Genomic DNA, 57335 nt, shown 5'->3' with positions numbered 1-57335 from the left:
TGCAGTCGGCGCGCTGACGCCAGCGGCTCAGTCGAACACCCGCCCGCGCAGCGACTTGACCTGGCTGCGCTGGCTCTTGCTCTCCAGCCGGCGCTGGCGCGACGCCAGCGTCGGCCGCGTCGGCCGGCGCACGCGCGGCGGCGTGGCCACGCTGCGCACCAGCTCGTGCAGGCGCCGCACTGCATCGTCCCGGTTCTGGTCCAGGCTGCGGAACTGCTGTGCCTTGATCACCACCACCCCATCGCGGGTGATGCGGTGGTCATGCAGCGCCAGCAACCGTTCCTTGTGATCGGACGCGAGCGACGACGCGCGCACGTCATAGCGCAGGTGCACGGCATTGGACACCTTGTTGATGTTCTGGCCGCCCGCCCCCTGGGCCCGGATCGCGGTGATCAGGTATTCGTGGTGAGGGATGACGAGGTCGTCGGTCATGCCCTCGATCATAGCAAGCGCGCCGGCGGGCTAGCGCCACGCATAGGCAACGCCGAAGCCGTACGTGACCTGGTTGCGCGTGCTGCGCTGGGTCACGATCGGGTGCGTGCTGAAAGTTTTCATCGCGCGAGTCAAAGCTTGCCCGCGAGGGAGCACACCGCTGCGGCGCTCCAGGCGCCGCTGTTGGGTGTGGGCTGGGGGCACTCGGCGCCCACGTGACAGGAGATCAGCGTGGCAGCATGTTGTGGGACTTGGCGTAGTCGCGCAGCGCTTCGTTGATGCGCGTCTGCCATCCATCGCCGGTGGCCTTGAACGCGTCGATCACATCCCGGTCGTAGCGCACATTGACAGAGACTTTGCGCTCTTCCGCGGGCAACGCCGGGCGGCCGCGCCGCTTCATCAACGCTTCCGCCTTTTCCTTGCCCAAAATCTTGGGGAGAACCTCCCGGGCAGGCCGCATGCGTGCCAATTCGGCGTCGGTCAGCTCGCGCGCATCCGGATCCGAGGCAGCCGCGCGTCGGATCGCGGCGTCTTCCGCGTCGGTGACGCGGACAATCTTACGTTTGGTCGGCATAGCGTTTTTCCTCTCGCTTGTTGGCTCTGCGCAGGCTAATGATGCGGATGCTGTCACCGCGCACCGTGAACACAACCATGTGGTCTCGGTTGCCAATCAGGCCAAGGCCTTGAAAACGCTCCTCGGCATATTCGAAGCGGGTGTCCGGGTCGATCACAGCGCAGTCCCATTCGAACGATTCAGCGGCCGCCAGCGAAATGCCATGTTTGGCTTGGTTGGCACGGTCTTTAGCTGGGTCGAATTCGATCAGCATGGAATTATTGTGGCTACATTAATTTGATCGTACAAGCATTATTTGTTGCCACACAAACTCAGGGTATCCAGCGAGCCTTGCGCAGCGCCAACATCCTCCCGCGTCTGTGCGGCGGGGGAAATCGGCGTGATTGCCGTTCTAGTAGAAAAAAATCTGCACACACTCGGGCACAAGTGGGCATGCGCGGCGTGGCACGCCGGTACAGGTGTGTTCAATGAACTGGCGAAGGAAACGTTTGGGAGTGCAGCGCTAGGCGCACCTGTGCGGTCACATGGCGCAATGACAACGATGACGGGGGCGGCCAACGGTAGTTGCCGGCGCCAAAGGCAGGCGCAAATCAGGTGCAGTCGCCGTTCCCAGTCGTGGTGGGAAAGCCGAGGATGCTTATGGGGATTGGCGCGCCCGGCTGGGATCGAACCAGCAACCCCTGCCTTCGGAGGGCAGTACTCTATCCATTGAGCTACGGGCGCACAGGACGGTTTTGCAACCGGTTTTGCGGGTACAGCGGTTGCGGCGGGCGAATGCCGCCGCAGGAAAGTCGCATAGGATACCGCTTTTGCCCGGCGCCGTCCATGCGGGGCCGATACGGGCGCCTGGGAACGTCTCGCAACCGCCGCTTTTTGGCACTGGCAGGGGGGCTTTGGCGCTATAATTGCCAGCTATTTGCGTCAAATCGTGCCCGTCGCGCCGTCGGCGCAACGAGTCGACCGGGGTCAAATCCGGGCGGCTGGTTGTCGGCGACAATCGGGCCCCGGTCCGGGAGACAGTCCGAGGTACGCAAATTGGCAACAGACCCAAGTCAGGCAAGGGCCGCAGGGGAGCGCGGGCGGTCCGGATGGGGCCGGATAGTGGTCAGCGAAGGGCCACACCAGGGCCAGAAAAAGCAAGCCGAGCGTAAGCGGCCAGAAGGTTTCCTGCAAAACTGAGAGTTCTGTATGAGCGACGTCCACAACGAACACCCCGAGCACGAGTCTCCCATCAAAACCCCGAAGCAGTTGATCGCAGTCGTGATCGCGGCGTTCCTGGTGCCGATCATCGTGATCATCCTGCTGGTCAACTTCGTCGGACACGGCTCGACCGAAAGCGCCGGCGCGAGTACCGCCGCCGAAGCCGTCAACGATCGCATCAAGCCGGTCGCCTCGCTCGAAATCAAGGACCCCAGCGCGCCGCGCGTGTTCAAGACCGGCGAACAGGTCTACAAGGAAATCTGCGCCGCCTGCCACGCCACCGGCGCGGCGGGTGCGCCCAAGCACGGTACCGCCGGCGACTGGACCGCGCGTATCGGCCAGGGCTTCGACGGCCTGATGAAGTCGGTGCTCAACGGCAAGGGCGCGATGCCGCCGCGCGCCGGCAGCACGCCTGACGACTACACCGATTACGAACTGGCCCGCGCCGTGGTCTACCTGGCCGATTCCGGTGGCGCCAAGTTCCCCGAGCCGGCGGCCCCGGCCGCTGCCGCGCCGGCCACGGCCGCAGCCCCGGAAGCGGCTGCCCCGGCTGCCGCGGCGGCTCCGGCCCCCGCTGCGCCGGCTCCGGCAGCCGCAGCACCCGCACCGGCCGCCACCGCTGCCGCGCCGGCAGCTGCCTCGGCGGAAGTGGGCAAGAAGGTCTACGAACAGGTCTGCGCGGCGTGTCACGCCGCCGGCGTGGCCGGTGCGCCCAAGTTCGGCGACAAGGCCGCCTGGGCCCCGCGCCTGAAGGAAGGCATGGATGCGGTCCACAACTTCGCGCTCAAGGGCAAGGGCGTGATGCCGCCCAAGGGTGGCTATGCCGGCCCGGACGCCGACGTGATCGCCGCGTCGGACTACATGGCCAACGCCGCCAAGTAAGCCGGCACTGCCCTGACAAAAAAACCCGCCTTGCGCGGGTTTTTTTTCGTCCGGCCCGGGGCCGAGGTTGTGCGCTACACCACGCGCGAGTAGCGCGGCACGATGCGGATCGGCTGGGCGCCGTCGTTAGCGGCGCGCGCGCCGTTGTCGACCGGCCGGGCGGCGTCGTCGCGCAGGTAGCGGTCGAACACCATCGCCACGCGGCGCACCAGCAGCCGGCCCAGCGGCGTCACGGTGATGCGGCCGGGCTCGCAGCGCACCAGCCCGTCCGCGGACAGGCGGTCGATCTCGGCCAGTTCTGCCGGGAACGTCCGCTTGAATTCGATGCCATGCCGCGCCTCGATCGCCGGCAGCTCGAGCACCCCATTGCACATCAGGTCGCCGATGATCTCGCGCCGCAGGTGGTCGTCGGCCGTCATCGCCACGCCCCGCGCCAGCGGCAGGCGGCCCTGGTCCAGCGCGCGGTAGTAGTCGTCGAGCGTGCGCGCGTTCTGCACGTAGCGCCCCGCGATCGCGCCGATGGCCGAGATGCCGAGCCCGACCTGGTCGTAGCCGGCGTGCGTCGAATAGCCCTGGAAGTTGCGCTGCAGCCGGCCCTCGCGCTGGGCCACGGCGAGGTCGTCGTCGGGCAGCGCGAAGTGGTCCATGCCGATATAGACATAGCCCTCGGCGGTCAGCCGCTCGATCGTCGAGACCAGGATGTCGAGCTTCTCGCCGGCCGGCGGCAATGCGTTTTCGTCGATGCGCCGCTGGGGCTTGAACACGTGCGGCAGGTGGGCGTAGCTGTAGACCGAAAGGCGGTCTGGCCGCAGCGCCAGCACCTGGTCGATGGTGCGGCCGAAGCGCGCCGCGGTCTGGTGCGGCAGGCCGTAGATCAGGTCCAGGCTGACCGAGCGAAAGCCCAGCGCGCGCGCGGCATCGACCACGGCGCGGGTCTCCTCGAACGGCTGGATGCGATGGATGGCCTGCTGCACCTCGGGGTCGAAATCCTGCACGCCCAGGCTGACGCGGTTGAAGCCCAGCTCGGCCAGCAGCGCCATGCGGTCCTGGTCGACGCGGCGCGGATCGATCTCGATCGAGTGCTCGCCGTCGGCCGCCAGCGCGAAATGCGTGTTCAGCAGCGCCATCACGCGACGCATTTCCTCCGGGTTCAGGAAGGTCGGCGTGCCGCCGCCCCAGTGCGACTGGATCACCTGCCGGCGCGTGCCCAGGCGCTCGGCCACCAGCGCCATCTCGCGGCCCAGGTAGCTGACGTAGCGCGCGCTGCGGCCGTGGTCCCGGGTGATGATCTTGTTGCAGCCGCAGTAGTAGCAGATGTTCTCGCAGAACGGGATATGCAGGTACAGCGACAGCGGCGCCGGCGCGTCGGCGCGGCAGGCGTCCAGCGCGTCGTGGTACAGCGACAGGTCGGGGCCGTTGCGGAAGCGGTCGGCGGTCGGGTACGAGGTATAGCGCGGACCGTTGCCGTCGATGCGCCCGGCCAGCGCGCGGAAGTCGGAGAGCGCGCGGCGGTCGAGCGCGGGGGAAGTCATGGCAGACGGATTCATGGGGGCGCGGGGGAATGGGTATGCGACACGTCATCGTAGGACCGTGCCGGCGCCCGCAGCTTGACCGGCGTCAAGCGCGGGCCTGAGCCCACCGGCCCCGTCCCCGCTGACATGCACGCGTACGTCACATTGGCGTCATGAGTGCCGGGTACGGTGCGCGCCACCGCGCCCGCGCGCGTTCCGTCCTGTCCCAGCCATGTCACTTTTCCGCCGATCCACCACGCCCGCGCCGTACCCACCGCTGCGCGACCACCCGCCGGCACATGCCGGCCGGCGCCGGCTGCTTGCCGCGACCGGCATGGCGCTGGCGCTGCCTGCCCTGGCTCCGCTGGCGCAGGCGCCGCGCACGGTGGTGGTCGGGCATCTGGTCGACCGCACCGGCGCGCAGTCCGACCTGGCGCGCGACTACCTCGCCGGCGCCAAGGTCATGTTCGACGCGGTCAACGCCACCGGCGGCCCGGTGCGGATCCAGCATGTGGTGCGCGACGCGGACCCGGATCCGCGCCGCGCGCTGGCGCAGGCGGTGTCGCTGGTCGATACCGAGCATGCGGGGCTGCTGTTCGGCCCCGGCGACCGGCTGCTGCCCGTGCTGGCGTCATCGACCGAACTGGCCCGGCGCGGCATGCAGATCGTCGCGCCGCTGTCAGGGCTGGCGCTGTCCGCCGACAATGTCTGGTTCACGCGGGCCGACTACCAGGCCGAACTGGACGCGGCCGCGCAACAGTTGCGCGGCTACGGGCTGACGCACATCGCGCTGGCCGTGGCGCCGGACTTTGCGGTGTCGTCGCTGGCCCGGCTGGAAGCGCAAACCGGCACCCGCGCGGTGTTGCTCGAAGGCAGCGGCGATGCCGCGGCGCGGCGCATCGCGGCATCGCGCCCGGGCGCGGTGATCGTCGCGGGCGACACCCTGGCCTATGCCGAACTGGGCCGGGCGCTTGCGGCGCAAGGTTGGTATGGCTTCCTGGTCGGCCTGTCCGCGGTCAGCGCCAATGCCGCGCGCGAGATCCTGGGCCGCGGCTACGCCGGCGGGCTGGTGCTGACCCAGGTCGCGCCCGGGCCGCAGCAGGCAACGTTGCGGGTGGTGAAGGAACATGTGGCGCGCATGAAGCAGTACCTGGACGAGCCGCCGTCGCCGGCGACGCTGGCCGGCTATATCGGCGCCGCCTGGCTGGCGCGGGCGCTGCAGGGCCTGCGCCCGGGCGGCCCGGCGGAACTGCGGCGCGCGCTGCAGAGCCGCGTCGATGTGGGCGACTTCACGCTCGACTTCACGCGCGGGCAGCGCGGCTCGCAGTACGTCACGCTGGCGGTGTCGGGCGCACGGTAGCGACGCGATAGCGCCGCAGCGGCTCAGCCGGCGGCCGCCTTGCCGCCATTGCCGCCATTCCCGAGCAGCGCCTTGAGCGCGCCGAGGCGGTCCTTGGGACTCATCGCCGGAGTCGCGTCGACCGGCGCGGGCGCCTCTTCGAGCTTCATCTCGCCGATAAAGCGCGAGGGCTGGCACGAGTAGGTCTCGCGCGCGCGCTTGCGCTTCTTGCACCAGCTGACATGCAGGCTGCGCTGCGCGCGTGTAATGCCCACGTACATCAGGCGCCGCTCCTCCTCGATCTTCTCGTCGCTCATGTCCTCGTCCTCGCGGCAATGGGGCAGGATGCCCTCCTCCACGCCGACCAGGAACACATGCGGATACTCCAGCCCCTTGGACGCATGCAGCGTGGACAGCCGCACCGCGTCGGGATCTTCCTCGCGGCCCTCGAGCATGCTCATCAGCGCCACGGTCTGGGTCAGTTCCAGCAGGTTCTTGCCGTCGCTGCCGAAGCCGTCGGCGGTGTCGAAGCCGGTCGCCTCCCCGCCGTCCGCGCCTTCGGGCTTGGTGCCCTTGCGCTTGAGCCAGTCGAGGAATTCCAGGGTATTGGTCCAGCGCGACTGCGCCTGCCGCTCGTCGAAGCTGTCGTACAGGTAGGCCTCGTAGTGGATGCCGGCCATCAGGTCGTCGAGCACCTCGGTGGCCGGGTCCTTCGCCGCGCGGTCGGCCAGCCGCACCATCGATTCGCAGAACACGCGCAGCGGTTCCAGCTGGCGCGGCTGCAGCTTGCCCTCGATGCCGCCCATCATCGCCGCCTCGAACAGCGAAACCTTGGCCTGGCCGGCGAACGTGCCCAGCACTTCCAGCGTGGTGTTGCCGACGCCGCGGCGCGGCGTGGTGATGGCGCGGATAAAGGCGGGATCGTCGTCGGGATTGGCGATCAGGCGCAGGTAGGCGCAGATGTCCTTGATCTCGGCCTTGTCGAAGAAGCTCTGGCCGCCCGACAGCACGTAGGGGATGCGCTCGCGCCGCAGGATCTGCTCGAACAGCCGCGCCTGGTGGTTGCCGCGGTACAGGATGGCGTAGTCGCGGAACTGCGCGCGGCGCTCGAACTTGTGCGCCGACAGGCGGAACACCACCGACTCGGCCTCGTGCTCCTCGTCGTTCATCGGGTGGATGGCGATCGGGTCGCCCATGCCGTGCTCGCTCCACAGCTTCTTGTCGAACAGCTTGGGATTGTTGGCGATGACGGCGTTGGCCGCTTCCAGGATGCGCACGGTGGAGCGGTAGTTCTGCTCCAGCTTGATCACCTTCAGGTCCGGGAAGTCGGTCTGCAGCCCGCGCAGGTTGTCCAGCGTGGCGCCGCGCCAGCCATAGATGGCCTGGTCGTCGTCGCCCACCGCGGTGAAGGCCGGCGCGCGCAGGTGCGAGCCGCCGGCGAGCAGCTTGAGCAGCTGGTACTGGCAGGCGTTGGTGTCCTGGTATTCGTCGACCAGGAAGTAGCGCAACCGGTTCTGCCACTTGAGTTGTACCGCTTCATTGCGCGCGAACAGTTCCGCCGGCAGGCGGATCAAATCGTCGAAATCCACCGCCTGGTAAGCGTTCAGCGTGGCGACGTAGTTGCGGTAGACCAGCGCGGCCTGGTGCTCGTCTGCATTGGCGGCCTGCGCGATCGCGGCCTCGGGGTCGACCATGCCGTTCTTCCACAGCGAGATGGTGCTTTGCACGCCGCGGATCAGCTTTTTGTCGGTGGTGCCCAGCTGCTCCTGGATTAGGCCGAAGCAGTCGTCCGAATCCATGATCGAGAACTGCGGCTTCAGGCCGACGTGCTCGGCTTCCATGCGCAGGATCTGCACCCCCAGCGAGTGGAAGGTACAGACCGTCAGCTGCTTGAGCGGGATGCGCTTGCCCTCGCGCGTAGTCTTGCCTTCCATCAGCTTGCCGATGCGCTCCTGCATTTCCTTGGCCGCCTTGTTGGTAAACGTGACGGCGGCGATATGGCGCGGCTCGAAGCCCTTGTCCTCGATCAGATGCGCGATCTTCTGCGTGATCACCCGGGTCTTGCCGGAGCCCGCGCCGGCCAGCACCAGGCAAGGCCCGTCCAGGTAGCGGACGGCTTCGGATTGGGCGGGGTTCAGGCCATGGGTCATGCGGGGCGGGCGTTCGGGGGCGGCGGCGGAATCGGCGGAAGACGGCGGGCTTTGCCAGCGCCCCGGCAATGGAGGGCGGCAAAGCTGGCGATGTTAACACGCTCGCCGCGGCGGGTCAGTCAGCGCCATGCGCAACCGCAGGCCCGGCTGTGTCATCGGCGTAACACTTCGTAAAGAACGGAGCCAATGGCATAACGCGACACTCTAACCAGTGTGTCCCCCGGTCCGCCGGATCGCTTGGGCATGCACAAATCATCACATCGGAGCCAACAATGAAAACCATGCAAACTTTGACCAAGGTGACCCTGATCGGCATGACGGTCGCGGCCTTTGCCGGTTGCGCGGACATGACCCCGAAACAACGTAACACCGCCATCGGCGCCGGTGCCGGCGCGGTGGGCGGCGCCGTCCTGACCGACGGCAGCGCGCTGGGTACGCTGGGTGGCGCGGCCGTTGGCGGCGTGATCGGCAACGTCGTCACCGACGACAAGAAGAAGTAAGGCCACACCGCGCAGCGGTAGGTACGGCGGGCCTCTGCCGTGGTTTGACAAAGGCCGGGGCCTCCCGTACATTGCGCGCATCCGACCGGGAGAGCGCGCATCGCCTGCGCCGCCGAAGGGGTATCACCCGAAAACTCTCAGGCACCACGGACCGGTCGGATCGGCATGCAACATGCACACGATGCATGCCGCACTCTGGAGAGCGGCACCCGCCATTCGTGGCGAGCGTGCCCACCGAAGGGGCGCGCGAGGAAGGGATCATGGGATCCGCCTCGTAATCTCTCAGGTATCGAGGACAGAGGGGTCATCCGCCGCAGCGGATCGCTTGCCATCTTGGCGTAGCGAAGGTTGCGGCGGATGACCCTTTTTTGTTTTCGCCAACCGAGACTGCCCCCGAGGATTCCATGACGCTCCAGGCCACGCCCCTCAACGCTATCCACCGCGCCCTCGGCGCCCGCATGGTCGACTTCGGCGGCTGGGACATGCCGGTCAACTATGGCTCGCAGATTGAAGAGCACAACGCCGTGCGCAGCGACGCCGGCATGTTCGACGTCTCGCACATGTGCGTGGTCGATCTCGCCGGTGCCAATACCCGCAGCTTCCTGCGCGGCCTGCTGGCCAACAACGTCGACAAGCTGCAGACCCCCGGCAAGGCACTCTATTCCTGCATGCTCGACGAAAACGGCGGTGTCATCGATGACCTGATCGTCTATTTCTTCGCCGAGGACCGTTTCCGCCTGGTGGTCAACGCCGGCACCGCGGTGGGCGATATCGACTGGATCCGCGCCCGCAACGACGCCACCGGCAGCGGCGTGACCATCACGCCGCGCCGCGAGGACGTTGCGCCCGCGGGCGTGCAGCCGCTGGCGATCGTCGCGGTGCAAGGGCCCAACGCCCGCGCCAAGGTGTGGAGCACCTTCCCGTCGACCCAGCCTTCCGATGCGCTCAAGCCGTTCAACGCCGTGGTGGTGCAGGACCCCGCCCTCGGCGAAGTGATGGTGGCGCGCACCGGCTACACCGGCGAAGACGGCTTCGAGCTGGTGGTGCCGGCCGCCAGCGTCGCCGGGCTGTGGGAAAAACTGAATGCCGCGGGCGTGCGCCCGGCCGGCCTGGGCGCGCGCGACACGCTGCGCCTGGAAGCCGGCATGAACCTGTACGGCCAGGACATGGATATCAAGGTCTCGCCGCTGGACGCGGGCCTGGCGTGGACCGTCGACCTGCAGAGCGAGCGCGACTTCACCGGCAAGGCGGCGCTGGCTGCGGCCGGTTCGCGCCAGCAGTTCCTCGGCCTGATCCTGCGTGACAAAGGCGGCGTGCTGCGCGCCCATCAGAAGGTCATCACCCCAGCCGGTGACGGTGAAATCACCAGCGGCACCTTCAGCCCCTCGCTGTCGCAATCGATCGCTTTCGCGCGCCTGCCCCACGGCGTGAACGTGGGCGACACCGTGCAGGTCGAGATCCGCGACCGCAAACTCAACGCGACTGTGGTTAAACTGCCGTTTGTGCGTCATGGCAAGGCACTCGTGAGCTAAGGGAAAGCCCCGCTCACCAACGGTCGCCCTCGCCTGCCGGCAGCGTTGCCGGGCAGGCATCACCCAAACAAGAAACAGATCTGAATCCGGAGAACCTTCATGAATTTCCCCGCTGACCTCAAGTACACCGAGTCGCATGAGTGGGTGCGCGTCGAAGCCGATGGCACGCTCACCATCGGCATCACCGACCACGCCCAGGACGCGCTGGGCGACATCGTCTTCCTGGAACTGCCCGAGGTGGGCAAGTCGGTCGGTGCCGGCGACGCGCTGGCCGTGGTGGAATCGGTGAAGGCCGCGTCCGACATCTACGCACCCGTGGCCGGCGAAGTGATCGCCGTCAACGAAGCCGCCACCGCGGCGCCGGAAAGCGTCAACGCCGACGCCTTCGATGCGTGGCTGTTCAAGCTCAAGCCGGCCAACGGCGACGACGTCAACGGCCTGATGTCGGCCGACGCCTACAAGGCCAGCGTCGGCGCCTGATCGCCCGCCGGTCCCGCGCCAAGGGACCGGCACCCCGCATTCGCGGCGCCGCGGCACGGCTGACCACCTGCCGCCGGCGCCCCCCACGAGGTTCTTGCCCATGAACGCCCCGCTGCCCACCCCGCTGTCCATGAACGCCGCCCAAGCAAACCGGCCCACGCTGGCCGAACTGGAGGCGCGCGACGCCTTCGCCGCCCGCCATATCGGCCCCGATACCCCCGAACAGCAGCACATGCTGAAGGTGCTCGGCTATGACAGCCGCGCCGCGCTGATCGACGCCGTCATCCCCGCCGCCATCCGCCGCCGCGACGGCATGCCGATGGGCGAGTTCACCGAGCCGCTGAGCGAAGAGGCCGCACTGGCGAAACTGCGCGCGCTGGCAGGCAAGAACAAGGTCCTGAAAAGCTTTATCGGCCAGGGCTACTTCAATACCATCACGCCCGGCGTCATCCTGCGCAATATCTTCGAGAACCCGGCCTGGTACACCGCCTACACGCCCTACCAGCCCGAGATCTCGCAGGGCCGGCTGGAAGCGATGCTGAATTTCCAGCAGATGGTCACCGACCTGACCGGGCTGGATATCGCCAATGCGTCGATGCTCGACGAAGGCACCGCCGCGGCCGAGGCGATGACGCTGCTGCAGCGCGTGAACAAGCACGACTCGACTATCTTCTTCGTCGCCGACGACGTGCTGCCGCAGACGCTGGAAGTGATACGCACGCGCGCGCTGCCGCTGGGCATCGAGGTCAAGGTCGGCCCCGCGGCCGACGCTGCCACCGCGGGCGCCTTCGGCGTGCTGCTGCAGTACCCCGGCGTGAACGGCGACATCAATGACTACCGCGCCATCGCCGACGCCGTGCACGCCGCCGGCGGCCTGGTGGTCGCCGCCGCCGACCTGCTGGCGCTGACGCTGGTCGCCGCGCCCGGCGAATGGGGCGCCGACGTGGCGGTGGGCAACTCGCAGCGCTTCGGCGTGCCGCTGGGCTTCGGCGGCCCGCACGCCGGCTACATGGCGGTGAAGGATGCGTTCAAGCGCTCGATGCCGGGCCGCCTGGTCGGCGTCACCATCGACGCGCAGGGCAACAAGGCCTACCGCCTGGCGCTGCAGACGCGCGAGCAGCATATCCGCCGCGAGAAGGCGACCTCCAATATCTGCACCGCGCAGGTGCTGCTGGCGGTGATGGCGTCGATGTACGCGGTCTACCACGGCCCGCAGGGCCTGAAGCGCATCGCGCAGCGCGTGCATCGCCTGACCGCGACGCTGGCCGCCGGGCTGCAGGCACTGGGCTTTGCGCGCACCAATGCCAGCTTCTTCGACACGCTGACGCTGGAAACCGGCTTCAACACCGATGCGATCCACGCCGCCGCGACCGCGCGCGGCATCAACCTGCGCCATGCCGGCGCCACCCGCGTCGGCATCTCGCTGGACGAGACCGCCACTCGCGCCGACGTGATCGCGCTGTGGGATATCTTTACCCAAGGCAAGCCGCTGCCCGCCGAGGTCGACTTCGACAAGCTCGAGGCCGCCGCGCAGGATGCCTTCCCGCCTGCGCTGGCGCGCACCAGCGCCTACCTGACGCACCCGGTGTTCAACACGCACCACGCCGAGCACGAGATGCTGCGCTACCTGCGCATGCTGGCCGACAAGGACCTGGCGCTGGACCGCACCATGATCCCGCTGGGCTCGTGCACGATGAAGCTGAACGCGACCAGCGAGATGATTCCGGTGACCTGGCCCGAGTTCAGCCAGATCCACCCGTTCGCGCCGCTGGACCAGACCGTCGGCTACCGCGAGATGATCGACCAGCTCGAGGCCATGCTGTGCGCCGCCACCGGCTATGCCGCGGTCAGCCTGCAGCCCAACGCCGGCTCGCAGGGCGAGTACGCGGGCCTGCTGATCATCCACGCCTACCACGCCAGCCGCGGCGAGAGCCATCGCGACATCTGCCTGATCCCGTCGTCGGCGCACGGCACCAACCCGGCCTCGGCACAGATGGCCGGCATGAAGGTGGTGGTGGTGGCCTGCGACGAGAACGGCAACGTCGACCTGGAAGACCTGGCGAAGAAAGCCGAGCAGCACAGCCAGAACCTCGCCGCGATCATGATCACCTACCCCTCCACGCACGGCGTGTTCGAGCAGGGCGTGCAGCAGATCTGCGAGATCGTGCACCGGCACGGCGGCCAGGTCTATGTGGACGGCGCCAACATGAACGCGATGGTCGGCACCGCCGCGCCCGGGCAGTTCGGCGGCGACGTGTCGCACCTGAACCTGCACAAGACCTTCTGCATCCCGCACGGCGGCGGCGGCCCGGGCGTCGGCCCGGTTGCGGTCGGCGCGCACCTGGCCGACTTCCTGCCCAACCAGGACAGCGTCGGCTATCGCCGCGACGAGCGCGGCATCGGCGGCGTGTCGGCGGCACCGTTCGGCTCGGCCAGCATCCTGCCGATCTCCTGGATGTATATCGCGATGATGGGCTCGGCCGGCCTGACCGCGGCCACCGAGAACGCGATCCTGGCCGCCAACTATGTCGCCAAGCGCCTGGCGCCGTACTACCCGGTGCTCTACACCGGCCAGCATGACCTGGTCGCGCACGAGTGCATCCTGGATCTGCGCCCGCTGCAGAAGGAAACCGGCATCAGCAACGAAGACGTGGCCAAGCGCCTGATGGACTACGGCTTCCACGCGCCGACCATGAGCTTCCCGGTGCCGGGCACGCTGATGATCGAGCCGACCGAGTCCGAGGCGCTGCATGAACTGGACCGCTTCATCGATGCCATGATCGCGATCCGCCAGGAGATCGGCCGGGTTGCCGACGGCACCTTCGACCGCGACGACAACCCGCTCAAGCACGCCCCGCACACCGCCGCGGTGGTCACCGCCAACGAGTGGCCCCACCAGTACACGCGCGAGGAAGCCGCCTACCCGGTGGCCTCGCTGCGCACGCAGAAGTACTGGCCGCCGGTCGGCCGCGCCGACAATGTGTACGGTGACCGCAACCTGTTCTGCGCCTGCGTGCCGGTCAGCGACTACGTGGTGGACTGAGCCGGCACCCCGGCCAGAAGCTAAGCTGTACTCAGGGCGCCGCGCAACGCGGCGCCCGCCGGCCTGGTCCGGCGTCAAAACTGGAGGCCGTCCGTGGCAGTCAGCGTATTCGATCTGTTCAAGGTGGGCATCGGCCCGTCCAGCTCGCACACCATGGGCCCGATGCGTGCGGCACTGATGTTCGCGCAGGGGCTGGAGCGCGACGGGCTGCTGCCGCAAGTCGGCAGCGTGCGGGTGGAGCTGTATGGCTCGCTCGGCGCCACCGGCAAGGGCCACGGCACCGACAAGGGCGTGATCCTCGGCCTGATGGGCGAGGCCCCCGACACCATCGATCCCGATTCCATCGACACGCGCCTGTCGGCCCTGCGCAAGACCCGCGAGCTGTCGCTGCTGGGTCGCCACCTCGTGCCCTTCGTCGAGAAGGAGCACATCGCCTTCTACCGGCGCGAGGCCATGGCCGAGCATCCCAACGGCATGAAGTTCCACGCCTTCGATGGCGGCGGCGCCACGCTGCGCGAGGCGCGCTACCTGTCGGTCGGTGGTGGCTTCGTGGTCACCGCGGGCGCGCCCAACACGCAGGTGCTCAACGCCGCGCAGCAGTTGCCACACCCGTACCGCAGCGGCAAGGAGCTGCTCGGGATGGCCAGCGCCAGCGGCAAGAGCATCGCCCGGCTGATGCTGGAAAACGAGCTCACCTGGCGCAGCGAGGCCGACGTGGTCAACGGCCTGCTGCATATCTGGGACGTGATGCAGGCCTGCGTGGCGCGCGGCTGCCGCACCGACGGCGAACTGCCGGGGCCGTTCAAGGTGAAGCGGCGCGCGCCCGAGCTGTACCGCAGCCTGACCGAGCGCGCCGAGCGCACCCTGTCCGATCCGCTCTCGGTGATGGACTGGGTCAACCTGTACGCCATTGCCGTCAATGAAGAGAACGCCGCCGGCGGGCGCGTGGTCACCGCGCCAACCAACGGCGCGGCCGGCATCATCCCCGCGGTACTGCACTACTACGATCGCTTCGTGCCTGGCGCCAACCGCGACGGCGTGGTCGACTTCCTGTTGACTGCCGGGGCGATCGGGCTGCTGTACAAGCTCAACGCGTCGATCTCCGGCGCCGAGGTCGGCTGCCAGGGCGAAGTCGGCGTGGCCTGCTCGATGGCGGCCGGCGCACTCGCCGCGGTCACCGGCGGCAGCCCGGCACAGGTGGAGAACGCCGCCGAGATCGGCATGGAGCACAACCTCGGCCTGACCTGCGACCCGGTCGGCGGGCTGGTGCAGATCCCGTGCATCGAACGCAACGCGATGGCGTCGGTCAAGGCCGTCAACGCGGCGCGCATGGCGCTGCGCGGCGACGGCACGCACTACGTGTCGCTCGATTCGGTGATCAAGACCATGCGCGAAACCGGCGCCGACATGAAGACCAAGTACAAGGAAACGGCGCGCGGTGGCCTGGCGGTGAATATCGTGGAGTGCTAGCGGCGGCACGGCGTATCATGGCGGCGTTCCCCGGCCAAACAACAAGAGGACGGCCATGCAGACCTTCCACCAGCTGTTCGACGAGACCTCGTCCACCTTCACCTACCTGCTGATCGACGCCGCCACCGGGGACGCGCTGCTGATCGATCCGGTCGACCACCAGCTGGAGCGTGACCTGCAACGGCTGCAAGCGACCGGGGCGCGCCTGGTGTGGGTGATCGAGACCCATGCCCATGCCGACCACATCACCTCGGCCGGCCACCTGGCCCTGCAGACCGGCGCGCATACCGCCGCGCCGTCCGGCTGCGACATCAAGCCCGCACACAAGCAGCTGATCGACGGCGATACCGTCGCCTTCGGCAAGCAGGTGCTGCGCGCCATCCATACGCCCGGGCACACCGCCGGCAGCATGAGCTACCTGTGGGAAGAAGCCACCGCCGACGGCATCGTGCGCCGCGTCTTCACCGGCGATGCGCTGCTGATCGACGGCTGCGGCCGCACCGATTTCCAGTCGGGCGACGCCGGCACGCTGTACGACAGCCTGACCCGCAAGCTGTTCGCGCTGCCCGACGATACGCTGGTCTATCCGGCCCATGATTACAAGGGCCGCACCGTCTCCACCATCGGCCATGAGCGCGCGCACAACAGCCGCGTCGCCGGCCGCACGCGCGAGCAGTTCGTCGAGATGATGCGCAACCTGAACCTGCCGCGCCCCAAGCTGATCGATGTCGCCGTGCCCGCCAACCAGCGCCTGGGCCTGCGCGACGGCGAAAGCGTGCCGCACGGCGCCTGAATTCCTTCCCAACCCCAGGAGTCCCTGCATGTCCACCTACACCGCTGAAGTCCTGTGGCAACGCGACGGACAGGATTTCGCCGGCAACCGCTACAGCCGCCGGCATCTGCTGCGCTTCGACGGCGGCGCCGAAGTGCCGGGCTCGTCGTCGCCCCATGTGGTGCCGCTGCCGATGTCCGACGCCAGCGCGGTCGACCCGGAAGAGATGTTCATCGCCTCGCTGTCCAGCTGCCACATGCTGTGGTTCCTGTCGCTGGCGGCAAAGCAGCGCCTGGTCGTCGACCGCTACCTGGACGCCGCCACCGGTGTGATGGAAAAGAACGCCGACGGGCGCATGGCGATGACGGTAGTGACGCTGCACCCGCAGGTCACGTTCGGCGGCGAGCATGAACCGACGCGCGAACAGCTCGATGCCCTGCACCACGCCGCGCACGAGGCCTGCTTTATCGCCAACTCGGTCACGACCGAGGTGCGCTGCGAACCGGTGTACGCCGGCGCCTAGCCGCCACGGACACACGGCCATGCCGGCCAGCGCGCCCGCCGCCGCCACGGCACCATCGGCGCCGCCACGGACGGCGCGGACGCGCCGGTGGGGGTGGCTGGCCGCGGCCGTGGCCGGGCTTGCCGCGATCGCCATGCTGCAGGACCACTTCCTCTATTTTCCCGAACGCGCGTCGGTCGACGACTTGGTCTCGTCCGGGCTGCGCGCCTGGCCGGGTCCGGATGATTTCCGCGGACTGGTGGCCGAGCCGCCCGGCCCGGTGCGGGCCACCGCCATGGTGTTTCACGGCAACGCCGGACATGCCGGGCATCGCGACTACTACGCCAGCGCGCTGGCGCCGCTGGGCATCCGCGTGATCCTGGCCGAGTATCCCGGGTACGGACCGCGCACGGGCACGCTGGGCGAGCGCAGCTTCGTCGCCGACGCGGAACGATCGATTGCGCTGGCGCGGCGCCAGTACGACGGGCCGCTGCTGCTGATCGGGGAATCGCTGGGGGCAGGCGTCGCGGCGGCCGCGGCGGCGCGCCAGCGCGAGCACGTTGCCGGGGTCCTGCTGATCACGCCGTGGGACAGGCTGTCCCATCTGGCCGCGCACCATTACCCCTGGCTGCCGGCAGGCTGGGTCCTGCGCGACCGCTACGACAGCGCCGCCAACCTCGCGGGCTTCGGGCGCCCGGTGATGGTGGCGGTGGCCGAACGCGACACCATCGTGCCGGCACGCTACGGCGAGGCGCTGCATGCGTCGCTGGGCGAACCGCGGCGGCTGACGGTGATCGAGGGGGCCGGCCACAACGACTGGATCCGGCACGTGGACCGGGCCTGGTGGCAGGACGCTACTGCGTTCCTGCTGGCCCCGCCTCCCACACAAACAAAATAACATCACGCCGCCAAAACGCTGATTTGACTTACCCCTGCGGGCCGCAAATACTGGCCTTCACAGAACGGGCTTGCCGCTTGCCCACCGGGCGGTGCGTTTAGCGCTTGCAGCGCCGACATCCTTGGGGGAACACCACATGAACCAACGCCTGCTTCGCAAGCCGTATCTCGCGCTCGGCGCGCTGGCCGCGGCCTGCACCCTGGTGCCGGCCCAGGCCATGGCGCAGAACAAGCCGGTGGCCTACCCGGCCAAGGGCCAGAGCCAGCAACAGCAGGCCAGCGACGACGGCGCGTGCTACAGCTGGGCCAAGCAGCAGAGCGGCGTGGATCCTGCCCAGGCGGCCAACGCGCCGCCGCCGGCCCAGGCGCAAGGTGGCCAGCGCGTGCGGGGCGCGGCGGGCGGCGCCGCCGCAGGGGCCGTGGCGGGTGCGATTGCGGGCGACGCCGGCAAGGGCGCGGCGATCGGCGCTGCAACGGGTACGGTCGCCGGCGGCATGCAGCACCGCCAATCGCGCCGTCAGGCAAATGCGGCCAACCAGCAGGCTGCAGCCAACACCAGCCAGGCGATGGGCTCGTATTACCAGGCCTGGGGTGCCTGCATGGAGGGGCGCGGCTACAGCGTCAAATAAGACAGCGGGCGGCCCGGTGCAGGCTCAGGAGGCCCACCGGTCACACGCCTTGCGCACGGTTTCGCGCTGGCTGCGCGCCTCCGCGTCGACCTGGCGCAGCCAGCGGGCATCGCCGTCGCGGCGCTCGGCCAGCGCGCGGATATTGGCCAGCGCCTCGAGCGAGCCGAGCGCCTCGGCATGTGGCACCAGTGCATCGCAGATCGACAGGATGTGGTCCGCGATCGGCATGCGGGTCAGTTCGTTGGGATGCACGTACTCGCCCTCCAGCCCGAAGCGGCAGGCCTGGAAGCGGTTGAAGGTGTACACCAGGTAGTCGTCTTCCTGCGGCATGAACGGGCGCGACAGCAGCAGGTAGCGCGCCAGCATCTGGATATACGCGGCGATATCGCAGGCACGCTGCACCGTCAGCGGCGTGTCCATCACCCGGACCTCGATGGTGCCGAACTCCGGCTTGGGACGGATATCCCAATAGAAGTCCTTCATGCTTTCGATCACGCCGGTGTTGCGCATCTTCTCGAAGTATGCGGTGAAGGCATCCCAAGTCAGCAGGAACGGCGCGCGCCCGCTCATCGGAAAGGCCGCGACCGAATTCAGCCGCGCCGACGCAAAACCGGTATCGACCCCCTGCACATACGGCGAAGACGCCGCCAGCGCGACGAAGTGCGGCACATAGCGGCCGATGGCGTGCAGCAGGAACAGCGATTCGTCGGCGCTGGGGCAGCCGATATGCACGTGCTGGCCGAACACGGTGAACTGCTTGGCCAGGTAGCCGTACAGCTCGGAGATGTACTGGTAGCGCGGCGAATCGGAGATGGTGCGGTCGGACCATTGCTGGAACGGATGCGTGCCGCCGCCGGCAATGCCCAGGTTCAGCGAGTGCGACGCCGCCACCATCAGGTCGCGCATCACGGTCAGCTCCTGCAGCGCCTGCTGGTAGCTGTGGCAGATGCCGGTGCTGATTTCGATCATCGACGGACTGATCTCGGGCTTGATGTCGCCGGCATGCTCGGCGCCCTTGAGCGCACGCAGCAGGTCGGGCGCGAACGGCGCCAGGTCATAGTCGTGCCGGTTGACCAGCTGCAGCTCCAGCTCGACGCCGAAGGTCAGCGCCTCGGATTGCTTGAACGGTTCGAGCGACATCAGCGCCCTCCTCCATTGGCCCGGATATCGACGCGGACTTCGCCTGCGTAGCGCAGCGCCCAGGCCGCGATCACGGGACCGAAAAGTTGTTCGATAGCCAGCGCGCACAGGATGATTGCTGCGAGCGGCTGCCCGGTGCCCGGGTAGAGGCGCGCCACGTCATGCATCAGCAGGTACGCCAGGCCCGACATCGGCGCCAGCGCCAGCCCCAGCGCCATGCACTGGCGCAGGCTCAGGCCGGAGAACGAACCCAGCGACACCACCCCGGCCAGCTTGGCAGCGTGGCGCAGCACCACCAGCGCGATGGCGTAGACGCCGCCCACGGCCCAGTCCTGCGCCGTCAGCGGCAGGCCCAGCGACACCACCATGACGATGATCAGCAGGCTGCCGGCGCTGCCGAAATGCGGCGGCCACACGTGCGGCTGGTTGTCCTGGTGCTTGAACACCACGCCTGCCAGCATCAGTGTCAGCGGCATCGACAATTTTAGTACCCGGGTCAGCGCCAGCGTGAACAGCACCAGGCCCACCAGCACCAGGAAACTGTAGTGGTCGTCGGCCGACATGCGGTCGTAGATGGCATGGCCAAGCTTGCCTACCACCCAGGCCAGCAGGCACGAGCCCACCAGCAGGTACAGCGGGTGCAGCAGCGCGGCGCCGAGGTTGCCGTATTCCGAATGCAGCCACCCGGTGGCGACCTGCACGATGGCGGCGGCATAGATGCTGTTGAGCGCGGCCATGGCCAGCAACCGCTCGGTGACCTGCCCGTCGGCGCGCAGCTCGTTCTTGAGCTGCAGCACGATGGTGGGCGAAGTGCTGACCGCGATGCCGCCGGCCAGGATGGCCACGCCGGGCGAGGCGCCGATCCACTGCAGCACCGCCGCCACCAGCCCCCAGGTCAGCAGGCTTTCGAAGGCACTGGTCAGCAGCAGCCAGCGGTTGGCGCGCAGCCAAGTCAGCGAAAGCCGGTGCCCGAGTTCGAACAAGGCCAGCGCCAGCGCCATATCGATCAGGATACGGGTCTGGTTGATCATGTTCTCGTCGACAATGCCGCGGCCCAGCATGCCGGCGCACAGCCCCGCCGCGGCGTAGCCGACGATGCGCGGGCAGCGCAGCCAGCGCCGGCTCAGCTCGCCCGCCAGGCCGGCGCCGACCAGGGCCAGTCCGACCCAGAAGAGGCCGCCAGGCGCGAGCGGGAGGCTAGGAAAAAGTTGGCTCAGTCCATTCATGGCGACATGGTAATGTAAGCACTTCACAATCCATGTCAGTGATTGTCCGACACCGCACCAAACGCGCGCCTTATTTCGGTCATCTTCACGTAAAAAACGCCATCTACGGATGGCGTTTTTTACATACCTTACATCTTCAGCCGTTTCCAGGGCCGCGAGAGACGTTTCAGACGCCCCACACCTTCCATACCGGGCGGGTGGCTTTCAACGCCGACTCGACCTGCCCATACAGGACGCGCGTGGCGCCCTGCGCGGCACCGCGAGCGCGCGCCTGGTCGAAGTAACCCAGCGCGGCTTCGCGCTGCCCCTGGCCGAGCGCCGACTGCACCGCGCGCAGGTACACCTCGGCGTCCCAGTCGTCACGCGCGGCGAAGGCCGCGACGAAGTCCGCCAGCGCCGCGTCGTGGCGGCGCGCGGCGTTGTGCACCAGCCCGCGCTGCACGCGCGGTCCGGCCTGGTCCTGCGGATCGCCCTCGGTCAGCGCCACCGCCCGCTCGAACAGCGGCAGCGCGCGCTCGGGCTCGCCCAGGTCGCGCCAGACCTGGCCGAAACGGTTGTACAGCCAGGCATCTTCCACCAGCAGCGCGCGCCGCTGCTGGGTCTCGATCTCGGCCAATGCATCGGTGCGGTCGTGCTCGTCCATGCCGGCCATGCGCGCCTGCAGCAGCGCGGCATAGTAGGCGCGCGCATGCGCCATCGGGTGCGCGGCCTCGCTGCGGGCTTCCACCGGCAGCGCGTCCAGGCGCGCATCCATGTGCGCCATGGCGGCGCGCGCGGCCTCGGTCGGCTCGGCGCCGCCAAGCGCCTTCCAGGCAGCGATCATGCGGCTGAAGGCCCAGGTCACGTCGGCCGGGTTGCGCTCGAGCGGGTAGCGGTTAAGCACCTCCCCCGCCAGCTCGGCCACCTTCTGGTGCTGGCCGGCGTCGGCGTGGCAATCGAGCAGGTCGATCCAGTGCTCGATGAACTCGCTGGCGGCCATGCCCTGGCGGTGCAGCGCGATGCGCTCGTCGGCATGCGCGGCGTCGGCCGGCAGGCTGCGCGCCAACAGCCGGCACAGCAGCGAATAGACATGGGGGTCGGCATTGCCGCCATGGCCGGCGGCATCGCCCTCGCCCGTGGCGAAATACCGGTCGAAGCGCGCCACGCCCGCGCGCCCGGCCTGCACCAGCAGCGGGCGCAGCGCGGCCTCGGCGGCCGGCACCTCGTCGATGAACTCGCCCAGCGCCATCGCAGCGCGGTAGTAGCCGGCGCCGTCGTCGGACTGGTCGGTCAGCGTGAAGCGCAGCCACGGCTCGCGCTCGGCAGCGGCGGCGCCGTCGCCGCGCTGCGTCAGCTGGTGGCGCCAGGCCAGCTCGCGTACCTGGCTCTGCGGGTCCGGGACCTGGCGCAGGTAGACGCCGAGGTCTTCCAGCGCGCCTTGCACGTCACCGACGCCATGGCGCAGCGGGGCCCGGAGCCGGCGCGCCTCGGGGTGGTCCGGGTGCTCGGCCAGCACGCGCGCGGCCTGGTCGGCAGCGACGGCATCGCCGGCCGCGGCATCGAGCTCCAGCAGGTGCGGGTTGTCCAGCGCGACCCGGCCCAGGCAGACCCGCATCAGCGGCTCCGCCGGCACGCCGGCGGCCTCGGTGCGGGCGATGTAGTCCGACACCAGCGGGGCGATATCGTCGGCACCCAGGTCGGGGTTGCGCACCATCAGGTCGTACCAGTAGCGCGCGGCGCCGGCGATGTCGCCCAGCCGCAGCGCCGCCAGGCCGGCGTGGAAATGCGCGGCCCATTCGCCGGTCAGCAGGCCGCTGCGCTGCGCGGCCTCGTGCAGCCATGGACGGGCCTCGGCATCGCGGCCCAGGCTCATCAGCATGGCGCCGTAGCGGTGCGCGATCACGCCGCGCGAGACCCAGCGGTGCGGCGGCTGCAGCGGCAGCGTGTCGAGCCGCGCCAGCGCCTCGTCCAGCACCGCCAGCGCGGCGCTGGCATCGCCGTTGTCAAAGTGCAGCCGCGCCCGCAGCGTGACGAAATCCACCACCTCGGGGCGCGCCAGCGACAACTGGTCGGCAATCTGCAGCGCTTCGGCGAAGCGCCCCTGGTTGGCTAGCCCGATGGCGTGGTCGTAGCTGGCTTCCTGCTCGGACACGTACTGCTCCTATGGATTGAAAAGTGCGAGTGCGGGATTATGCGCCAATGGCGGGGATCGGGATTTGGTCCGGCCCCCGCGCAGGCATCCGGAAAAGAAAAACGCCGCCCGCAGGCAGCGTTCTTCCCATGCGCCAGGTGCGGCCGGCAGCTTACTTGCCGCCCACCGTCTCCAGCACCGTCCACTTGCCGCCCACGACCTTGTAGACCGTGATGCCGCCGTCCTTCAGGTCGCCGCGCGCGTCATACGCCAGGGTCTTGGTGGTCACGCCCTGCATGTTGGTCGCGGCCAGCACCGGCAGGTAGCGCGCCGGGTCGGTCGAGCCGGCCTTGACCATGGCCGTCATCATCGCGGTGGCGCCGTCATAGGCGTAAGGCGAATAGGTCTGGACCTTCGAGCCGAAGCGCTTCTCGTACTTCTTCTCGTACGCGGCGCCGCCGGGCATCTGGTCCAGCGGCAGGCCGGCCAGCGACACCACGGTGCCTTCGGCGGCCGGACCGGCGAGCTTCAGGAAGTTGTCGGTCTTGGACATTTCGCCCGATACCAGCGGGGCCTTGATGCCCAGTTCCTTGACCTGCTTGGCCATCGGCGCGGACTGGGTCTCGGCGCCGCCGTAGAAGATGATGTCCGGGTTGCTGCGCTTGATGTTGGTCAGCACCGCCTTGAAGTCGACCGCCTTGTCGTTGGTGAACTCGCGGCGCACGATCTTGCCGCCGGCGGCCTTGGCGGCCTTTTCGAACTCGTCGGCCAGGCCCTGGCCGTAGGCGGTGCGGTCATCGACGACGGCGATGTTCTTCGCGCCCAGCTTCTTCACCACGAAGGCGCCGATCACCGAACCCTGCTGGGTGTCGGAGGTCATCATGCGGAAGGTGGTCTTGAAGCCCTGCTTGGTGTATTCCGGCGCGGTCGCCATGGCGATCTGCGGAATGCCGGCGCGGTTGTAGACCATCGATGCCGGGATGGTGGTGCCCGAGTTGAAGTGGCCCAGCATGCCCTGGATGCCGTTGTCGACCAGCTTCTGCGCGACCACCGAACCGGTCTTGGGATCGGCCTGGTCATCTTCGGAAACCAGCACGAACTTGACTTCCTTGCCGCCGATCTTGGGCTTGGTGGCGTTCATGTCCTCGATCGCGAGGACGATGCCGTTCTGCATGTCCTTGCCGTACTGGGCCTGGCCGCCGGTCATCGGGCCGGCGTAGCCCAGCTTGATTTCCTGCGCCTGCGCGAACGCGGCGGAGGCGGCGGTCAGGCCGGCCAGGGTCAGGGCAACGGTCATTGCCGTCTTGTAGAAGGTCGAGCTCATCAGATCTCCTTGGGTCCCAAATGGTGCCGATGTGGTGCCGTTGCCGGCAGTTGTATTGCGGCGCGGCCTGGCAGTGCCGCGCCGTGCTTTCTCTGCGCGGCGCGGCGGGATCGCCGCCATCGCCGCGCGCTTCGACATGACGCCGTCCGAGGGTTGCCTCAGCCGATCGTCATCAAACTGGCATTGCCGCCCGCGGCAGCGGTGTTGACCGAGAGCGAGCGCTCGATCAGCAGGCGGTCGAGCGCAATGTTCGGTTCACCCTGCGCCAGGCCCTGCACGCCGATGATCGGACCGGGACGCGCCGCGACCTGCTCGCACACCGTGCGCAGCTGGTCCGAATCGCCGTGGTGCAGCACCGCATCGATTGCCGTGTCCGCCGCGGTCCAGTCGGCCACCATGCGGACGCGCGATTGTACGCCCTTAGGCAGGCGCGCAAACAGCCCCCGGCCGACAGGGTTTTCCAGCCATACGGCCTCGGCGCCGACGGTCAGCACGGCGCCCAGTTGCAGGGCCAGGTCGGCCTCCTGCGCGGCCAGGCACAGCACCCGCTCGCGCGCCAGCAGGGTGTAGGTGTTGCGCTCGCCGGTGGGGCCCGCCAGCGTCACCGCCAGGCCCGAGGCCGAGGCCTCGGCGAAGCGCTCGCAGGCGGCCGCCACCTCGGGCAGCTCGCGGCGCGCCCACTCGCGGAAGGCCTCGGTGGCGCGCACGGCATCGTCGTCGGGCCCCACCGTCTGGGCGCCGCCGGCGCCGGCATTGACGTCGGCCGCGCGCACGCTGCGCGCCACCGCGTCCTGCGGACAGACCGACAGCAGCCGGTGCAGGTAAAGCGGGCCGCCCGCCTTGGGACCGGTGCCCGACAGCGCCTCGCCGCCGAATGGCTGCACCCCCACCACCGCGCCGACGATATTGCGGTTCACATACAGGTTGCCCACCTGGGCCCGGCTGACGATGAACGAGATGGTCTCGTCGATGCGGGTATGGATGCCCAGCGTCAGGCCATAGCCGGTGCCGTTGATCTGGCTGACCATGTGGTCCAGCGCCGCGCGCGGGAAACGCACCACGTGCAGCACCGGGCCGAAGACCTCGCGCTTGAGCTCCTCGATGCTGTCCAGCTCGATCAGCGTCGGCGGCACGAAAGTGCCATGGCGGCAGCTGGCGCCCTGCGCCGCGTTGGGATCGGCCTGGTGGACACGGCGGCCCTTGGCGCGCATCGCATCGATATGGCGCACGATGCCGGCGCGCGCTTCTTCGTCGATCACCGGGCCGACGTCGGTCGACAGGCGATCCGGGTTGCCCATGTTCAGTTCCTGCATCGCGCCCTTGAGCATTTCCAGCACGCGGTCGGCCACGTCCTCCTGCAGGCACAGCACGCGCAGCGCCGAGCAGCGCTGGCCGGCCGAGTCGAAGGCGGAGTTGACCACGTCGCCGACCACCTGCTCGGCCAGCGCCGACGAGTCGACGACCATCGCGTTCTGGCCGCCGGTTTCCGCGATCAGCGGAATCGGGCGGCCGGCGGCGTCCAGGCGCCCGGCGACGTTGCGCTGCAGGATGCGCGCGACCTCGGTCGAGCCGGTGAACATCACGCCCTTGACGCGGGCATCGCCCACCAGCGCGGCGCCGACGGTCTCGCCGCGGCCCGGCAGCAGCTGCACCGCGCCGGCCGGCACGCCGGCCTCGCGCAGCAACTTCACCGCGGCCGCGGCGATCAGCGGAGTCTGCTCGGCGGGCTTGGCCAGCACCGGGTTGCCCGCCGCCAGCGCGGCGGCGACCTGGCCGGTAAAGATCGCCAGCGGGAAGTTCCACGGGCTGATGCAGACCACCGGGCCCAGCGGGCGATGGGTCTCGTTGTCGAAGCCGCGGCGCACCTCGGCGGCGTAGTAGCGCAGGAAGTCCACCGCCTCGCGCACTTCGGCGATGGCATTGGAGAAGGTCTTGCCGGCTTCGCGCATGATGATGCCCATCAGCGACTGCATCTGGGCTTCCATCAGGTCGGCGGCGCGTTCCAGCGCGGCCGCGCGCACGTCCGGCGGCGTCGCCTGCCAGATCGGCGCGGCCTTGACCGCGGCCTGCAGCGCGGCGTCGACGTCGGCCTGGCTAGCTTCGATGACCTGGCCGACCACATCGCGGTGATCGGCGGGGTTCAGCACGGGCGTGGTGATGGCATCGGCCGAGCGCGGCACGTCGGCGCCCAGCATCGGCTCGGCAACCTGGCGCTCGCTGGTGCCCGCCAGCAAGGCCGACGACAGCGACGCCAGCCGGTGTTCGTTGGCCAGGTCGATGCCGGCCGAGTTCGGACGGCTCTTGCCGTACAGCGTGCGCGGCGACGGAATGCGCGGATGCGGCAGGCCGAGCACGCCTTCGTCGCGGTGCATGGCCTCGACCACGGCCACCGGATCGGCAACCAGCTCGTCGAGCGAGATGGTGTCGTCGGCGATGCGGTTGACGAAGGAAGTGTTGGCGCCGTTCTCCAGCAGCCGGCGCACCAGGTAGGCCAGCAGCGTTTCATGCGTGCCGACCGGCGCGTAGATGCGGCAGGGCCGGTTGAACTTGCCGTCGGCGGTGGGGCCTACCACCTGGTCGTACAGCGGCTCGCCCATGCCGTGCAGGCACTGGAACTCATACTGGCCCGGGTAGTAGCTGTGGCCGGCGATCTGGTAGATGGCCGACAGCGTGTGCGCGTTGTGCGTGGCGAACTGCGGGTAGATCGCGTCCGGCACCGACAGCAGCTTGCGCGCGCAGGCGATGTACGACACATCGGTGTAGACCTTGCGCGTATAGACCGGATAGCCTTCCAGCCCTTCCACCTGGGCGCGCTTGATCTCGCTGTCCCAGTAGGCGCCCTTGACCAGGCGGATCATCAGACGGTGGCGGCTGCGGCGGGCCAGGTCGATCAGGTAGTCGATCACGAACGGGCAGCGCTTCTGGTAGCCCTGCACCACGAAGCCGATGCCGTTCCAGCCGGCCAGCTCGGGCTCGAAGCACAGGCGCTCGAGCAGGTCCAGCGAGATCTCGAGGCGGTCGGCTTCTTCTGCGTCGATATTGATGCCGATGTCGTACTGGCGCGCCAGCAGCGTCAGCGACTTCAGTCGCTCGTACAGCTCGCCCACCACGCGCTCGTGCTGCGCGCGGCTGTAGCGCGGGTGCAGCGCCGACAGCTTGATCGAGATGCCCGGGCCCTCATAGATGCCGCGGCCGCGCGAGGCCTGGCCGATGGCGTGGATGGCCTGCTCGTACGACGCCAGGTAGCGCGCGGCATCGGCCTCGGTCATGGCGGCCTCGCCCAGCATGTCGTAGGAGTAGCGGAAACCCTCGGCTTCGTAGCGGCGCGCGTTGGCCAGCGCCTCGGAAATGGTCTCGCCGGTGACAAACTGCTCGCCCATCAGGCGCATCGCCATGTCCACGCCCTTGCGGATCAGCGGCTCGCCGCCCTTGCCGATGATGCGCGTGAGCGCGCGGGTCAGGCCCGATTCGGTATGGGTGGCGACCAGCTTGCCGGTCAGCAGCAGGCCCCAGGTGGCGGCGTTGACGAACAGCGACGGGCTCTGACCCAAGTGCGACTGCCAGTTGGCGCCGCTGATCTTGTCGCGGATCAGCGCGTCGCGCGTGGCCTTGTCGGGAATGCGCAGCAGCGCCTCGGCCAGGCACATCAGCGCCACGCCTTCCTGCGACGACAGCGAGAACTCCTGGATCAGGCCCTGCACCAGGCCTTCGCGACCGGTGCCGACCTTCTGCTCGCGCAAGCGCGTCGCCAATGCCTTGGCCATCTTGATCGCGGCCTCGGCCTGCTGTTGCGGCAGGCGCGCCTGCTCCAGCAGCACCGGCACGCAATCGGTTTCAGGGCGGCGATAGGCCGAGGTGATGGCGGCGCGCAGCACCGACTGCGGCTGGATGCTTTGCGCGAATTCCAGGAATGGCTGCGGCACGCCGTCGCCATGCAGCGCATCCGCGCCGTCGCTGGTCTCGCCCTCGGCACCGGCCGTGCCGGATTCGTACGGCAGGTGGCCGCGCTCGATCTGCTCGAGATAGCAGAAGATGGCCTGCTTGATCAGCCAGTGCGGGGTGCGGTCGATGGATTGGGCAACGCGCTTGAGGCGGTCGCGCGAGGCGTCATCGAGCTTGACGCCGAGGGTGGTGGTGGCCATTGCGGGCAATTCTCCGAAAGACTGGAGCCGCCGCCGGTGCTACCTCGTCCGTGCCGACAGGCAGGGGCGCGCGACCGGCCGCAGCCTGTGAGCTGGCGCGATCTTACTCCCGAAAATCACCAAGGTGCAACCTGGTGCAACCCTATCGAAAACCCTGATTCAAAGGTTGCACCACCCTCCACATCGCCGGCCCCCGTTAGATCCGCAACGGGTCGATTTCCAGTTGCCAGCGCACCCCCTTCGCCTCCGTGCCAACCTCTGCGAAAGTCTGTACCCACTCGGCCACAAACCGTTGCAGTACCGGGCGCGCGGTGGCTTCGACCAGCATCTGCGCACGCTCGCGGTTGAACACCCGCACCATCGACATCGGCACCGGGTCATGCAGTTGCACTTCCGGCGCGAGGGTGCACTGTTCGGCATGCCGGCGTGCGGCCTCCAGGAACTGCAGCGCCCGCTCCAGCTGCCCGTGTTCCGCCGTGACCAGCACCTGGAAGCAGAACGGGGGCAACCCGGCCTGGCGCCGCTCGCGCAACTGGCTGGCCGCGAATCCATCATAGTCATGGCGCGTCAGGGCCTGCAATGCCGGGGTATCGGGATAGCGGGTCTGGATCAGCACCTCGCCCGGCAGCCCGGCCCGCCCGGCCCGCCCCGCCACCTGCATCAGCGACGCAAACAGGTGCTCGGCGGCGCGGAAGTCATGGCTGAACATGGCCGCGTCCGGATGCACGATGCCCACCAGGGTCACGCGCTGGAAGTCATGCCCCTTGGCCACCATCTGCGTGCCCACCAGGATGTCGACCTCGCCCGCGTGGACCTCGTCGAACATGGCCTGCGCGCTGCCCTTGCGACGCGTGGAATCGGCATCGATGCGGGCGATGCGGGCCTGGGGAAAGCGCGCCGCCAGCGCTTCTTCGATGCGCTGGGTGCCGCGCCCGAGCGGCGCGATATCGACATTGCCGCAGTCCGGGCAGTGGTGCGGCACCGGCGCCTCGAGGCCGCAGTGGTGGCAGCGCAGGCGCCGTTCGGGGCGGTGCAGCACCAGGTAGGCCGAGCAGCGCGGGCAGCCCGACAGCCAGCCGCAGCTGTCGCAGGCGATCACCGGCGCATAGCCGCGCCGGTTCAGGAACAGCAGGCTCTGCTCGCCGCGCGCCAGGCGTGCGTCGATGGCCTCCAGCAACGGTACCGACAGGCCCTCGAACATGGCGCGCTGGCGCTGGCGCTCATGGTTCAGGTCGACCAGCCGCACCGTCGGCAGCGTCGCATCGGCCTGGGCACGCTCGCGCAGCACCAGCTTGCGGTAGGTGCCCTGCCCGGCCCGCCACCAGGTTTCCATCGACGGCGTGGCCGAACCCAGCACCACCGCGATGCCGCGCTGCTTGGCGCGCCACACGGCCAGGTCGCGCGCGGAGTAGCGCAGCCCTTCCTGCTGCTTGTAGGAGGTGTCGTGCTCCTCGTCGACCACGATCAGCGCCAGCGCCGGCAGCGACGCCATCACCGCCATGCGCGTGCCCAGCACGATGCGGGCCTCGCCGCGGTGCGCCGCCAGCCACTGCAGGCTGCGCTCCTGGTCGGCCAGGCCGCTGTGCAGCACCGCCAGCGGCAACTGCGGGAAGCGCGCGGCAATGCGGCCCTGCAGCTGCGGTGTCAGGTTGATTTCCGGCACCAGCATCAGCACCTGCGCCTGCGGATCGCGCGCCAGCACCGCCTGCATCGCATGCAGGTAGACCTCGGTCTTGCCGCTGCCGGTCACGCCGTGCAGCAGGAACGGGGCAAAACCCTCGGCCTCGGCAATGGCCTGCACCGCGGCGCGCTGCTCGTCATGCAGCGGCGGTGCGACCGATGGCGTCTGCGAAGGATCGGTCGGCAGCAGGGTGCGCGCAGTGCGCCGCGCCTCGATCCAGCCGGCGGCCTGCCATTCGGCCAGACGCGACGGTGCCGCGGCACACAGGACGCGCGCCTGCGCCAGGGACAGCGGCGCGCCCGTGGCGGCGCGCTCGGCCAACGCCTGGGCCAGGGCGCGCACGCTGCGGGCGCGGGGCGGCACGGCCGCCAGCAAGGCCTCCGCCTGGCCCGGCAGCATGCGGTATTCATCGGTGCGGGCACGCTGCGCCAGGTTGGGCCAGCTTTCGGCCTCGCGCAGGGCGGGCGGCAAGGCCGGCAACATCACTTCGCCGAGGCGGCGCTGGTAGTAGCGCGCGGCAAAGCCTGCCAGCCCGATCCAGTCGGGCTGCAGCGGCGGCAGCCAGTCCAGCCGTTGCGCCACGGGGCGCAACTTGTCCACAGGCACCTCCGAGTCTTGCGCGAATTCGACCGCGACGCCGACCATGCTGCGGCGGCCAAACGGCACCACCACCAGGTCTCCCGGCGCGATGCCGGCGATGGCGAGGTAGTCGAAGCAGTCGTCGGCGGGCGTGTCGAGGGCAACCCGGATCACCGGCGCCGCCGCTAACGTCGCCCCTGCGGCGGCTGGCGCCGCGGACTCGGGAGGAAGCGTGCCGCTATCGGGCAGCATGCACAACTTGAAGGTGCATCGCCGTGGGGCAGGTAGCGGTCCACTGCGGGTCTGCCAGGCAATGGCGGAAGGTTGGTGTGCGGCGCAGCATCAACTTAAAGTAAAACTTCAAATGTGGCCCTAAGTCGATGATAGATGACTGGTTTTCCACTAATTCCACCGCCCCTGTGGATAACTTTGTTGAAAAGTCGCCTTGCCTGGCCCGGAAGCCCCGAAAAACAAGGGATCCACTGGCATCGACCCCTCCTTTGCAAATCTTCCAAAGCCTTAAAAATCAAGGGCTTGCAAACATCCCCCAGATAGGTTAGGGAGTAACCCTGTCCCGCACTGCGGCAAACCTATCGGTGTGCATAAGTCAAGTACCGCCAGTCAACTCAGTGCACCTTTTTGGCGGGCCGTGGCGAAAAAGTTAACTTGACACGGTACGGCCGCGCGGCTCGCGCAGCACTGGGTACGGCTGGGGCCGGAACGCTGCAGCGCGGGGCGACGCTGAACCGCCCCGCCAGCTTGCATACCGCGGCCGTCACTTCCCCGCTGCGCGCAACTGGCGGCTGTGCCGGTGCACCTCGTCGACCAGCACGGATACGCTCTCCGGCGGCGTGAACTGCGAAATGCCGTGGCCGAGGTTGAAGACATGGCCGTCGCTGCCGCCGCCGGCGGCATAGCTGTCCAGCACCCCACGCACCTGCTCGCGGATCGCGGCCTCGGGCGCAAACAGGACGGTCGGATCGATATTGCCCTGCAGTGCCACGCGGCCGCCGGTGCGCCGGCGCGCCTCGGCCAGGTTGACGGTCCAGTCCAGCCCGATGGCATCGGCGCCGGTGTCGGCCAGCGCTTCGAGCCACAGGCCGCCGCCCTTGGTGAAGACGATTGCCGGCACTTGCTGTCCGGCGTGTTCGCGCTTCAGGCCGGCCAGCACGCGGCGCATATACGCCAGCGAGAACGCCTGGTACATGCCGTCGGCGAGCGCCCCGCCCCAGGTGTCGAAAATCATCACGGCCTGCGCGCCCGCCTCGATCTGCGCGTTCAGGTACGCCGTGACCGCCTGCGCATTGATGTCGAGGATGCGGTGCATCAGGTCGGGGCGGCCGTACATCATCGCCTTGACCGTGCGGAAGTCGTCCGAGCCGCCGCCCTCGACCATGTAGCAGGCCAGCGTCCACGGGCTGCCCGAGAAGCCGATCAGCGGCACGCGCTGACGGCCGTCCTGAACCAGCGCGCGGCGGATTTCGCGCACGGCATCGAACACGTACTGCAGCGATGCCATGTCGGGCACGGCCAGCTTCTGCACGTCGGCCTCGGTGCGCAGCGGATGCGCGAAGCGCGGGCCCTCGCCCTGCGCGAACGACAGGCCCAGGCCCATCGCATCCGGCACCGTCAGGATGTCCGAAAAGAGGATGGCCGCGTCGAGCGGATAGCGGTCCAGCGGCTGCAGTGTCACTTCGGTGGCATAGGCCGGGTTCTTGGCCAGCCCGAGGAAGCTGCCGGCGCGCGCGCGCGTGGCGTTGTACTCGGGCAGGTAGCGGCCTGCCTGGCGCATCAGCCACAGCGGCGTGTATTCGATCGGCTGGCGGCGCAGCGCGCGCAGGAAGGTATCGTTCTGCAGTGCGGTCATGGTCATCCTCGTAAGACCGCCATTCTAAGGGATGGCCGCACGCGGATGCCGCTCAGACGTCGTCGATCATCCCGGCGAACGCCGACGCGGCGCGGCGCATCCATTCCCGGGCGCGGTCCGCCTCGGGCTGCAGCCGTGCAAAGCCGTGGGTCATCCCGCTGGCCTCGATGGTGATGACCGGGGCATCGTGGCGCACCAGGAAGTCGGCATAGGCCAGGCCGTCGTCGCGCAGCACATCGTGCGCCGCCACCATCAGCACGGTGGCCGGCGGCCGCACCGGCGGCGCGGCCATCAGGTGCACACGCGGATCGCCATGGGCAGCGCCCTGCGCCAGCGCCTCGGCGCCGATGAACTGGGTCCAGAACCACGCCATCTCGTCTCGCGTCAGGCCGGGGCCATCGGCAAAGGCGCGATAGCTTTCGGTGCTGAGCACCGGCGCCGCGACCGGATAGATCAGCAACTGGGCGTCGACCCGGACCGCGTCGCCGGCGTTGAGCCGCTGCGCGGCCTGCGCCGCGAGGTGGCCGCCGGCACTGTCGCCGGCCACCGCCAGGAAATCGGGCGCCAGCCCCAGTGCCTGGCGCTGGCCGGCAAGCCACAGGACGGCTTCGGCGGCATCGTCGCAAGGCGCCGGAAAGGCGTGCTCGGGGGCCAGCCGGTAATCGACGCTGGCCACGGCACACCCGGTATCGGCCGCGAGCAAGGCGGCGACGGTGTGGTGCGTCTGCGTCGAACCAATCACCCAGCCGCCGCCGTGGAAGTACACCAGCAGCCGCGGCGTGGCCACGCCGCCCGGACGGTACAGCCGTGCGCCCAGCGTGCGGCCGGCCAGCGCCACTTCGAGCTGCTGCACCACAACCCCCTGCGGATCCGGCCGCAGCGAGGCGGCGGCAATCTCGGCGAAGCGGGCACGCTGCGCCGGGACGTCGGCCGGCACTGGCTCCGTGGCATAGCGGTCGGCCAGGCGGCGGTAATAGGCGAGCAGTTGCGGATCGATGGCCATGGTCGGCGGAAGGGGAAATCGGGAGGGAAGAAGAAAACGGCGAAGATCAGGCTCCGCCAAGCTGGCGCGTCAGCTCGATCTTGCTGCAACAGTCCTGCACTGCCAGCAGCCCGGCCTCGGTGGCGCGACGCACCGCCTGGTCGTTGACGATGCCAAGCTGCAGCCAGACCCCGCGCGCACCGACACCGATGGCCTCGTCGACCACACCCGGCGTGTCCTCGGCGCGGCGAAAGATATCGACCCATTCGATCGGGGCGCCGGTCGCCGCGGCGGCATCGGCGGCCTCGCGCAGGGTGGCGTGGCAGGTCTCTCCCAGGATGCGTTCGCCGGCGTGGCGCGGATTGACCGGCACGATGCGGAAGCCATGGCCTTGCAGGAACTCGGCGACCTCATGGCTGGGCCGCTCCGGACGGTCGGACAGGCCGACCACGGCTACGGTCTTCATCGCCAGCATGGCTTGTATGGCTTGCTGCATCTCAGGCGGCATTGCGTCTCCGGGCTGTTGACGTGAGTGACGTGGTGACCGTGGGGCTGCATGGAAAGGGGGAGGCAACTCCGCCGGCCAGATGAATCGTAACCGCAATTGTCACGCAGGATTTGGTGCGCAAACGAACACTGAAATCGCGGATATAAAGATAATCCCGCAACACGTGGCGAGGCAAAACGTGACGGCAAGGCGCGAAAATATGCCGATCACGCCGGATTTTAGGGGCTCCGGCTTTCAACTTCTTTCAAACCGATACATTTTGTTACTGCCATGCCCGGGAGTTTCCCCCACAATGCATTGACACACCCGCGGTGCGGGCGTGGCGCCCCGGTGAAAATGGCAGCGCAGACTAAAGGGGCGTGCTGAAGAAAGCCTTTTTGTAGCGTTTCCGGCAGTAACCCGATTTTCCGATCCAGCGTAAAGCGTGCTGGACCGGAGCACCAGGAAGACCGTTGCAGCGCGTGGCCTTTGCGGCCTGTGAGCGGATATTTGGATATCCGTTGCGCCTTGCTTGTCGGCCTGGACCGAACCCGTTCCTTCGAATTGACCCCTCGAAGGGATTTTCCCGTCCGCGCGGAGCCTCCCCGGCCCGCGCGCTTTTTTTTGTCCAGGCGCGGCAAAAGCATATCGCTGCGCCCATAAAAAAGGCAGCCTCGCGGCTGCCTTTTTTAAATGTCGCATCGAAAAAACAACAATGCGACAGTCCTGCCCGATGCTTACTTCTTCCGACGCAGACGGGCAATCGCTGCCAGTTGCGCGGCGGCCACGGCCAGTTCGCTCTGGGCGCGGGCCAGGTCGAGGTCGCTGCTCTGGTTCTGCATCAGCTCCTCGGCGGCGCGCTTGGCTTCCTGGGCCTTGGCTTCGTCCAGGTCGCCACCGCGGATCGCGGTGTCGGCCAGCACGGTGACGTGCTTGGGCTGCACTTCGAGAATGCCGCCGGCAACGAACACGAACTCTTCGCTGCCGTCTTCCTTCTCGATGCGCACCGCACCCGGCTGGATGCGCGTGATCAGCGGCGTGTGGCCGGGCAGGATGCCCAGCTCACCCGACTCGCCCGGCAGCGCCACGAACTTCGCCTGGCCGGAGAAGATCGACGCTTCCGCGCTGACGACGTCTACAAGAATGGTTGCCATATCTGATCCTTTCTCCAATCGCTTCGCTCAAACGGCAGGCCCGGACCGAACCGGGCCTGCCTTCGCTCCCGCTCGCGCGGGAACGACAAGCAAGGCTTACTGGAGCTTCTTGGCCTTCTCGAAGGCTTCGTCGATCGAGCCGACCATGTAGAACGCCTGCTCGGGCAGGTGATCGCACTCGCCGTCGACCAGCATCTTGAAGCCGCGGATGGTTTCCTTCAGCGGCACGTACTTGCCCGGCGAACCCGTGAACACTTCGGCCACGTGGAACGGCTGCGACAGGAAACGCTGGATCTTACGGGCGCGGTTCACTGCCAGCTTGTCTTCCGGCGACAGTTCGTCCATGCCCAGAATCGCGATGATGTCGCGCAGTTCCTTGTAGCGCTGCAGGGTCTGCTGCACGCGACGGGCGACTTCGTAGTGCTCGGTGCCGACGACCTGCGGGTCCAGCTGGCGCGAGGTCGAGTCCAGCGGATCCACTGCGGGGTAGATACCCAGTGCAGCGATGTCACGCGACAGCACCACGGTCGAGTCCAGGTGCAGGAAGGTGGTGGCAGGCGACGGGTCGGTCAAGTCATCCGCGGGCACGTACACGGCCTGGATCGACGTGATCGAGCCGGTCTTGGTCGAGGTGATGCGCTCTTGCAGCTTGCCCATTTCCTCGGCCAGCGTCGGCTGGTAACCCACTGCGGAAGGCATACGGCCCAGCAGTGCCGACACTTCGGTACCGGCCAGCGTGTAGCGGTAGATGTTGTCGACGAAGAACAGGATGTCACGGCCTTCATCGCGGAAGCGCTCGGCCATGGTCAGGCCGGTCAGCGCCACGCGCAGACGGTTGCCCGGCGGCTCGTTCATCTGGCCGAACACCATGGCCACCTTGTCGAGCACGTTCGAGTCCTTCATTTCGTGGTAGAAGTCGTTCCCTTCACGGGTACGCTCGCCCACGCCGGCGAACACCGACAGACCGCTGTGCTGCTTGGCGATGTTGTTGATGAGCTCCATCATGTTGACGGTCTTGCCCACGCCAGCACCACCGAACAGGCCAACCTTGCCGCCCTTTGCGAACGGGCAGACCAGGTCGATCACCTTGATGCCGGTTTCGAGCAGGTCAACGGAAGGCGACAGTTCGTCGAACTTCGGTGCCTTCTGATGAATGGCGCGCAGTTCGTCCGAGGCGATCGGGCCGGCTTCGTCGATCGGGCGACCCAGCACGTCCATGATGCGGCCCAGGGTGCCGTGGCCAACCGGCACCGAAATCGGGGCGCCGGTGCTCTTCACTGCCATGCCGCGGCGCAGGCCGTCCGACGAGCCCAGGGCAATGGTACGCACCACGCCGTCGCCCAGCTGTTGCTGGACTTCGAAGGTCAGGCCCTTCTCGGCGAACGAGGCATCGCTGCTGGCTTCCAGCACGAGCGCGTCGTACACCTTCGGCATTGCGTCGCGGGGGAACTCGATGTCCACCACGGCGCCAATACACTGCACAATATTTCCGATACTCATTTCGTATCTCCGATAGCTTGAATTCGTGACGCCTTAGACCGCAGCTGCACCGCTGACGATTTCCGACAGTTCCTTGGTAATCGCGGCCTGACGGGTCTTGTTGTAGACCAGTTGCAGTTCGCCGATCACGTTCTTGGCGTTGTCGGACGCAGCCTTCATGGCCACCATGCGCGCCGATTGCTCGGACGCCATGTTCTCGGCCACGGCCTGGTACACCAGCGCCTCGACGTAGCGGACCAGCAGCTCTTCCACGACGGTCTGGGCATCAGGCTCGTAGATGTAGTCCCACGAGTAGGCGCGCTTCTCTTCTTCGGTCTGCGACAGCTTGTCGGCGGCGAGCGGCAGCAGCTGCTCAACCATCGGTTCCTGCTTCATCGTGTTGATGAACTTGGTGTACGCCACGTACACCGCGTCGACTTCACCATTGGTGAAGGCGTCGAGCTGGACCTTGATCGCGCCGATCAGCTTTTCCAGATGCGGGGTGTCACCGAGGTGCACCACGTGCGAAACCACCTTGGCGCCGATACGGCCCAGGAACTGCATGCCCTTGGTACCGATGGCGGTGGCTTGCACATCCACGCCACGGCCTTGCAGGGCCTTCAGCTCATTGGTCACCGAGCGCAACACGTTCGTGTTCAGGCCGCCGCACAGCCCCTTGTCGGTCGTGACCACGATCATGCCGACGCGCTTGACGTCGCGCTCCTGCATGAACGGGTGCTTGAACTCGGGGTTGGCCGTAGCCAGGTGCGCCGCAATGTTGCGCACCTTCTCGGCGTAAGGACGGGCGTTGCGCATCCGCTCCTGCGCCTTGCGCATCTTGGACGCGGCGACCATCTCCATCGCCTTGGTGATCTTGCGCGTGTTCTGCACGCTCTTGATCTTGGTTCGAATCTCTTTCGTTCCGGCCATATCTTCCTCTCCATCCGAACCATCGCCGCGCCGGCGTGAGCCAGGCGCGGCGACGATGTCGTGGAATTACGCGGTTAGAACGCGGCGGACTTCTTGAAATCCTCGACAGCGGCACGCAGGGCGGCTTCATCTTCCTTCGAGAGCTGCTTGGTCTCTTCGATGCGGTTGATGAGGTCGGCGTACTTGGTCTTCAGGTGGTCGTGCAGGCCCTTCTCGAACGGCAGGATGTCCTTCACTTCCACGTTGTCGAGGAAGCCGTTGTTGGCGGCGAACAGCGAAGCCGACAGCTGCCACACCTGCAGCGGCTGGTATTGCGGCTGCTTCAGTAGTTCGGTCACGCGGCGGCCGCGCTCCAGCTGCTTGCGGGTGGCATCGTCCAGGTCCGAGGCGAACTGCGCGAACGCAGCCAGTTCACGGTACTGGGCCAGGTCGGTACGGATACCGCCGGACAGGTTCTTCACCACCTTGGTCTGCGCAGCACCACCGACGCGCGACACCGAGATACCGGCGTTGATGGCGGGGCGGATACCGGCGTTGAACAGGTCGGTTTCCAGGAAGATCTGGCCGTCCGTGATCGAGATCACGTTGGTCGGCACGAACGCGGACACGTCGCCGGCCTGCGTTTCGATCACCGGCAGCGCGGTCAGCGAACCGGTCTTGCCCTTGACGGCGCCGTTGGTGAACTTCTCGACGTAGTCGGCGTTCACGCGGGCGGCACGCTCCAGCAGGCGCGAGTGCAGGTAGAACACGTCGCCCGGGTAGGCTTCACGGCCCGGCGGGCGGCGCAGCAGCAGCGACACCTGGCGATAGGCCCAGGCTTGCTTGGTCAGGTCGTCATAGACGATCAGCGCGTCTTCGCCGCGGTCGCGGAAGTACTCGCCCATGGTGCAGCCGGCGTAGGCAGCCAGGTACTGCATGGCGGCCGAGTCCGAAGCGGCGGCGGCCACGACGACGGTGTATTCCATCGCGCCGTGCTCTTCCAGCTTGCGCACCACGTTGGCGATGGTCGAAGCCTTCTGGCCGATTGCCACGTACACGCAGAAGACGCCCTTGCCCTTCTGGTTGATGATGGCGTCGACCGCGACGGCGGTCTTGCCGGTCTGGCGGTCGCCAATGATCAGCTCACGCTGGCCACGGCCGATCGGCACCATCGCGTCGATCGACTTCAGGCCGGTCTGCACCGGCTGGCTCACCGACTGACGCGCGATCACGCCCGGGGCCACCTTCTCGATCACGTCCGTTTCCTTGGCGTTGATCGGGCCCTTGCCGTCGATCGGCTGGCCCAGCGTGTTGACCACGCGGCCCAGCAGTTCCTTGCCCACCGGCACTTCCAGAATGCGGCCGGTGCACTTGACCGTGTCGCCTTCGGAAATGTGTTCGTACTCACCCAGCACCACGGCGCCGACCGAGTCGCGCTCGAGGTTCAGCGCGAGGCCGAAGGTGTTGCCGGGGAATTCCAGCATCTCGCCCTGCATCACGCCAGACAGGCCATGCACGCGGCAGATACCATCGGTCACGGAGATCACCGTGCCGGTGTTGCGCACTTCAGCTTCGGCGCCAAGGCCCGAGATGCGGGTCTTGATCAGCTCGCTGATTTCTGAGGGGTTCAGTTGCATCACAATGCTCCTAATTCTTCAATCCGCCGGACGGCCGCTCAGGCGGCGGTCAGCGCGGTTTGCATGGCTGCCAGGCGCGCACGCACGGAGGTGTCGAGCACTTCGTCGCCAACCTTGACGCTGACGCCGCCGATCAGGGACGGGTCCACCGCCACCTGCGCGTACAGCTTGCGGCCGAACTTACGTTCGAGTGCGGCGACGAGGTCGTTCAGCTGACCATCTTCCAGCGGGAAAGCGCTGGTGATCTCAACGTCGGACGACCCTTCGCGGGCGTTCTTGAGCGCATGGAACTGTTCGGCGATGTCAGGCATCACCGTCAGGCGGCCGTTCTCCACCAGCAGCTTGACGAAGCGGCGTGCCTCGTCGCTGACCGGGGACTTCAGCACCGACAGGAACAGTTCGGCCAGCTTGTCGCCGGGAACGTTCGGATCGTCGGCGACCGCCTGCATGTCGGCATTGGCGGCAACCTGCCCCATTTCCGACACCAGCTCGGACCATGCACCCAGGTTGCCTGCGCTCGATTCGCTGGCGACGCGGAACAGCGCCTCAGCGTAGGGACGGGCAATGGTTGCGGTTTCAGCCATGATTAGAGCTCAGCCTTGAGTTGATTGAGCAGGTCGTTGTGGACCTGCGCGTTCACTTCACGCTTGAGGATCTGCTCGGCACCCTTGACGGCCAGCACGGCGACCTGGTCGCGCAGTTCTTCGCGCGCGCGGGTAACCTGCTGTTCGGCTTCGGCCTTGGCCTGGGCAATGATGCGTGCGGCTTCTGCCTGGGCGTTCTGCTTGATCTCGTCGGCCGTAAGCTGAGCGCGCTTCTCGGCGTCAGCAACACGTTGAGCGCCTTCGGTGCGGGCTTCGGCCATGGCCTGGTCCACACGCTTGTTGGCGAGTTCGAGCTCGGCCTTGCCCTTCTCGGCAGCGGCGAGGCCATCGGCGATCTTCTTTGCGCGTTCGTCGAGCGCCTTCACCAGCGGCGGCCAAATGAATTTGGCAACAACCCACCACAGGATGAAGAACACGACCATCTGCGCAAAAAACGTTGCGTTCAGATTCATGGTGTGTTCCTTTCGGTAATCAAACTACAGATAAATGCACAAAAGGCGGCCAGGCTGGTGGCCCGCGCCGCCCGTCAGCATCATGCAGACCGAAAAGAATTACTGGATGACAGCCAGCAGCGGGTTGGCGAACGCGAACAGCATTGCAACACCCACGCCGATCAGGAATGCCGCGTCGATCAGGCCGGCCAGCAGGAACATCTTGGTTTGCAGCGGGTTCATCAGCTCGGGCTGACGTGCGCAGGCTTCGATGTACTTGCCACCCATCAGGGCGATGCCCAGGCAGGCGCCGATAGCGCCCAGGCCGATGATGATGCCGATACCGATGGCGGTCAGACCCTGGATGTTGGCGAGAAATGCTTGCATGATGACTCCTTTAATTTAGAGAGACTTAGAACCAAAAAACCAAAAAACCAAAAACCTGAAACTTGCAGTGATCAGTGGTGATCGTGAGCCTGGCCGATATACACCAGCGTCAGCATCATGAAAATGAAGGCCTGGAGCAGGACGATCAGGATGTGGAAGATCGCCCAGACCGCGCCGGCCACGACATGGCCGACAAAGCCCAGCGCCGACAGGTCCGCGCCGAACGTCCAGATGGAACCCAGCAGCGCGATCAGCAGGAACACCAGCTCGCCGGCGTACATGTTGCCGAACAACCGCATGCCCAGCGACACGGCCTTGGCCAGAAATTCGATGATGTTCAGGACCAGGTTGAACGGGGCCAGGTACCACTTGGCGCCGAACGGGGCCGAGAACAGCTCGTGCATGAAGCCGCCCGCGCCCTTGATCTTGAAGCTGTAGTAGATCATCAGCACCAGCACGGCGCACGACATGCCCAGCGTGCCGTTCAGGTCGGCCGTGGCCACCGCGCGGTGGTGGGGGATATGGATGTGGAAGATCTCGAGGACCTTGTTCAGGCCGGTGACCCAGTCGACCGGAATCAGGTCGATGGCGTTCATCATGGTGATCCAGCAGAACACCATCAGCGCCAGCGGGGCGATCCACGAACGGTCGCCATGGATGATGCCCTTGGCCTGGTCGTCGACCATCTCGACGATCATCTCGACGAAGGCCTGGAAGCGGCCCGGCACGCCCGCGGTGACGCGGCGCGCGGCGGCATACAGGAACAGCACGGCGATGGCGCCGCACAGCACCGACCAGAACACCGTGTCATAGTTGATCACGGAGAAATCGACCACCGACGCCTGCTTGCCGCCGACCGAGTTCAAGTTCTGCAAGTGTTCGGCGATATAGCCGGAGGGTGTCAGCACGTGTTCCGCGCTTTGGGTAGCTTCTGCCATTGTCGAATCGAACGGTATATTGCGAAATCTTCGGGCCGCGCGCCGCAGTCCTGTGCAGCGCCCGGTACGCGTCTTGCATTGCCTTCGGCGGATTCGCCGGTCACCGCGATGCAAGCGGGTTTCCAACCTTGGCCGTGCCCGGTGTCAGCGCCATGAAGCACGCCACAGCCGTCACGGAAACTCTTGATATTCCGTCTTGGTGCCACCACTTGCAAAGGAAGCACCGTTTTCAGGCAGCGGTCTAGCGCAAGGCCAGGGCCACCACCCAGTATGTCTTCAGCGCCAGCAGGAACGTGACCAGCATCGGCACCCAGCGCAGATCGCGGTACAGCACCACGACCAGCACCAGCAGCGCCACCGTGGCAAAGACCTTGATCGCCTCGCCCAACACCAGTCCGCCTACCGAAGCGCGATCGCGCGCCAGCCACAGGCGGAAGGCGAAGAACCCGCTCGGCACGAAGCACACCATGCCGCCGAACAGGGCCGACCATCCATATGGCCCCGGTTCCTTCGCAAACAGCGCCCAGCACAGTGCCGACAGCAGGGAAACCGCCACCTGCGCCAGGACAACCTTGCCCGGGGTCATGCGCGAAGGACGCAGCGCGCGCTCGCCAAACAGCGTCACCGCCTCGGCATGCGACAGCGGATCGACAGCCTCTTCCTCACGGTCCGCGCCTTCTTTCCAGTCGTCCCAGTCATCTTCCTGAGGGGACCCGGCGCCTCGTTGCTGACGGTCTCGCACCACCACCTGCCTGCCTTATCCGGGCCGGAACTTTTCGGCCCGACCAGAATTCAAACCGCACGATTTTAAGGGGAACTACTGATTCGCGTCAATCTGCTTACATTTACCTTGCAGTGCGTTGCGCACAACGGTTGCCATCACGATTGCATGATGGCTGCGCGAAAATTGCGCGGCAATGACGTTTGACGTAATTGGATTGCGCAGCGACCCCTGCGCATGATGGGGGATTACCGGTCGGGCACAAGGTATACCGCGGATGGTCCCGGCCAGTGCTGCGTGCGCGCAACAGTCACCGCAGCAATGGCCGTTAATCGCGCAGTAAATCAGGCCGCCTGCTGCCCTTCGCGCGATTCGCGCAGGCGCGTCAGCACCCCTTCGAGCGCATCGTTGTTGCTGAAGTGGATCGTCAGCTGGCCCTTGCCGCGTGGCGACAGCTTGATCTGCACCGCCAGCCCGAGCGCATCCGACAGCTCCTCTTCCAGCCGCGCCACGTCGCGCACATTGCCGGTGCCCTTCTGCTTGAGCGACTTCAGGTCGAACGGCTTGAGCGTCGATGCCACCAGCTTCTCGGTCTCGCGCACCGACAGCCGTTTGTTGACGATCTGGTTGGCCAGCGTGATCTGGTTGGCACCGTCCACCGCCAGCAGCGCGCGCGCGTGGCCCATGTCGAGGTCACCGGCCATCAGCATGGTCTGCACCGGCGCGGCCAGGTTCAGCAGGCGCAGCAGGTTGGACACCGCGCTGCGCGAGCGGCCCACCGACTCGGCCGCCTGCTCGTGCGTGAAACTGAACTCGCGGATCAGCCGCATGATGCCCTGCGCTTCTTCCAGTGGATTCAGGTCTTCGCGCTGGATGTTCTCGATCAGCGCCATCGCCGCGGCGGCTTCGTCGGCCACGTCCTTGACCAGCACCGGCACCTTGTCCAGCCCAGCCAGCCTGGAAGCGCGGAAACGCCGCTCGCCGGCAATGATCTCGTAGCGGTCGGGCTCGGCCACGCGCCGCACCAGGATCGGCTGCATCAGGCCCTGGGCGCGGATGCTCGCGGCCAGTTCCTGCAGCGCACCCTCGTCCATGCGCGTGCGTGGCTGGTACTTGCCCGGCTGCAGCTGATTCAGGTTCAGCACGGTGGGCGCACCCTCCTGCTTGACCGACTCGACGATTTCGGCGGGCCCGCCCAACAGCGCTTCCAGGCCGCGGCCCAGGCCCTTCTTCTTTGCAGTGCTCATGCTCTTGCCCTCTCCTTCAGCCCAGCTGGCGGACCCGCGCGATCATCTCGGCGCCGAAGTCCAGGTACGCCTTGGCGCCCTTCGATGACGGATCGAACGCCACACCCGGCATGCCATAGGACGGTGCCTCGGCCAGGCGCACATTGCGTGGGATCAGGGTCTTGAAGACCTTCTCACCGAAGTGCGATTCCAGTTGCGCCGACACCTGCTGCTGCAGCGTCACGCGCGGATCGAACATCACGCGCAGCAGGCCGATCACCTGCAGGTCGCGGTTCAGGTTGGCGTGCACCTGCTTGATGGTGTTGACCAGGTCCGACAGCCCTTCCAGCGCGAAGTACTCGCACTGCATCGGCACGATCACGCCGTGCGCCGCGCACAGGCCGTTCAGCGTCAGCAGCGACAGCGACGGCGGGCAATCGATCAGCACGAAGTCATAGTCGCCGTCGACCTCGGCGATGGCCTGGCGCAGCCGGCGCTCGCGCTGGTCCAGTTCGACCAGTTCCACTTCCGCTCCGGCCAGTTCGCGGTTGGCCGGCAGCACGTCGTACTTGCCGGTTTCGGAGCGCTGGCGCGCCTGCGGGATGCCGGCCAGCCCGACCAGCACCTGGTACACGCTGGTTTCCAGCGCCTGCTTGTCGATGCCGGAGCCCATCGAGGCATTGCCCTGGGGGTCCAGGTCGACCAGCAGCACGCGCTGGCCCTGCGCCGCCAGGCCAGCAGCAAGGTTCACCGTGGTGGTGGTCTTGCCTACCCCGCCCTTCTGGTTTGCGATCACGAATACCTTGGCCATAAGCTTCTGCGGCTCCTGCTTCAAATCATCCGGCCAGCACGTGGCTGGCAGTTCGCGACGCGCTTGCGCTGCGCCGCGGCGTAGGTCATGCGGGGGTGCCCGCTCGGCGCGACAGCACCACCAGGTGGCGCTCGGCCTCCAGCCCGGGCACGGTCAGACGCGGCACGGCGTCGACCTGCCATTGCGCCATCAGTCCCGCGGCTTCCATGCGGTCCAGCTCGGCCTGCGGATACACTCCCTTCATCGCGATCAGCTTGCCGCGCGGCGCAAGCAACTGGCCCGACAGGCTGACGAAATCCGTCAGCTCGGCAAACGCGCGCGAGGTGATCACGGCAAAGCCGTCGGCATCGTCCAGCTTCTCCACCGGACCCCAATGCGCGGCGGCATTGGACAAGCCCAGCTGGGCGCGGCACTGCGTCAGGAAAGCAGTCTTCTTCTGCACGATATCGACCATCAGCACCGATACATCCGGACAGGCGATGGCCAGCGGCAGGCCCGGCATGCCGCCGCCCGAGCCCACATCGAGCACCCTGCCCCGCGCCGGCGTATCGACTTCGGCGGCACGGGCGGCTTCGGCCAGCGCCGGGACCGCTGCGAGCGAATCCAGCAGGTGATGCGTAAGCATCTCGTCGGGATGGCGGATGGCGGTCAGGTTGTAGACGCCATTCCATTTGCGCAGCAGGGCCAGGTACGCGAACAGCGTGTCGATCCGGGCCGGCGCCAGGGCCAGCCCGATCTCGGCCAGGCCCGCTTCAAGGCGACGACGCTGCGTGGCGTCGTCGGTCATGGTGTGTCGCGGTGCGGGCACTCTCAGGCGGCCTCTTCACCGTTGCCGGACGATGCGCCGGCGTCCGCACGGCCGCGGCCCAGACCCTTCTTCTTCAGGTGTACCAACAGCAGCGAGACCGCCGCCGGCGTCACACCCGAGATGCGCGAAGCCTGCCCCAGCGTTTCCGGGCGATGCTGGTTCAGCTTCTGGCTGACTTCAAAACCGAGCCCGCGCACTTCGGTGTAATCCAGCCCTTCAGGCAGGCGCGTCGATTCGTTGGCTTCCAGCTTGTCGACTTCGGCCGCCTGGCGGGCGATATAGCCGTGGTACTTGATGCCGATTTCGATCTGCTCGCGGATCTGCTCCGCCAGCATCGGCTCCGCATCCAGCGGGGCCTCGGGCGCGTGGCGGCCGCCCTGCAGTGCCATCAGGGCTTCGTAGCTGACTTCCGGGCGACGCAGCAGGTCGGCCAGGCTGTACTCGCGTTCGATCGGCTTGCCAAGCAGAGGCACCGCCTCTTCGGCCGGCAGCATCGCCGGATTCACCCAGGTGCTCTTCAGGCGCTCTGTTTCACGTGAAACAGCGTCGCGCTTGCGGTTGAATGCATCCCAGCGCGCATCGTCGACCACGCCAAGCTCACGGCCGACCTCGGTCAGCCGCATGTCGGCGTTGTCCTCACGCAGGCTCAGGCGGAATTCCGCCCGGCTGGTGAACATCCGATACGGCTCGGTTACGCCACGCGTGATCAGGTCGTCGACCAGTACGCCCAGGTAGGCCTGGTCGCGGCGCGGCGCCCACGGATCGCGCTCGCGCACGTAGCAACCGGCATTGATACCGGCTAGCAGGCCTTGTGCCGCGGCTTCTTCATAACCGGTCGTGCCATTGATCTGGCCGGCGAAGAACAGGCCCCGGATCGCCTTGCTCTCCAGCGATGCCTTCAGACCTCGCGGATCGAAGTAGTCGTACTCGATCGCATAGCCGGGACGCAGGATATGGGCGTTTTCCAGGCCCCGGATCGAATGCACCAGTTCCAGTTGCACGTCGAACGGCAGGCTGGTCGAGATCCCGTTGGGATAGAACTCGTTGGTGGTCAGCCCTTCCGGCTCCAGGAAGATCTGATGGCTTTCCTTGCTGGCAAAGCGATGGATCTTGTCCTCGATGCTGGGGCAGTACCGCGGCCCTACTCCCTCGATCACACCGGTGTACATCGGCGAGCGGTCCAGGCCGCCACGGATGATGTCGTGGGTGCGGCTGTTGGTGTGGGTGATCCAGCACGGCAGTTGCTGCGGGTGCTGTTCGGGCCGGCCGAGAAAGGAGAAGACCGGCACGGGATCGAGGTCGCCAGGCTGCTCTTCCATCACCGAAAAATCGATGGTGCGCCCGTCGATACGCGGCGGCGTACCCGTCTTCAGGCGGCCCTGCGGCAGCTTCAGGTCCTTCAGGCGTGCCGACAACGACACCGCGGCCGGATCGCCGGCGCGGCCGCCGGTGTAGTTGTCCAGCCCGACGTGGATCTTGCCGTCCAGGAACGTGCCGGCGGTCAGCACGACCGCCCGCGCGCGGAAGGCGATGCCGACTTGCGTCATGGCGCCGACGACACGGTCGCCCTCCACCATCAGGTCGTCGACGGCTTGCTGGAACAGCATCAGGTTCGGCTGGTTCTCGAGCCGCGTGCGGATCGCCTTGCGATACAACACTCGATCGGCCTGGGCGCGCGTGGCACGCACGGCCGGCCCCTTGCTGGAATTCAGGATGCGAAACTGGATGCCGGCCTCGTCCGTGGCGGCCGCCATGGCGCCGCCCATGGCATCGACTTCCTTGACCAGGTGCCCCTTGCCGATGCCACCGATCGACGGGTTGCAGCTCATCTGCCCAAGCGTCTCGATGTTATGGGTCAGCAGCAGCGTCTGGCAGCCCATGCGGGCCGCGGCAAGGGCGGCTTCAGTGCCGGCATGGCCACCGCCGACGACGATGACATCGAATTCTTTCGGGTAAAGCATGGGACACCTCCTCCGGGAGGCTGGCGGGAAAATACGGGAATGCGAAATTATAGCGGCATTCGAGTTGTCGCTTTCCGGCGGACAACATGTTTCACGTGAAACATGGTGCTTGCGGTACGCCATCAGTCGCCTGAAAGCGACGTAGTGTTTCACGTGAAACAAAAAGGCCGGGCGCAGGGCCCGGCCATATGTTTCACATGGAACAAGCGCCTCAGATCTGTGAGCGGATATAGCCCGCTACTTGCTCGGTCAGCGTGCCCAGGTCACGCTGCAGCGAGGCGAAGCCGGCATTGCGCTCGCGAGTGACCTCATCCATGTACAGGGGACGCCGGATCTCGATCTGCAGGCTGTTGCGCCGCTCCGACGGACGCCCGATCTGCGCGATCAACTGCACGCCCTTGTACGGGTCGTTGCGCGCGACGGTGTAGCCCATGCCGCGCAGCTCCCGCTCGACCAGATCCACCAGCCCCGGCTCGCAGGTCGTGCCGTCGCGATCGCCCAGCACAAAATCCGCCAGGGGATGCGGGCTGGCGATTTTCAGGCGCTCGTAGGCATTGTTGGGCATGGAGTGCAGGTTCAGGTGCCAGAGCGCACCAAAGCGCGCGTAAGCGCCGTCCACGGCCTCGGCCAGCGCCGCATGGTACGGACGATAGTAGCGCTCTATGCGGGCCTGCACTTCCGCGACCGCCAGCCGCCGGTCGTAGATCGGCGTGGCCGCGTCGATCCGGCTCCAGATTAGCCCGTAGCCCAACTGCGTCTTCGGCCCGGGGGCCAGCGCGGTCGGCCAGGCACCGTCGAGCTGTGCCGGGTCGATGTCATCGACCATCCGGTTCGGATCGATATAGACGCGCGGGAAGGTCGCTGCCAGCAGTGTGCCGCCCGCCGCGGGTACGGCCTGCCACAGCGCGTCCACATGCGTATCCTCGCCGCCGCGCAACCGCGCGGCGGGCACCGCGGCGCCAAAGTCGGCCGGGTAAGCGGTCCCGCTATGCGGCGAGTCGCACACCAGCGGCAGGGCCTCCCCTTCCGGCAAGCGCACGATCACCGGCGGCAGCGCGGCCGCCTGGTTGTTTGCTTCCGCCATGCCTTAGTCCAGCTTGATCTCGGCGGCCTTGGCGACGCGAGCGTAGCGCGCCATGGCCTGCTGGATCTGTGCCTTGAACTGTTCCGGCGTGGTCGGCACCAGGGTGCCGCCGGACTCTTCCACCTTGCGCTTGAACTCGGGGTTCTGCATGGCCTTGTGGATTGCCTGGTTCAGCCTGGCGACGATGGCAGGCGGCGTATTGGCGGGCGCGACAATGCCGAACCAGCCGCCGTCGCCCATGTCCTTGAAGCCCAGTTCGGCGTAGGTCGGCACGTTGGGCAGCTGCGCGGAGCGGGCCGCGCCCAGCACCGCCAGTGCGCGCAGACGGCCGGCCTTTACGTGCGGCAGCGTCGACGACAGGTTGTCGGTGATCGCGTTCACCTGCCCTGCCACGGCGTCGTTCAGCGCCAGTCCGGCGCCCTTGTAGGGCACGTGCAGCAGGTCGATCTTGGCCAGCATCATGAAGTTCTCGATGTTGACGTGGCCGAGCGAGCCGGCACCCGGCGAGGCGAAGCTGTACTTGCCGGGGTTGGCCCTGGCGAGCGCGATGAACTCTTGCATGGTTCTGGCCGGCACGCTGGGGTGCACCGCGAACACGCTGGGGATCGCCACCACGTTGGTGACCGGAGCAAAGTCCTTGATCGGGTCGTACTTGAGCTTGGGGTACACGGCCGGATTGGAGCCATGCGTGCTGACCGTGGCCATGCCGATGGTGTAGCCATCCGGCGCGGCATTGGCGACCTGCTCCATGCCCAGCGAACCGCCGGCGCCGCCCTTGTTCTCCACCACGATCGACTGCCCCAGCTCGCGGCCGGCAAACTCGGCCACCAGGCGCGCCGACAGGTCGGTGGAGCCGCCAGCGGCAAACGGCACGATCAGACGGATCGGGCGGGTCGGGTAGTTGGCCTGCGCCAGCGCGCTGCCGGCAAAGACCAGCGCGGCGGTGGCGGCGGTGCCGGTCAGCAGCAGCTGGCGGCGGGACATCCGGGCTCGGAACATGGGTTTCTCCTGTTGGTGTTTTGTGCATGAACCGGGCGAGTGTCAGCCGTTTACCGGCCAGGCGCAAACGACTATATTGCACCTTTGCATTACCAAAGATCATCCTTGCGCCGGGCGCGGCAAACCGCCCTCCCCGCTCTTCGCCTCCCCCTCCGCCATGCGGTTGCATTCCCCTTCGATGTCCGAGTTGCACGCCTTTGCCACCGCGGCGCGGCTGGGCAGCTTTACGCGCGCGGCGGAGGAACTGTGCGTCACGCAGGGAGCGATCAGCCGCGCCATCGCCCGGCTGGAAGCCCATTTCGGCCAGCCACTGCTGCAGCGTAACGCCCACCGGCTGGGGCTGACGGACGCCGGCCGGCAATTGCTCGATGCCGTGGCCGAACCGCTCGCCACCATCGAACACGCCAGCGCCGCGTTGCGCGCCGGCGACCGCCGGCATCATCTGACGCTGTCCGTGGTGCCCACGCTCGCCAGCGTCTGGCTGGTGCCGCGCCTGCCGGATTTCCACCGCCGGCATCCGGAAATCCGGCTGGACTTCGTTCCCTACCAGCGTGACGAAGACTTGTCCGGTCCTTCCCCCGACGCCGCCATCCTGGCTGGCGAAGCCGGCAAATGGCCCGGCCTGCAGGCCGACTACGTGGTCGGCCGGGAAATGGTGCCGGTCTGCCACCCGGAGCGCGTCCGCGCCCGGCGCGAGGCCGGCCTCTGGCAATCGCCGGCGGAGCTGCTGGACGAGCCCCTGCTCTACCACACCACCGCGCCGGCGAACTGGCAAAACTGGCTGCAGGCGGCCGGCGTACCCAACGCTGCGCCCAGGTTATCCACAGCGTTCGACCAGGTCTCGATCCTGATCCAGGCCGTGCGAGCGGACATGGGCGTGGCCGTGCTGCAGCGCTGCCTGGTGCGCGAGGAAATTGCGGCTGGACGCGTGGCGGCACCGTTTGACCTGCCAATTACGCTGCAACGCGGCTATTTTCTGTGCGCGCCGAAGGAGCGGCGCGATCATCCAGCGCTGAATTGCTTCCGCACGTGGCTGTTGGAAACCGCCGCCGAGGATACCGCCCGAGAAAACACCGACTTATTCAGCGGATGACATCTATGATGGTGAATCGTCACATAACAATTCATCGCGTGAATTTCTGTCATGGTCGGCTTGCAGCGTACGAATTTTCAGCCCCCTCTTTCCGATCACGCAATTCATTGCACGAATAAAATAGAGAGCGATACGGATTGGGCGCGTCGTCCGGGGCCGTAGCGCCGGGGAAATCGGTTATCCCCAAAGTTATTCACACCACCAATAACAAAGGGCCCGCATGTGCGGGCCCTCATTCCTCTCGCGAAATCGGGAGGACTTATGCCGCCTTTTTCGCCAATCCAAGGTAAGTTTCGATCACCTTCGGGTTCGCCGCCAGTTCATCGGCCGGCCCTTCCATCGCCATGTCGCCGGTCTCGATCACATAGCCGTAGTCCGCCACCTGCAGCGCCGCGCGGGCGTTCTGCTCGATCAGCAGCGTGGCCACGCCGGTCTGGCGCAGGTTGCTGATGATGTGGAAGATCTCCTTGACGATCAGCGGGGCCAGGCCAAGGCTGGGCTCGTCCAGCATCAGCAGCTGCGGCTTTGCCATCAGCGCGCGGCCCACCGCCAGCATCTGGCGTTCGCCGCCGGAGAGCGTGCCGGCGTCCTGGCGCGCGCGCTCGCGCAGGCGGGGGAACAGGCCGTAGACCACGTCCATCTGGTCCAGGTAGTTCTTCTCGCCGGCGCGCTTGCGGCGGAAGGCACCCAGCTGGAGGTTGTCCTCCACCGTCATCGAGGCGAACAGCTCGCGCTTTTCCGGCACCAGGCACATGCCGCGCGCGACCCGTCCTTCCACCGGGATGCCGGCCATGTCGTGGCCCAGGTAGCTGACCGCGCCGCTGGACGACCCCGTCACCGGCAGCGCGCCCATGATCGCATTGAGCATGGTCGACTTGCCGGCGCCGTTGGGGCCGATCACCGTAACGATCTTGCCGGCCGCCACCTGCAGGTTGGCGCCGTGCACCGCTTCGACCTTGCCGTAGCGGACGTGCAGGTCCTTCACTTCGAGAATCAGGCTCATGTCCGGTCCTTATTCCACGCCACCCAGATAGGCTTCCAGCACCGCCGGGTTCTTCTGCACTTCCTCGGGCACGCCCTCGGCAATGCGCGTGCCGAATTCCATCACCACCAGCCGGTCGGTCAGGTTCATCACGAAGTCCATGTCGTGCTCGACCAGCAGCACGCTCATGCCTTCGCCGCGCAGCTTGCGCAGCAGTTCGGCCAGCGCCTGCTTCTCCTTGTAGCGCAGGCCCGCGGCAGGCTCGTCGAGCAGCAGCAGGGCCGGGTCGCAGCACAGTGCGCGCGCGATTTCCAGGATGCGCTGCTGCCCCAGCGCCAGGTTGCCGGCTTCCATGTACATGCAGTCGGCCAGGCCGACGCGCTCGAGCTGGCGCTTCGCCTCGAACAGCAGCTTTTCTTCCTCGGCCTTGTTCATGCGCAGGATCGCCGCGCAGACGCCGCCCTGCGCGCGGAAGTCGCCGCGCAGGTGCGCGCCGATGGCGACGTTCTCGAGCACCGTCATGGTCGGAAGCAGGTGCACGTGCTGGAAGGTGCGGCCGATGCCGCGCTTGACGATCTCGCGCGACGGCAGGCCCGAGATCACTTCGCCGCGGTAACGCACCTCGCCGCCCGAGACCGGCAGCACGCCGGTCACCAGGTTGAAGGTGGTGGACTTGCCCGCGCCATTCGGGCCGATCAGGCCGATGATCTCGCCGGCACGCACCTGGAAGCTGACATCGTTGACCGCCACCAGCCCGCCGAACTGCTTGCGCGCGGCGCGCACGTCCAGGATCAGCTCGCCCGCCTCGGGCTTCTGGCGCACCGCCAGCCCCGCGGCCTGCCCCGGCGCCAGCACCGGCGGCCCGGAAGGCACCAGGCGCCGCAGGAACGGCCAGATGCCATCGCGCGCGTACTGCAGCAGCAGCACCAGCAGCACGCCGAAGACGATGATCTCGAAGTTGCCGTTGGCGCCGAGCAGCTTGGGCAGCACGCCCTGCAGCACGTCCTTCAGGATGGTCAGGATGCCCGCACCCAATACTGCGCCCCACACGTGGCCGACGCCGCCGACCACGGCCATGAACAGGTATTCGATGCCGTAGTTCAGGCCGAACGGCGTCGGGTTCACCGCGCGCTGCAGGTGCGCGTACAGAAAGCCCGACACGCACGCCAGAATCGCCGCGACCACGAAGATCACCACCTTCATCCACGCGGTGTTCACGCCCATGGCCTCGGCCATCACGCCGCCGCCCTTGAGCGCGCGGATGGCGCGCCCCGGGCGCGAGTTCAGCAGGTTCTGCATCGCCAGCACCGCCAGCAGCACCACCGCCCAGATCAGGTAGAACATCGAACGGCCGGACTGCAGCTCGATGCCGAAGAAAGACAAGACCGGGATGCCGTTGAGCCCGTCATACTTGCCCAGGAACTCCAGGTTGCCGAACAGGAAGAACAGCGACAGGCCCCAGGCGATGGTCGCCAGCGGCAGGTAATGGCCGGACATGCGCATCGTGATGAGCCCGATCACATAGGCCGACGCCATCGTGATCACCAGCCCCACCAGCAGCCCGAACCACGGCGACAGCCCTAACTGCGTGGTCAGGTACGCGGTGCTGTACGCGCCCAGGCCCACGAACGCCGCCTGCCCGAACGAGGTCATGCCGCCCACGCCTGTGAGCAGCACCAGCCCGATCGCGACGATGCTGTAGAGCCCGATGTAGTTGCCCAGCGTGATCCAGAACTCCGGCGTCGGCAGCACCGGCAGCAGCGCCAGTACCACGATCAGCGCCAGCACCAGCACCCGGTTGCGGTTCAGCCGCGCGCGGCTGCCGGCCTCGGCGCCGGCCACGCCGGCCTGCTTGTCGGTCAGCATGGTCATGGCTTATTCCTCCTCCTCGACATGCTTGCTCGTCAGCGAGCGCCACAGCAGCACCGGAATGATCAGTGTGAAGACGATGACCTCCTTGAACGCGCTGGCCCAGAAGGACGAATACGATTCCAGCAGCCCCACCAGCAGCGCGCCGAGCGCCGCCACCGGATAGCTCACCAGCCCGCCGACGATGGCGCCGACAAAGCCCTTCAGGCCCACCAGGAAACCCGACTCGTAGTACACCGTGGTCAGCGGCGCGATCAGGATGCCGCACAGCGCCCCCATCGCCGCCGCCAGCGTGAACGACAGGCGCCCCGCCTGCGTGGTGCCGATGCCGACCAGGCGCGCGCCCAGCCGGTTCACCGCGGTCGCGCGCAGCGCCTTGCCCTGCAGCGTGCGCTCGAAATAGAAATAGAGCGCGCCGATCAGCAGCGCCGATACCGCCACCACCCACAGGCTTTGCCCCGAGATGCTGAGCGCGCCGACCTCGAAGCGCGCATCCGAGAATGGATTGGTGCGCGAGCCCTCGGCGCCGAACATCACCAGCCCCAGCCCCACCAGCGCGAAGTGCACGCCCACCGAGACGATCAGCAGCACCAGCGTGCTGGCCTCGGCCAGCGGCTGGTAGGCCAGGCGGTACAGCATCGGCCCCAGCGGGATGATGATCAGCAGCGTCAGCGCGACCTGCGCCAGCATCGGCAGCGGCTGCGCGCCATACTGCTGCACCACCCAGTGCACCGCCAGCGGGAACACCAGGTACTTGCCGGCCAGCACCGCGAGCCGCTGGCCCAGCGTGCGCCGCAGCTCGGCGCTGCGCAGCACGGTGACGGTCTCGTAGAGAAAGGTCAGCACGCCCATCGCCACCAGCAGCCAGCTGGTCTGCGGCGCGTGCCCGGCCTGCATCGCGGCCAGCGTCAGCGCGCCATAGGCGACGAATTCCCCTTGCGGAATGAAGATGACGCGGGTCACCGAGAACACCAGCACCAGCGCCAGCGCCAGCAACGCGTAGATCGCGCCCGAGGTGATGCCGTCCTGCGCCAGGATGGCGGCGATAGATAGGTCCATTGTCTCCCCGTCTTGTTGGAAATCCTGCCTGCATCGAACGGGGTCAGCGGGGCGCCGACGGGCCGACAGGGTGGTGCGCTTCGGGTTACGAAATAGTAAACGGGTTGCGCATTGCGGAAATACAGAGCAACCCTAGGTTGGCACGCAGCCGCCCGGCCGGGCGGCACCAGAAAAAAGGGCGCATGGTCAGCCATGCGCCCTGCTTTACTGCGACTCCGGCGGGCCCTGGCCAGCCGGCGCCGGACGCCGGAGTCAGCCGCTTATTTCAGCAGCTTCCACTTGCCGTCGACGATCTGCACCATCACGCGCGCGCGCTGGTCGAAGCCGAGGTGGTCGGTGGCGCTCATGTTCATGATGCCGTGCGACACCGGCAGGTTCCTGGTCTGCTCCATGGCGTCGCGCAGTGCCTTGCGGAACTCCTTGGTGCCCGGCTGGCCCTTCTTCAGCGCTTCCGGGATGGCGTGCTGCAGGATCAGGCCCGCATCCCAGGCGTGGCCGCCGAAGGTCGAGACCTGTCCGCCGAAGGCCTTCTCATAGGCGGTCTTGTAGGTCAGCGCCGGCTTCTTCACCGGATTGCTGTCGGGCAGCTGCTCGGCCACCAGCAGCGGGCCGGCGGGCAGGAAGGTGCCTTCGCAGTCCTTGCCGCACACGCGCAGGAAGTCGGCATTGGCAACGCCGTGGGTCTGGTAGACCTTGCCCTTGTAGCCGCGCTCCTTGAGCGTCTTGGCCGGCAGGGCCGCGGGCGTACCCGAGCCGGCGATCAGCACGGCATCGGCGTTGGCGCCCATCATCTTCAGCACCTGCCCGGTGACCGAGGTATCGGTACGGGCAAAGCGCTCGTTGGCAACCACCTTGATCTTGCGCAGCTCGGCCACCTTGGCGAATTCCTGCGCCCAGCTGTCGCCGTAGGCATCCGCGAAGCCGATGAACGCCACCGTCTTCACGTTGTTGTTGCTCATGTGCTCGGCAATGGCGGTGGCCATGTGCGAGTCGTTCTGCGGGGTCTTGAAGACCCACGTGCGCTTGGCGTCCATCGGCTCGATGATGCGGGCCGAGGCGGCCATGGTGATCATCGGGGTCTCGTTCTCGGCGACCACGTCGACCATCGCCAGCGAGTTGGGCGTGACGGTCGAGCCGACCATCACGTCGACCTTGTCTTCGCTGATCAGCTTGCGCGTGTTCTTGACCGCCGTGGTGGTGTCCGAGGCATCGTCCAGCACGATGTACTCGATCTTCTTGCCCGCGATTTCCTTGGGCATCAGCGTGAAGGTGTTCTTTTCCGGAATGCCCAGCGATGCCGCCGGACCGGTGGCCGAAACCGTCACCCCGACCTTGACCTGCGCCTGGGCGGCCCCGGCAACCAGGCTGGCCGCAGCGATTGCCAGCAGGCTGGCGCGCTTGAAATCCATCTTGTCTCCTTCGGTTCCTGAAACGGAAAGGCATCCGTCCGGCGTCCGCCGGCGGATGCCCCTTTTTTGGATCGACCCCTCGGGTCAACGCAGGCACAGCGCCGGCACCTGCGCTACAACCAGGAACGACACCAGGCCGTTCCCCAATTTCCCGTCCACGCCACTCCCCCGGAAAGGCGCTTCGGTGATTCACCGACCGTGCGGTCGGGAATTCGGATCGAGTCTATCACAGGGCCCTGGCGCGAACAGCGAGGATTAACCCGCATCGCCCGGCCCGCCTGGCTTTGCCGTCAGCGCACGAAGGCGTCCCAGGCAGTCTTCAGGATCAGCGCGCTGACCACCACGATAAACACCTTGCGCACGAAGGCGCTGCCGTGGCGCAGCGCCAGCTTGCTGCCGACCTGGCTGCCGGCGACATTGGCCACCGCCATCACCAGGCCCAGCTGCCACCAGATATGGCCCTTGCTGGCGAGCAGCAGCAGCGCCGCCAGGTTGGTGGCCAGGTTGACCAGCTTGGTCGATGCCGCGGCGTGCAGGAAGTCGTAGCCGAACACCCGCACGAACACGATCATCAGGAAGCTGCCGGTGCCCGGCCCGAACACGCCGTCATAGAAGCCCAGCACGGCGCCGGCAAGCAGCGCCGCGCCGCGTTCGCCCCAGCCGCTCAGCGTCGGCGCGTGTTCGGCGCCCAGGTCCTTCTTGGCGACGGTGTAGACCAGCAGCGCCACCAGCACGAACGGCAGCGCCTTGCGCAGCGGCTCGGCCGGAATCATGGTCAGGGCCCAGGCACCGGCCATCGAGCACGCAAAGGCCGCCACCACCGCCGGCGCGGTTGCGCCCCAGTAGATGCGCACGCTGCGGCCGTAGCGCAGCGCCGCGCTGGCGGTGCCGGCGATCGAACCGACCTTGTTGGTGCCAAGCAGCGTCGCCGGTGCCAGGTTGGGATAGGCCGAGAACAGCGCCGGGATCTGGACCAGCCCGCCGCCGCCGGCGACCGCGTCGATCAGGCCGGCAAGAAAGGCGGCAACCGCCAGGAATGCGAATTCCGTCATTGCAGGAAAGCGAAAAGGGGGAAAAGGAAAGGAGGATGGCCAGCAACGGCCGGTACCGCAGCGCCGGCGCACCGCCGGCGCAAAGCGGATCAGCCAAGTACCTTGGCCGCGGGCACCAGACTGCCGTGCCACATGCCGTTGCCGTGCAGGCGGAAGCCGGGCGGCGCGCCGCCGTGGCCGGCCACCAGCCCGGGCGACAGCAGCGCGTGGCGGATGCCGTGCGCACGGCCCCACTCGGCCAGCGTGGCGCAGCAGGCTTCCAGGCAGGCGCGGCGGGCGGCCGCGTCCAGCTCCGGCCGTACCCACCATTCGGTGGCGCAGGCCGCAAGGCCCGCCAGCTCGAGGCTCGGCAGCAAGGCCACCGGCAGGCAGGCGAGCGGAGCGCCGCCGTCCGGCGCGTCGCTGGCCAGCAGGCAGATGCCGCGCCCGGACTGGGCCAGCAGTTCGCCCAGCATCAGTTGCCGCGCGCGCGCGTCGGGCACGGGCAAGGGCTGGATCCGGTCCAGCCAGTCCGACACCAGGGCAGCGTCGGCGCCCTGCCCCAGGCGTACCCGGACCTGCGGCGCGACATAGCCGCCCGCGCGCGGAACAGTTGGGGATGGATCAGGGGGAACGGTTGCGGACATGGGCGGGCAGCAAGGAGCACCCGCATTGTCGCATGCGTAAGGCCGCAAGGTGATGCCGATGCGGCATGAATGCCCCAAAACAGGGCGAAAGCGTCACTAACGGGCGCGAAGCCCCAATGAAAAAAGCGTTGCCGAGGATCACCCGGCAACGCCCTTTATTTATAACGCTGCTACCCGACACCGGGTGCGCGCCTGTCGTCTCCTCGCTTCCGCCTCCATTTAACCTGCGAAAACCGTATATGGAATGTAACGAAGCGGTGCATCGAGGACAAGCTAGAAAAAACCCTAGCCCCAGAATCGGGCATGTCGACCCGCGGTCACTCCTTGCGCCCGGCGTGTCCGCCGAAGCGCGCCAGCAATTCGCCCATGATGCCACGGCGGAAGGTCAGCACGCAGATCACGAAGATCACGCCGGTCACCATCGTCACCGACTCGCCCAGCGTGCCGAACCACGAGAGGCCGGTTACCGACGCCAGGAAGTTGCCGATGTCGCCCAGCTTGTTTTCGAGCGCGACGATGACGAAGGCGCCGACGATCGGGCCCGACAAAGTACCGAGGCCACCGACCAGCGTCATCAGGATCACCGAGCCCGACATCGACCAGTGCACATCGGTCAGGGTCTCGAAGCCCAGCACCAGCGCCTT

Annotated in this window: 48 protein-coding genes, 1 tRNA gene, 1 pseudogene and 2 riboswitches (1 of these 52 running past the window's edge); of the genes and pseudogenes, 13 read left to right on the top strand and 37 right to left on the bottom strand. The window is 67.3% G+C overall.

The annotated features are described in order from the left end of the window. Positions 1 to 17, top strand: partial view of a protease HtpX gene (gene htpX / locus FHX60_RS25195; protein WP_092316717.1) — the 3' end only. 862 nt of this gene lie to the left of the window's left edge; 17 of the gene's 879 nt are visible here — the last part of the coding sequence; its start codon lies off the left edge, out of view; the stop codon is at positions 15 to 17. A 10-nt stretch (positions 18 to 27) separates the two neighbouring features. Here the strand turns inward: htpX and arfB are convergent, their stop codons facing one another. From arfB to FHX60_RS25175, 4 genes are all read right to left on the bottom strand, one after another. Further along, on the bottom strand, positions 28 to 432 hold the full coding sequence (gene arfB / locus FHX60_RS25190) for an alternative ribosome rescue aminoacyl-tRNA hydrolase ArfB (RefSeq protein WP_112777111.1): 405 nt from the start codon (positions 430 to 432) through the stop codon (positions 28 to 30). Between the two features lie 226 nt (positions 433 to 658). Next, positions 659 to 1006, bottom strand: coding sequence for a BrnA antitoxin family protein (locus FHX60_RS25185; RefSeq protein WP_112777043.1), 348 nt, complete (start codon positions 1004 to 1006; stop codon positions 659 to 661). Beyond that, the gene (locus tag FHX60_RS25180; RefSeq protein ID WP_183284986.1) at positions 990 to 1259 is read right to left on the bottom strand and encodes a BrnT family toxin; all 270 of its coding nucleotides are present in this window, start codon (positions 1257 to 1259) and stop codon (positions 990 to 992) included. Before FHX60_RS25180 ends, FHX60_RS25185 begins: the two co-directional genes overlap by 17 nt. A gap of 394 nt (positions 1260 to 1653) precedes the next feature. Next, positions 1654 to 1729 (bottom strand) — tRNA-Arg (locus tag FHX60_RS25175). Between the two features lie 465 nt (positions 1730 to 2194). Here FHX60_RS25175 and FHX60_RS25170 point away from each other — a divergent pair. Then, positions 2195 to 3088 carry a c-type cytochrome gene (locus FHX60_RS25170; RefSeq protein ID WP_183284985.1) on the top strand — a complete coding sequence of 298 codons (894 nt, stop codon included), beginning with the start codon at positions 2195 to 2197 and terminating at the stop codon, positions 3086 to 3088. Between the two features lie 74 nt (positions 3089 to 3162). Here FHX60_RS25170 and hemN read toward each other — a convergent pair whose 3' ends face one another. Further along, complete coding sequence (hemN, locus tag FHX60_RS25165; RefSeq protein ID WP_183284984.1) at positions 3163 to 4635, bottom strand: oxygen-independent coproporphyrinogen III oxidase; 1473 nt, start codon at positions 4633 to 4635, stop codon at positions 3163 to 3165. A 196-nt stretch (positions 4636 to 4831) separates the two neighbouring features. Here hemN and FHX60_RS25160 point away from each other — a divergent pair, with 196 nt between their 5' ends. Next, positions 4832 to 5959 (top strand): ABC transporter substrate-binding protein, encoded by a 1128-nt coding sequence (locus FHX60_RS25160; RefSeq protein WP_183284983.1) that lies wholly within the window; start codon positions 4832 to 4834, stop codon positions 5957 to 5959. Between the two features lie 23 nt (positions 5960 to 5982). Here the strand turns inward: FHX60_RS25160 and FHX60_RS25155 are convergent, their stop codons facing one another. Further along, complete coding sequence (locus FHX60_RS25155; protein ID WP_112777038.1) at positions 5983 to 8088, bottom strand: UvrD-helicase domain-containing protein; 2106 nt, start codon at positions 8086 to 8088, stop codon at positions 5983 to 5985. Between the two features lie 272 nt (positions 8089 to 8360). Here FHX60_RS25155 and FHX60_RS25150 point away from each other — a divergent pair, with 272 nt between their 5' ends. From FHX60_RS25150 to FHX60_RS25110, 9 genes are all read left to right on the top strand, one after another. Beyond that, positions 8361 to 8588, top strand: coding sequence for a YMGG-like glycine zipper-containing protein (locus FHX60_RS25150; RefSeq protein ID WP_112777037.1), 228 nt, complete (start codon positions 8361 to 8363; stop codon positions 8586 to 8588). A 76-nt stretch (positions 8589 to 8664) separates the two neighbouring features. Then, a riboswitch (glycine riboswitch) is annotated at positions 8665 to 8752 on the top strand. Positions 8753 to 8773: 21 nt separating this feature from the next. Continuing rightward, positions 8774 to 8897: riboswitch (glycine riboswitch) on the top strand. 95 nt (positions 8898 to 8992) lie between these two features. Continuing rightward, positions 8993 to 10120: a glycine cleavage system aminomethyltransferase GcvT gene (gene gcvT / locus FHX60_RS25145; RefSeq protein WP_183284982.1), complete on the top strand. Its 1128-nt coding sequence runs from the start codon at positions 8993 to 8995 to the stop codon at positions 10118 to 10120. Positions 10121 to 10219: 99 nt separating this feature from the next. Then, complete coding sequence (gcvH, locus tag FHX60_RS25140) at positions 10220 to 10600, top strand: glycine cleavage system protein GcvH (protein WP_010812169.1); 381 nt, start codon at positions 10220 to 10222, stop codon at positions 10598 to 10600. A 100-nt stretch (positions 10601 to 10700) separates the two neighbouring features. Next, positions 10701 to 13643 (top strand): aminomethyl-transferring glycine dehydrogenase, encoded by a 2943-nt coding sequence (gene gcvP / locus FHX60_RS25135; protein WP_183284981.1) that lies wholly within the window; start codon positions 10701 to 10703, stop codon positions 13641 to 13643. Positions 13644 to 13736: 93 nt separating this feature from the next. Beyond that, positions 13737 to 15113, top strand: a complete 1377-nt coding sequence (locus tag FHX60_RS25130; RefSeq protein WP_183284980.1) for an L-serine ammonia-lyase — start codon at positions 13737 to 13739, stop codon at positions 15111 to 15113. Positions 15114 to 15168: 55 nt separating this feature from the next. After that, positions 15169 to 15906: an MBL fold metallo-hydrolase gene (locus FHX60_RS25125; protein ID WP_183284979.1), complete on the top strand. Its 738-nt coding sequence runs from the start codon at positions 15169 to 15171 to the stop codon at positions 15904 to 15906. A 28-nt stretch (positions 15907 to 15934) separates the two neighbouring features. Then, positions 15935 to 16408, top strand: coding sequence for an OsmC family protein (locus FHX60_RS25120; RefSeq protein WP_183284978.1), 474 nt, complete (start codon positions 15935 to 15937; stop codon positions 16406 to 16408). A gap of 19 nt (positions 16409 to 16427) precedes the next feature. Continuing rightward, positions 16428 to 17285 (top strand): alpha/beta hydrolase, encoded by an 858-nt coding sequence (locus FHX60_RS25115; RefSeq protein ID WP_183284977.1) that lies wholly within the window; start codon positions 16428 to 16430, stop codon positions 17283 to 17285. A 136-nt stretch (positions 17286 to 17421) separates the two neighbouring features. After that, on the top strand, positions 17422 to 17913 hold the full coding sequence (locus FHX60_RS25110; RefSeq protein WP_183284976.1) for a glycine zipper family protein: 492 nt from the start codon (positions 17422 to 17424) through the stop codon (positions 17911 to 17913). 24 nt (positions 17914 to 17937) lie between these two features. On the opposite strand, the gene FHX60_RS25105 is transcribed toward FHX60_RS25110, so the two are convergent. From FHX60_RS25105 to FHX60_RS24990, 24 genes are all read right to left on the bottom strand, one after another. Then, positions 17938 to 19053, bottom strand: coding sequence for a YbdK family carboxylate-amine ligase (locus tag FHX60_RS25105; protein ID WP_112777029.1), 1116 nt, complete (start codon positions 19051 to 19053; stop codon positions 17938 to 17940). Next, the gene (locus FHX60_RS25100) at positions 19053 to 20279 is read right to left on the bottom strand and encodes a cation:proton antiporter (protein ID WP_183284975.1); all 1227 of its coding nucleotides are present in this window, start codon (positions 20277 to 20279) and stop codon (positions 19053 to 19055) included. The genes FHX60_RS25105 and FHX60_RS25100 overlap by 1 nt, the downstream gene beginning before the upstream one ends. A 166-nt stretch (positions 20280 to 20445) precedes the next feature. Further along, positions 20446 to 22410 (bottom strand): tetratricopeptide repeat protein, encoded by a 1965-nt coding sequence (locus tag FHX60_RS25095; protein WP_183284974.1) that lies wholly within the window; start codon positions 22408 to 22410, stop codon positions 20446 to 20448. 151 nt (positions 22411 to 22561) lie between these two features. Beyond that, positions 22562 to 23713, bottom strand: a complete 1152-nt coding sequence (locus FHX60_RS25090; RefSeq protein WP_183284973.1) for a branched-chain amino acid ABC transporter substrate-binding protein — start codon at positions 23711 to 23713, stop codon at positions 22562 to 22564. 158 nt (positions 23714 to 23871) lie between these two features. Further along, complete coding sequence (putA, locus tag FHX60_RS25085) at positions 23872 to 27855, bottom strand: trifunctional transcriptional regulator/proline dehydrogenase/L-glutamate gamma-semialdehyde dehydrogenase (protein WP_183284972.1); 3984 nt, start codon at positions 27853 to 27855, stop codon at positions 23872 to 23874. Positions 27856 to 28051: 196 nt separating this feature from the next. Beyond that, positions 28052 to 30367, bottom strand: coding sequence for a primosomal protein N' (locus FHX60_RS25080; RefSeq protein ID WP_221210139.1), 2316 nt, complete (start codon positions 30365 to 30367; stop codon positions 28052 to 28054). 523 nt (positions 30368 to 30890) lie between these two features. Further along, positions 30891 to 31988 carry a uroporphyrinogen decarboxylase gene (gene hemE / locus FHX60_RS25075; protein WP_183284971.1) on the bottom strand — a complete coding sequence of 366 codons (1098 nt, stop codon included), beginning with the start codon at positions 31986 to 31988 and terminating at the stop codon, positions 30891 to 30893. 46 nt (positions 31989 to 32034) lie between these two features. Continuing rightward, positions 32035 to 32985 (bottom strand): alpha/beta hydrolase, encoded by a 951-nt coding sequence (locus FHX60_RS25070; protein WP_183284970.1) that lies wholly within the window; start codon positions 32983 to 32985, stop codon positions 32035 to 32037. A gap of 46 nt (positions 32986 to 33031) precedes the next feature. Next, positions 33032 to 33472 (bottom strand): CoA-binding protein, encoded by a 441-nt coding sequence (locus tag FHX60_RS25065; protein WP_183284969.1) that lies wholly within the window; start codon positions 33470 to 33472, stop codon positions 33032 to 33034. A gap of 716 nt (positions 33473 to 34188) precedes the next feature. Beyond that, complete coding sequence (locus FHX60_RS25060; RefSeq protein WP_010811262.1) at positions 34189 to 34605, bottom strand: F0F1 ATP synthase subunit epsilon; 417 nt, start codon at positions 34603 to 34605, stop codon at positions 34189 to 34191. Between the two features lie 96 nt (positions 34606 to 34701). Continuing rightward, on the bottom strand, positions 34702 to 36105 hold the full coding sequence (gene atpD / locus FHX60_RS25055) for a F0F1 ATP synthase subunit beta (RefSeq protein WP_112777022.1): 1404 nt from the start codon (positions 36103 to 36105) through the stop codon (positions 34702 to 34704). Positions 36106 to 36138: 33 nt separating this feature from the next. Beyond that, positions 36139 to 37014, bottom strand: coding sequence for a F0F1 ATP synthase subunit gamma (atpG, locus tag FHX60_RS25050; RefSeq protein WP_111521287.1), 876 nt, complete (start codon positions 37012 to 37014; stop codon positions 36139 to 36141). A 74-nt stretch (positions 37015 to 37088) separates the two neighbouring features. Next, on the bottom strand, positions 37089 to 38630 hold the full coding sequence (gene atpA, locus FHX60_RS25045) for a F0F1 ATP synthase subunit alpha (protein ID WP_018006200.1): 1542 nt from the start codon (positions 38628 to 38630) through the stop codon (positions 37089 to 37091). 38 nt (positions 38631 to 38668) lie between these two features. Then, entirely contained in the window at positions 38669 to 39214 is a 546-nt protein-coding gene (locus FHX60_RS25040; protein WP_112777021.1) for a F0F1 ATP synthase subunit delta, read from the bottom strand. A 2-nt stretch (positions 39215 to 39216) separates the two neighbouring features. Continuing rightward, positions 39217 to 39687: a F0F1 ATP synthase subunit B gene (locus FHX60_RS25035; RefSeq protein ID WP_062795846.1), complete on the bottom strand. Its 471-nt coding sequence runs from the start codon at positions 39685 to 39687 to the stop codon at positions 39217 to 39219. 99 nt (positions 39688 to 39786) lie between these two features. Beyond that, positions 39787 to 40053, bottom strand: a complete 267-nt coding sequence (gene atpE / locus FHX60_RS25030) for a F0F1 ATP synthase subunit C (RefSeq protein WP_011299478.1) — start codon at positions 40051 to 40053, stop codon at positions 39787 to 39789. Between the two features lie 71 nt (positions 40054 to 40124). After that, positions 40125 to 40991, bottom strand: a complete 867-nt coding sequence (gene atpB / locus FHX60_RS25025; RefSeq protein ID WP_035848827.1) for a F0F1 ATP synthase subunit A — start codon at positions 40989 to 40991, stop codon at positions 40125 to 40127. A gap of 241 nt (positions 40992 to 41232) precedes the next feature. Then, positions 41233 to 41739 carry an ATP synthase subunit I gene (locus FHX60_RS25020; RefSeq protein ID WP_112777020.1) on the bottom strand — a complete coding sequence of 169 codons (507 nt, stop codon included), beginning with the start codon at positions 41737 to 41739 and terminating at the stop codon, positions 41233 to 41235. Positions 41740 to 42056: 317 nt separating this feature from the next. After that, positions 42057 to 42959: a ParB/RepB/Spo0J family partition protein gene (locus FHX60_RS25015; RefSeq protein ID WP_183284968.1), complete on the bottom strand. Its 903-nt coding sequence runs from the start codon at positions 42957 to 42959 to the stop codon at positions 42057 to 42059. Positions 42960 to 42975: 16 nt separating this feature from the next. Continuing rightward, a complete protein-coding gene (locus FHX60_RS25010) occupies positions 42976 to 43749 on the bottom strand; it encodes a ParA family protein (protein WP_012354286.1) in 774 nt (257 codons plus the stop codon). 85 nt (positions 43750 to 43834) lie between these two features. Then, on the bottom strand, positions 43835 to 44536 hold the full coding sequence (gene rsmG, locus FHX60_RS25005; RefSeq protein ID WP_112777019.1) for a 16S rRNA (guanine(527)-N(7))-methyltransferase RsmG: 702 nt from the start codon (positions 44534 to 44536) through the stop codon (positions 43835 to 43837). A gap of 23 nt (positions 44537 to 44559) precedes the next feature. After that, the gene (gene mnmG, locus FHX60_RS25000) at positions 44560 to 46518 is read right to left on the bottom strand and encodes a tRNA uridine-5-carboxymethylaminomethyl(34) synthesis enzyme MnmG (protein WP_092316775.1); all 1959 of its coding nucleotides are present in this window, start codon (positions 46516 to 46518) and stop codon (positions 44560 to 44562) included. Positions 46519 to 46729: 211 nt separating this feature from the next. After that, positions 46730 to 47602, bottom strand: a complete 873-nt coding sequence (locus FHX60_RS24995; protein ID WP_183284967.1) for an N-formylglutamate amidohydrolase — start codon at positions 47600 to 47602, stop codon at positions 46730 to 46732. Positions 47603 to 47605: 3 nt separating this feature from the next. After that, on the bottom strand, positions 47606 to 48601 hold the full coding sequence (locus FHX60_RS24990; RefSeq protein ID WP_183284966.1) for a Bug family tripartite tricarboxylate transporter substrate binding protein: 996 nt from the start codon (positions 48599 to 48601) through the stop codon (positions 47606 to 47608). A gap of 157 nt (positions 48602 to 48758) precedes the next feature. On the opposite strand from FHX60_RS24990, the gene FHX60_RS24985 reads away from it, so the two are divergent. Then, complete coding sequence (locus FHX60_RS24985) at positions 48759 to 49694, top strand: LysR substrate-binding domain-containing protein (protein ID WP_183285026.1); 936 nt, start codon at positions 48759 to 48761, stop codon at positions 49692 to 49694. Positions 49695 to 49953: 259 nt separating this feature from the next. Here the strand turns inward: FHX60_RS24985 and FHX60_RS24980 are convergent, their stop codons facing one another. The 7 genes and pseudogenes from FHX60_RS24980 to FHX60_RS24950 form a co-directional block, all read right to left on the bottom strand. Further along, positions 49954 to 50697 (bottom strand): ABC transporter ATP-binding protein, encoded by a 744-nt coding sequence (locus tag FHX60_RS24980; protein ID WP_183284965.1) that lies wholly within the window; start codon positions 50695 to 50697, stop codon positions 49954 to 49956. A 9-nt stretch (positions 50698 to 50706) separates the two neighbouring features. Further along, positions 50707 to 52548 (bottom strand): branched-chain amino acid ABC transporter ATP-binding protein/permease, encoded by a 1842-nt coding sequence (locus tag FHX60_RS24975; RefSeq protein WP_183284964.1) that lies wholly within the window; start codon positions 52546 to 52548, stop codon positions 50707 to 50709. A 3-nt stretch (positions 52549 to 52551) separates the two neighbouring features. Then, positions 52552 to 53604, bottom strand: a complete 1053-nt coding sequence (locus FHX60_RS24970; protein WP_092316787.1) for a branched-chain amino acid ABC transporter permease — start codon at positions 53602 to 53604, stop codon at positions 52552 to 52554. A 260-nt stretch (positions 53605 to 53864) separates the two neighbouring features. Then, the gene (locus FHX60_RS24965) at positions 53865 to 55013 is read right to left on the bottom strand and encodes an ABC transporter substrate-binding protein (RefSeq protein WP_183284963.1); all 1149 of its coding nucleotides are present in this window, start codon (positions 55011 to 55013) and stop codon (positions 53865 to 53867) included. 290 nt (positions 55014 to 55303) lie between these two features. After that, complete coding sequence (locus tag FHX60_RS24960) at positions 55304 to 56065, bottom strand: sulfite exporter TauE/SafE family protein (RefSeq protein ID WP_062795871.1); 762 nt, start codon at positions 56063 to 56065, stop codon at positions 55304 to 55306. 89 nt (positions 56066 to 56154) lie between these two features. Beyond that, entirely contained in the window at positions 56155 to 56691 is a 537-nt protein-coding gene (locus FHX60_RS24955) for a hypothetical protein (RefSeq protein WP_183284962.1), read from the bottom strand. 317 nt (positions 56692 to 57008) lie between these two features. Beyond that, positions 57009 to 57335 (bottom strand): annotated as a pseudogene (locus FHX60_RS24950) (branched-chain amino acid ABC transporter permease); the annotation flags it as partial.

Origin of the sequence: Cupriavidus alkaliphilus, from assembly GCF_014191175.1 — a bacterium.
GTDB lineage: Bacteria > Pseudomonadota > Gammaproteobacteria > Burkholderiales > Burkholderiaceae > Cupriavidus > Cupriavidus alkaliphilus.
The sequence above is the reverse complement of the archived record's forward strand: the minus strand, read 5'-3'. Positions and strand labels throughout refer to the sequence as shown.

What these genes read in the sequence shown, in the direction of transcription:
- arfB (WP_112777111.1), bottom strand. Translation starts at nt 432, where the DNA reads ATGACCGACGACCTCGTCATCCCTCACCACGAATACCTGATCACCGCG.
- FHX60_RS25185 (WP_112777043.1), bottom strand. Translation starts at nt 1,006, where the DNA reads ATGCCGACCAAACGTAAGATTGTCCGCGTCACCGACGCGGAAGACGCC.
- FHX60_RS25180 (WP_183284986.1), bottom strand. Translation starts at nt 1,259, where the DNA reads ATGCTGATCGAATTCGACCCAGCTAAAGACCGTGCCAACCAAGCCAAA.
- FHX60_RS25170 (WP_183284985.1), top strand. Translation starts at nt 2,195, where the DNA reads ATGAGCGACGTCCACAACGAACACCCCGAGCACGAGTCTCCCATCAAA.
- hemN (WP_183284984.1), bottom strand. Translation starts at nt 4,635, where the DNA reads ATGAATCCGTCTGCCATGACTTCCCCCGCGCTCGACCGCCGCGCGCTC.
- FHX60_RS25160 (WP_183284983.1), top strand. Translation starts at nt 4,832, where the DNA reads ATGTCACTTTTCCGCCGATCCACCACGCCCGCGCCGTACCCACCGCTG.
- FHX60_RS25155 (WP_112777038.1), bottom strand. Translation starts at nt 8,088, where the DNA reads ATGACCCATGGCCTGAACCCCGCCCAATCCGAAGCCGTCCGCTACCTG.
- FHX60_RS25150 (WP_112777037.1), top strand. Translation starts at nt 8,361, where the DNA reads ATGAAAACCATGCAAACTTTGACCAAGGTGACCCTGATCGGCATGACG.
- gcvT (WP_183284982.1), top strand. Translation starts at nt 8,993, where the DNA reads ATGACGCTCCAGGCCACGCCCCTCAACGCTATCCACCGCGCCCTCGGC.
- gcvH (WP_010812169.1), top strand. Translation starts at nt 10,220, where the DNA reads ATGAATTTCCCCGCTGACCTCAAGTACACCGAGTCGCATGAGTGGGTG.
- gcvP (WP_183284981.1), top strand. Translation starts at nt 10,701, where the DNA reads ATGAACGCCCCGCTGCCCACCCCGCTGTCCATGAACGCCGCCCAAGCA.
- FHX60_RS25125 (WP_183284979.1), top strand. Translation starts at nt 15,169, where the DNA reads ATGCAGACCTTCCACCAGCTGTTCGACGAGACCTCGTCCACCTTCACC.
- FHX60_RS25120 (WP_183284978.1), top strand. Translation starts at nt 15,935, where the DNA reads ATGTCCACCTACACCGCTGAAGTCCTGTGGCAACGCGACGGACAGGAT.
- FHX60_RS25115 (WP_183284977.1), top strand. Translation starts at nt 16,428, where the DNA reads ATGCCGGCCAGCGCGCCCGCCGCCGCCACGGCACCATCGGCGCCGCCA.
- FHX60_RS25110 (WP_183284976.1), top strand. Translation starts at nt 17,422, where the DNA reads ATGAACCAACGCCTGCTTCGCAAGCCGTATCTCGCGCTCGGCGCGCTG.
- FHX60_RS25105 (WP_112777029.1), bottom strand. Translation starts at nt 19,053, where the DNA reads ATGTCGCTCGAACCGTTCAAGCAATCCGAGGCGCTGACCTTCGGCGTC.
- FHX60_RS25100 (WP_183284975.1), bottom strand. Translation starts at nt 20,279, where the DNA reads ATGAATGGACTGAGCCAACTTTTTCCTAGCCTCCCGCTCGCGCCTGGC.
- FHX60_RS25090 (WP_183284973.1), bottom strand. Translation starts at nt 23,713, where the DNA reads ATGAGCTCGACCTTCTACAAGACGGCAATGACCGTTGCCCTGACCCTG.
- putA (WP_183284972.1), bottom strand. Translation starts at nt 27,855, where the DNA reads ATGGCCACCACCACCCTCGGCGTCAAGCTCGATGACGCCTCGCGCGAC.
- FHX60_RS25080 (WP_221210139.1), bottom strand. Translation starts at nt 30,367, where the DNA reads ATGCTGCCCGATAGCGGCACGCTTCCTCCCGAGTCCGCGGCGCCAGCC.
- hemE (WP_183284971.1), bottom strand. Translation starts at nt 31,988, where the DNA reads ATGACCATGACCGCACTGCAGAACGATACCTTCCTGCGCGCGCTGCGC.
- FHX60_RS25070 (WP_183284970.1), bottom strand. Translation starts at nt 32,985, where the DNA reads ATGGCCATCGATCCGCAACTGCTCGCCTATTACCGCCGCCTGGCCGAC.
- FHX60_RS25065 (WP_183284969.1), bottom strand. Translation starts at nt 33,472, where the DNA reads ATGCCGCCTGAGATGCAGCAAGCCATACAAGCCATGCTGGCGATGAAG.
- FHX60_RS25060 (WP_010811262.1), bottom strand. Translation starts at nt 34,605, where the DNA reads ATGGCAACCATTCTTGTAGACGTCGTCAGCGCGGAAGCGTCGATCTTC.
- atpD (WP_112777022.1), bottom strand. Translation starts at nt 36,105, where the DNA reads ATGAGTATCGGAAATATTGTGCAGTGTATTGGCGCCGTGGTGGACATC.
- atpG (WP_111521287.1), bottom strand. Translation starts at nt 37,014, where the DNA reads ATGGCCGGAACGAAAGAGATTCGAACCAAGATCAAGAGCGTGCAGAAC.
- atpA (WP_018006200.1), bottom strand. Translation starts at nt 38,630, where the DNA reads ATGCAACTGAACCCCTCAGAAATCAGCGAGCTGATCAAGACCCGCATC.
- FHX60_RS25040 (WP_112777021.1), bottom strand. Translation starts at nt 39,214, where the DNA reads ATGGCTGAAACCGCAACCATTGCCCGTCCCTACGCTGAGGCGCTGTTC.
- FHX60_RS25035 (WP_062795846.1), bottom strand. Translation starts at nt 39,687, where the DNA reads ATGAATCTGAACGCAACGTTTTTTGCGCAGATGGTCGTGTTCTTCATC.
- atpE (WP_011299478.1), bottom strand. Translation starts at nt 40,053, where the DNA reads ATGCAAGCATTTCTCGCCAACATCCAGGGTCTGACCGCCATCGGTATC.
- atpB (WP_035848827.1), bottom strand. Translation starts at nt 40,991, where the DNA reads ATGGCAGAAGCTACCCAAAGCGCGGAACACGTGCTGACACCCTCCGGC.
- FHX60_RS25015 (WP_183284968.1), bottom strand. Translation starts at nt 42,959, where the DNA reads ATGAGCACTGCAAAGAAGAAGGGCCTGGGCCGCGGCCTGGAAGCGCTG.
- FHX60_RS25010 (WP_012354286.1), bottom strand. Translation starts at nt 43,749, where the DNA reads ATGGCCAAGGTATTCGTGATCGCAAACCAGAAGGGCGGGGTAGGCAAG.
- rsmG (WP_112777019.1), bottom strand. Translation starts at nt 44,536, where the DNA reads ATGACCGACGACGCCACGCAGCGTCGTCGCCTTGAAGCGGGCCTGGCC.
- mnmG (WP_092316775.1), bottom strand. Translation starts at nt 46,518, where the DNA reads ATGCTTTACCCGAAAGAATTCGATGTCATCGTCGTCGGCGGTGGCCAT.
- FHX60_RS24995 (WP_183284967.1), bottom strand. Translation starts at nt 47,602, where the DNA reads ATGGCGGAAGCAAACAACCAGGCGGCCGCGCTGCCGCCGGTGATCGTG.
- FHX60_RS24990 (WP_183284966.1), bottom strand. Translation starts at nt 48,601, where the DNA reads ATGTTCCGAGCCCGGATGTCCCGCCGCCAGCTGCTGCTGACCGGCACC.
- FHX60_RS24985 (WP_183285026.1), top strand. Translation starts at nt 48,759, where the DNA reads ATGCGGTTGCATTCCCCTTCGATGTCCGAGTTGCACGCCTTTGCCACC.
- FHX60_RS24980 (WP_183284965.1), bottom strand. Translation starts at nt 50,697, where the DNA reads ATGAGCCTGATTCTCGAAGTGAAGGACCTGCACGTCCGCTACGGCAAG.
- FHX60_RS24975 (WP_183284964.1), bottom strand. Translation starts at nt 52,548, where the DNA reads ATGACCATGCTGACCGACAAGCAGGCCGGCGTGGCCGGCGCCGAGGCC.
- FHX60_RS24970 (WP_092316787.1), bottom strand. Translation starts at nt 53,604, where the DNA reads ATGGACCTATCTATCGCCGCCATCCTGGCGCAGGACGGCATCACCTCG.
- FHX60_RS24965 (WP_183284963.1), bottom strand. Translation starts at nt 55,013, where the DNA reads ATGGATTTCAAGCGCGCCAGCCTGCTGGCAATCGCTGCGGCCAGCCTG.
- FHX60_RS24960 (WP_062795871.1), bottom strand. Translation starts at nt 56,065, where the DNA reads ATGACGGAATTCGCATTCCTGGCGGTTGCCGCCTTTCTTGCCGGCCTG.
- FHX60_RS24955 (WP_183284962.1), bottom strand. Translation starts at nt 56,691, where the DNA reads ATGTCCGCAACCGTTCCCCCTGATCCATCCCCAACTGTTCCGCGCGCG.